A 56,270-nucleotide genomic window follows, 5' to 3' on the forward strand; every position below is an offset into this window, starting at 1 on the left:
AAGGAGAGGAGCGGAACGCGACGACGCCGACCCACCGGGCACCGAAGCTATATGCGGTCACGTCTACCTCCTCAATCTCGTGCTGAGGTGTATCAGCCACACCTCTGCGTGTCAGCGAATCGCGAAGAACGGCACCCGGAGCATGCCGGACGCCGCTGGTGGATGCTGAACGTCCCGCTGGTCCGCCGGCCGACGACGCGTGCTGGCCCTGAGATGTCGCCCGGCTCATGTCCCTCGGAGATTGGGGGCCGCCCAAGCTCGAAACGGGCCCGGCCGGTGATCGGATGGGTTCTCCGATCACCCCCGTCCATCCTTGCGGCACTGGCAGTTAACCCCCGACTGCTTCTGAGCCGGTCTGGGTTCAGGGACACGTCCGTTGCGTGCGCTAGGGCGCCCCGGAGTCAAGGTCCGGGCCTTCGTGGACGGGCGGGGGCGGAGGCGTGAGCGTATGTGCGGTACCCCGCGGGGTGGGTTCACGTGCGTTCCAGCCGCGGCGGTAGCCCGGGGTTACACGGCGTGCTAGGCCAGGTGCAGTCGTTCCAACAGCCGGCGCAACTCTGAGGCTGGGTAGACGTCGTCCGTGTCGCCGTGAGGAAAAATGTTGTCTCGCGACGGGTCGACTCGCATCCAGACTTGCGTCGGGGTGTGGGAGGCGATGAATGCACGAGGGGATGCGAGCGCCCCAGTCTCACGTCGCTCATAATTCGGGGAGTAGGGAACGTCGACGGTGCGACAGACGTCCAACGTCCCATCGGGATGGACACGAAGCACCAGCAGCAAGGTGAACGGTCCGGTACCCAACGGCTCCTCATTGGCGAGGTCGGCCCGCCAGCGTGGCTGGTAGGGCCAGATCGCGCCCCCACCCGGCTTGAAGTTAGCGGCGGTACCGCGGGGTCGCCGCTCCCGCAACTCGGCATACTGCTGAGACTCCGCCGCGACTGTCTGGGCCTCGTCCGCGGAGAGCGGATAACCGGCGCGGCCGACCGTGTCCAGCACGCGCTCGATGAGCTCGTCGTCGCCAGAGTCGACGGCGTCATCGATGCGTCCGAAGTCCCCGGTAGAACCCGGCAACTCGCTCTCGGCGGCGCCGTTGGCGATCTGCATGATGGCGGATCGCAGGAAGTCTCGGTCCTCCGCCGCAAGGTCCACCAAATCGTGGGCGCCGTAGAGACGCTCGAGCAACGCGTCCTGCTCTCGCGCCTCGAGGTCTCGGAAGGCCGGCGCGTAGGGCAGCAGCGACATCCGGTGCTGGTATCTCTCGGTGGGCATCGTGCTCCTCTCACTGGCTGGGGTCCGCGAGGTTCAGGGTCTAGCTCGGCCGAGCTGTACCCGGCGTAGGCGGCCGGCGGTCGCCGCGCTACTACTACCCCTTGCCTCGACGTGTCGCCGAGCAAGGACATCCGTCGGGACGGACAGGGCCGTGTTCGGACGCGGGTGGAGGACTCGTCATTCGGTGTCGTCAAGCGCCCCGGGAACGGCGTCTTCCTCGTACACGTCGAAGGCGGTTCGTGACGGCGCGAGCGCAAGGAGGTCCTGGAAGAAGCCGCGGGTGCCCTTGCCCCAGTTGCTGTGAAGCACCCAGCTGTCCCCATCGATAACGATCGGATCGTCGAGGTGCCACCGCTTCGGGTCGGGCTTGCCGAGCTGCGCCTGCATGGCCTGCCACAAGTCCTCCGGGCTCGCGTAGACACCCCGAACCTTGACCGTCTTGCTGGCGGGGAGCACGGCCCGGACGGCGTCCATCGGGACCCCGGCCTCGACCAGGCCGGTGACGAGACGGAGAATCGCCCACCGCTTTGGCAGCGGCTCGGTCGTCGACGTGGGTGTGCGCACGATGAACTTGGTGGTGTCTGAGGTGCCGATCCCCTTCGCCTGCCGAGCAGCGACCTCCTTCTCCCGCACTCGCACCGTGTACGAGGACGCCTCCGGCAGGGGGATCACTTGCTGCACATCGAGCAGCAGGCGCTCCCCGAGCTCGTAGGGGCTCAGCCGGACGCACCGGATGTCAAAGCCGTGAAACTCGTTCAGCCACAGCACGGTCGTGGTGATCTCCTGGCTGAAGTTCTCGGAGGCCAGCACGATCCCCACCTCCCGCGCGATCGCCGGGTTGGCGTCACTATCGGACTCCAACCACTCGACCAGGTCAGACTCGGCGGTCTCCTCTGAGTGGTCACTCAAGCCGCGCAACGATCGATACCTCGCCAGCGTGCGGACGACCTGATCGAAGGTCATCGTCGACACCATCGCCGCGTACCGAAGCGCTTGTAGCTCCATGTGGCCGCCATCGGCGGTGCGCTTCAGTTCCACCACCACCAGACGCGCGTCGCGACCCAGGCACAACAGGTCAATGCGGCGGTTCGCGCCCTCGAAATCGCCGAACTCTTCACCGATCACCATCAGGTCCGGCCCGAGAAGCTCGATGTGGTCCCGCAGCGCGGCCTGCAAGTGACTGCGTTCCTGGATGCCCTGGTCGGCGAACGTGGTGCGGCGTACCTCGGCCAGCGCATCGGAAGGCATCGGCACGTCGTCTCGAACCTTCGTCATGTCGAACAGAGGCATGTGCAGGCTCCTTGCCTGGCCGGGCGGCGATCCGCGCAAGCGTGGCACAGCACCGGACGAGCAAGCGGCGAATCGGAGCGGATGAGCGCCCGCCGGAACGGTTCGGTCGCCTCAGAGCACCTCATCGAAGCCGTCCCGAACCGATGGTCGGGAGCGGCGGAATCGCGCCGCAGGCCCCCTTCTAACAGCGAATGACGTCGTCCTCGACCGACGAACGATCGGGTACCCCCAGCGCGTCCCCACCGATGGTCCGAGGGGGCTTTCACTCGCACAGAGGGTCAGGGATTCGCAGCGACTGAAGCGTCCACCCAACGGCGTGAGCGCACGAGGAGCCGTCGGCGCTTCGCGGACGGAAGGCGCCCAAGCCACCAAAGCGTCGGGCGTGACCGCAACGCGGCGCGTCTACTCCTTCGAGGTAGCGCGCACCAGCGCTTGGGCGTTCCGACGCAGTCGCCACTTCGTGAGCTCCCAGCAGACCCCGAAGGCGACGATGGCAGCAGCGGTGGGCCGCCAGTCGTCCACGCCCCGCCCGAGGAAGCCAGCGCTGAGCACGCCGAAAAGAATCAGAACTTCCCACCAACGACCGGCTGGGTACCGCTCCCGGATGTGCACGTTCTCGGCGTGAGCGTCCATCGGCACAACCCGAAGTCTGAGCAGCCACGGGGTTCGGTACAGGCGGCGGCGGGGCTACGCCGCGCAGGGCGAGCCGGTAAAGGAAATGTGTTTCGTCACCATCTCGCTGGGGGATGAGGTGGAAGTTTGGCGCCTATCTCGGGGAGTCATCGTGCGCACACACCCTCTTCGCACTCGGCCGAGTGCTCTAGTTGCGGCAGTTGTTCTGCTCGCCGCTGGCCTCAACACGTCGACCGAGTCTGCAACGGCAGCCGTCGACGAGGACCCAGCCGCGATCACGGGGGTGCTGCGCGACGACGGCAGCCCTACCGCAGGCTTCGTCTGGTACTCCGTCGCGGAGGCCGGGCCCGCTCGAGGCGCCAAGCCGGGGACAGCCTTCGACGCGGTGGAGGGCCTCGTTGCGGTGGGCGCCGACGGCGCCTACGCGATTCGCCTCAACCCGGAGGAGTTGGCACCGCCATATTGGCTTCCGGGGAACCGCATCTTGGTCAACATGGTCGCCGAAGTCGACGGTGAGCAAATGCAGTGGGGTACCACCGTGGACCTCTCGCGGACAGCTTCGACAGCGCCCTGGGTGGCGGGGCGCACCACCCCCTCCGCGCCGGCGCAGCCATTGGCACTCGACTTCGACTTCGGAGCCAAGGAAGGTACTGCGGCGCAGCGTTCCATCGCAGGGGACGCCGTCCCGCTCGCAACTGGAGCCGCTATGAAGGCGCCTGCTAGCGCGAGCCTGGCTCACCGGGCTCCCGGCACCTGCACGAACACCTACGGCAAAAAGACTAAGCCGTTGGAGAAGTTCATGCGGGTGATGAACTGGGCCGGGGCTCCCGCTGACGTGACCCAAGGTACTGAGTCCACTCACTCGCTCGGAATCGGCACCACGAGCTCGTTCGCTGGCGGTGTGTGGAAAGCAGGCGGACAGATGGCCGTCACCTCGAACATCGACGAGACCATCCACGACGTGGTCAGTAAGTGGATCATGAACAAAGTCAACTACCAAGACCGAATCTACACGTGCAGTGATGGTCGAGGCCACACCACCAAGTACACCTACCGCGAGGGCCGCGGGGTCAACACCGCTTTCGACAAGATGCCGAAACTGGGCACTTATGAGAAGCTCACTAGACACTGCAAGCTTCGAGAGCCGGGTTATGAGTTGACTAAGAAGAAGGCGGTCAATGAGACAGTGACCGCTGGGGTGGATCTGGGGCCGATCAACGTCAATGCCCAATCAGGTTGGAACGAGGGAACTCGGTTCTTCGTTGAAACGACTCGTAAGTCATGGGTTTGCTGGAGCAATGGAGAGGGCATTGGCGCTTCGAGCATCGTGCAGTTCAGGAAGAACCGGTTCCGTACCGAGCCGTGTGGTCGGAACGGCGGTGTCGGGGCTCGTTGTCGCCCTTCTGGTGAGCGGATGCAGTGAGTCCGACGGCGGCGAGAAGCAGGACGGAGCTCCGTATCTCGTGGTCCCTGTTCCCGACGACGAGCTCGATGTCATTAAGGAAGCCGACACCTCGGTCGGGGCTGGCCAGCTGTACTCATTCGTGTCTAGATACCTGTGCCTGACCGAGCCCGGAATGGCAACGATCACCGGTGCGGAGTTCGACCCAGCCTCTAGGGGGTTGAAGATCATTGACGTGCGCGTGCGGCGGCCCGTGGACGGCGGGTACGGGTCGTTCAAGGGTCCCCTCGATAGCAAGCAGATGGGGTTCACGGCGGACGACTACAGCACCGATACGGTCTGCGCTGCCGACGGCGGAACCGACGACCCGGCCTGGGATGAAACCGGAGTGACTGTCCGGCGAACCAGCGGCACCCCAGGCAAGGCGTCCAAGATCCGCTACTTCTACGAGTTCAAGGGGGAGTCCTACAGGACCCCCTGGTACCGGAGTCACTGGACCATCGGCTGAGTGGAAGGGGCGGCCGGGTTCAGGAAACGGCGGAGCCCGGGATGCGCCGTTGCGGAACGGGGCACGCCGGAGCTGGTGATCGCCCCTTTCGGGGCGGTACCTGTGGCCGTCCCGAGTTGGCGGCGCAACTCGCGGCTGAGGGGGAAGGCGCAATGTCTGACTGCAGCGACTCCGGCCCCTTCTTAGGCGAGCCGATTGACTTCTGCAGCCGAGCCGACGCACGGCGGGACGGGTGGCTGCGCGACTACAGCGAGTGGCTAGGGAGGGCGGGTTCAGAGTCCCCGCGGCCGTCACCCTCGCCGTACATCAGAGGTGCATCGAGTGGCCCGACAGCCAAGACGCTAGCCAGGACGAGGTGGGCGGCGCATGGGAGGTGGGTGCTCCATATGGCCTCAATGAAACCAGTCCTTTGTCGGTTGCGGCTCGGCGGGCGCACGGGTCGCTGATGTGTTGGCGCCTCGGTTCATGCCGTGGCTATTGATGCCGTCGTCGGCGCACCCTGGTAGTCGGCGTGCGCAATCTACGAAACGCCTGCGGGCGGAGGATCGCAGATGCGAGCGTTGTTGTATGGAGGAGCAGCACCGCCCGGGCCCGCCGCCGCAATACAGCCCCGACGGGCGGTGGTGGTGGAACGGGAGTCATTGGGTCCCGGCACCACCAAGCACCCCACCGACTACCTCGCCCGGCAAACAACCGCTGACGGCGAAGCAACTCGTAGGCATCATCATCGGCGTCGCAGTTGTCGTGTTCGCCGGTGTCACGATTCATCAAGACGAGCAGCGGCAGGACCAAGTCGGCGACGACTTGGACCGCATCCTGTGCGAGGACTACGACTCCTGCTGAGGCGAGCCGCCCACCCCGAGCAGCACGAGGGCGCATCCGGACTCGTCGCGGTGAGATAGTCGAGACCCAGCCTCGAGAAGGAGTTCACCCAGGCGATCGCCCCATGGCACATGCGCGCACTCGGGCCGGAGTGCCCTCACTGCGGCATGTCCGTCGCCGCTCCTCGATCGCCGTGCCCGTCCATCAGGAACAGCCCTGAGCCGAAGTTCGCGTCGGCTCCCGTCGCCCCCGCGAGTACGCGCGACGCGACGCCTAGCGAGCGACTCGTCCGCCGCGGGACGGGCGTCACCGACGATCGGACACGTTCTCCGATCACCTCACCCGGGCGCTGACGCCCTCCAGGTGACGCCTACGCGACCCACGTGCCCAGCGACCGTCCGACCGGTTCGACCCCGCCCCGGGGGACCGGACCGCGTCGAAGGCGCCAGGCCCGGAGGAAGGTAGTGATCAGGCGTGCTGGCCGGGGTACGTCTCCCTGGTCGACCGACGGGAACCGGCGGGAGGCAGGGCGCGGATGTGTGCCGCAGCCCGACCTTGAGTTCCCGCACCGATTAGCACCCTTGGGAGATCGACGATGACGAAGCGGAGAGCAGCAGCTGTGGTGGGTCTGATGACCGGCGCCGTGACCTGGGTGACGGCGGGCACCGCCGCCGCGGAGACCACGACGTTCCGCGACGGTCCCGGCAAGGATCGCCAGGGCCCCGCGAACTCTCTGGCGTGGGTGCGTGTGCAGTACGCCGAGAAGCCGAGGGTGGTCTGGACGCTGAAGGTGGAGAAGCTGGTCAAGAACAACACCCGCGCCTTCGCCACCATCTACTGGCCCGACGACTCGACGATCCGCCTGGAGACCAAGCACAAGAACGGCACGTTGAAGGTGAAGGGCTACGACTCCGCCACCGAGACCACCTTCCGGGACGGGCTCACGGCGCGGTGGAACTACCAGCGGGACACGGTGACCTTCGTGCTCACCAGCCACCTCCGACCCTGGAACGAGCGCGCCGTCTTCGACGGGTTCACCGTGATGAAGGGTGCCTTCCACGGACCCCACTGCGAACCGGCGCCGGCCACCGGCACCTGCAACGACGACTGGGCCACCGGACGGGTCGAGAAGGGCTGAGCCCCCGCGTATCCGCCGCACGGCTCGAGGACGCGTGGGCGGACCTGGTCGGGGGACTCCCGCCTTGGTCTGGCGGGCATCAGTGAGATTCGCGCGGTCCGAGAGCGCCGTTCGACCGCGGGGCGATCGCCGGTCCGGACACCGATGCCCGGGTTGCGGTCGGACTGGTCGGTCCGCAGCCGGATGCCTGGAGCCGGTGCCCTGGGTGGGCCCGGCCCTTCAGCGCGAGGCGCCGCTCATCAACGCCCGGTCGGAGGCCCAGGTGGCGTGCGCCATCCGCAGTCCGAGGCGTTCGGTCATCTGGTTGTGCTCGCGGCGCAGGCGGTCGTAGGCCGACTTGATCCGCGAGGCGTGGAGCAGGTCGGTCAGCATGAGGATCTCGAACGCTGCAGACTCGGCCCAGGAGACGTCCTTGGTGTAGCCCACGATCCCGCGAGCGCCGGTGCGCGCGCAGAAGCCCATCAGGACCTCGTCGTCGACCGCCAGGGTGGAGCACGACCCGAAGTAGAGGATGCGGTTCTGGCAACGCCCGTCGAGGGTGTCCGCAAATTGCTCGAGGGTGATCTCTTCCTGCTCGCTGAGGTGGAGCGTGCGGCGCGACCCGTGGAATCCGAGGTAACCGATGGGGAAGTGGGCCATGTCGCGGGTGAGCCACCGGTCCAAGTAGTGGTCCAGCTCCGCACGTGTCGCCACGTCGCGGTGGACGTAGGGCAGTTCGCCGCAGTTGCTCAGCAGTTCGAGCACTGGTTCCACGCTCCGACGGCTTTGGACGTCGCGGTCCCAGTCACCCTCCAGGCAGAACACTCCCCGCATTTGCGACGCCACGGTCCGCAGTCTGCCGCCATCCGCGCCGGCAGGCAGCGGAACTCGCCATTCAGCCCGACCGGGGACGTCGGTCTGCTCGTCGAATCGGCGCAAGCTAACCCGGCCCGATTCTCGTCAATGACTGCAATATGGGCGACGATCTATTGTTTGGTGCCGTTGGATTTGGGATAATGGAGGTGTCGCTCAGGAGACGTGTGCCCGTGTCAATTAATGGCCCTGACTGAGCGTCGAGGGCGACCGTCGTCGCCCATTCCGATAGCCCGTTTCGACCCTTCGGTCGGAACGGGCTTTTTGTTTTCTCTAAAGGAGGCAGTCGAATGTCTGCAGACAATCGCGACGCCGCGGGTCGGCGTCCGTCACGGGATCTGACCGTGGGGGAGTACCTCGTCAGGTGGCTGCACGGCAAGCACGCGCTGCGGCCCTCGACGCACGCCGCCTATGCCATCCACGTGCGGCGCTACCTGGCTCCGCATCTGGGGCACCTGCTGCTGACCGACCTGACGCCCGAGGACATCGAGCAGATGTACCGCGCGCTCAGTACCGACCCACCACTTCCCGAAGCCGCGGGGGGACTTAGACCGGCCTCGGTGTTGTCGCCATCCTCGTTGCAGCGGATCCACGCCACCTTGATGAGCGCGCTGAGCACCGCGGTGCGGCGCGGCCTGATCAACCGCAACCCCGCCGCGACCATCGAACTGCCCCGCCCCACCAGGCCCCGCGTGCGGACCTGGAACTCCGAGGAGGTCGCCCGGTTCCTGCGAGCGATCAGCGGCGACGAACTCTGCGTCCTTTACCGGCTTCTTGCGGTCACCGGACTGCGCCGTGGAGAGGCGGTCGCCCTCCGGTGGGGGGACGTCGATCTCAACAGCGGTGCGTTGGGTGTCGAGCGGTCCGCGGTACGGACCGGCAACCAGATCCACCTCGGGCCACCGAAGTCGGTGCATGGGGTGCGGACGGTCGCTCTCGACGATGAGACCGCCCGGCAGCTGCACTGGCACGCCACCCGCCAGCACCTGACCGCCGTCCGCGGGCAGCGACCGACCGACGCCGCTCGCCCCGACCAAGACGCCACCGCCACCCCTGACGCGGCCACCCCTGACGCCGCCACCCCTGACGCCGCCACCCCTCACGCAGTCGACGGTGCCGAGCGGCTGGTCTTTCCCGGCCAGGACGGAGCCGTGCTTGATCCGGCGTACGTCTCGCGATATTTCGATCGCCTGATCCGGCGCCACGGCCTTCCTCGCATCCGACTGCACGACCTGCGGCATACCTCCGCCTCGCTGGGGCTCGAGGCGGGGGAGTCGCTGCTGGAGGTGAGCCGCCGGCTCGGGCACAGCAGCATCGTCATCACCGCCGACGTGTACAGCCACGTCAGTCCCGTGGTGGCCAAGGAGGCCAGCGAACGCCTGGCGAACCTGCTGGACCGGGCGCCTCGTACGCCGGATCGATCTCCCGCGGCCAGTGCTCCGCTCCTGCGGAGGCGCCAGGGGGATCCGCGGGCCGCCGGGCCGGTACTCCGCGAGCTCGGCGGTGGTGGAGCGGAGGGACCGCGATGACCATCGCAGTCAGGATCGCTACGCGGGTCGGCGCCGCAATACGGCGGTGCTGGAACCGACTCGTCCGCGCCGTCTCACACGTGCACCGCTGGGGATGCGAGCAGATGCGTTCGATGAACCGCGTCGCGGACCGGGTCGAGGCGTGGGAGTCACTGATCCTCACGGCCGTGGCGCTCGCGGTTCGGGATCCGCGGCTCGCGTCCGCCATCCGGGAGGTCGTGGCGCTGGTGCTCGCGCTCGTTCGTCGAGGCGCGACCCACGCGCCGCCTCCCTTGTCCCTACCCAGTCCCTGAACCCCGGACAACGCCCGGGATCGGCAGCCGGTGACCGGCCGGCCCCACCCCGGGTGAACCAGCACCCACCACCTACAGGTCCTCGGCAACCGCCGGGGACCTTCGTCATTTCCAAGGAGAAGTCATGTCACGAGAAACGCTGGAACACCTCAACCTCCACACGCTGATCGGGAACACCCGGGCGCGCGGAACCGCCTGGCACTACCGCGCCGAACACCAGGGCGCAGAGTCCAACCACTACCCCGGCCCGGTACCCGTCGACGACGTCGAACGGCGCCTCTTCGCCTGGCGAGCCGTCTCGCGGCGGCTCGCCGCAGAGATCCCGGCTTCGATCGAGGAGATGACGCACCTCAGCACGGACGGAACGCCCCTGCGGTGGAAGCTCATCGACGGCAGGCAGGCCATCACCCGAGACGACACCCACCACGTGCTCGGCATCTTCGCCGACTCCTACGCCATGCATCAGTACCGCGAATGGCTGCTCACCACCGTCGCCGACATCCTCGACGACGACCTCGGCATCTCCTCAGCCGGGCTGCTCCGCGGCGGCGCGATCGCCTGGGTCGAGGTCTCGGTACCCGAGAACATCACCACCCCCGAGGGCGTCGAGTTCCGACCCAACCTGCTGGCCACCACCTCCTTCGACGGATCGATCGCCACCACCTTCAAACGGACCGTCACCGACGTGGTCTGCGACAACACCCGGGAGACCGCCCTCTCGGAACAGGGGCAGACCTACAAGGTTCGCCACTCCCGGTACTCCCACGCCCGCCTGGCCGACGCCCGCGACGCCCTGGCCCTGGTGCACACCATCAGCGACGAGTTCGCCGCGGAGGTCGCCCACCTGTGCGCCATCGCCGTCGACGACCGTCAGTGGCAACGGTTCCTCGACTCCTACGTCCCTCGACGCGACGACACTGGGCGCGACCTGCGGGGCAGGGCTCGCACGCTGGCGGACCGCAAACGCGACACCCTCCAGCGCCTCTACCGCCACGACCAACGGGTCGCGCCCTGGTCAGGCACGGCCCAAGGCGTCGTCCAAGCCGTCAACACCTACGAACATCACGAGGCCACCGTCCGCGGCGCCACCCGACCCGAACGCAACATGCTCCGAACTGTGACCGGCGACTTCGGGAAGTTGGACCGACGGACGCTCGCGGTCCTCGACGCTGTGCTTGCCTGACGCTTCGACTCGCCTGCGGCGGGGGCGGCGACCCACTAGGGTCGTCTCCCCCGCCGCTTAGCCCTTTTTTGTGTCCGCGCACGGGAGTTTGCCCCAGGTCGAAGCCGACGGTGGTCCGGCCTAGCCCGGGCGGCCGCGCCCGGGGCATGCGGGGGGGGTGTCGGTGTACACGCCGGGGCCTGCAGCCCAGTCAATGGAGTAGGAACTAGGGACGCCGCCGCGTCCGACTGCTTCGGCCGCCTCCAACGTTCGTCACCCGCAGTCGTCGCACAGGCCGGTCGCAGGAAGAGCCAAGCGACAGGCCGAGCAGATCCTGTCCGGCGCATTGGCCGAGCGGTTCGCTCGCTCGTCACGGATGGCGAAAGTCGAAAAGAGGAAGCCACTCGTGGAACGATGACCAGCGGGTTTCCGCTACGCAGATGTCGTGCCAAACCTCCCGATAATCACGTGGCTCTCACGTCTGCCAGGGCCACTCGGTGGAGCCGCGTCGGACGATCCGCAGGGCCTCAACCGAGACAGCCGACCCTCTCGAGACAAGAGGTACCGCGGACCGATCGTGGCTCTAGCCCCCACGCCACGGCATCCACCTGCGGGCACACTTCGCATCGATTCCAAGCGAGATCCTCCGGCCGACTCATCCTGCTTGGATCGATCGCGAGCGCCAGAAGGCCGCAGCGAGTTGTTCGTTGTACCCAGAAGAGGGATATTCGCCCGGCTCAAGCCCGCGCCTCACCTCGGCCACGCCCTGCAGTGGCGGCGCGCGGATGTGCAGAATCGCGACGAGAGGCAGCAACCCGGGGGCACAGCCCCGCGTGCGGCCCGGAAGTAGCAGGATGCTAATCGCTGTCGACGCGGCGTGCTCTGGGCGGCGCAGGCTCACAGGTCACCGTGAGCGCAGGCAGTGGCCAGCTCATCGGTCAGCGCGTCGAAGTCCAATTGAGGAATGCGACCGGCGTTGAGTTCGGCGACGAAATAGTCGAACATCGCGCCGCAGTCTCCGCCGCCAAGCAGCGAATTGTCCTCAGGTCCAGTGTTCGGGTCGAAGGTGTCATCCCCAGGCGGGGCAGGATCGGGGGCGGGCGGTTTCGAGTCCACCGTGGGCGCCGACTCCATCTGCTGGATCGCATCCCGCGCGCGTCGAGCCAGGCGGGGGCAGGCCTGGGCCATGGCCGGGAGGCTGCCCTCCGTTTCCGCCTCGAGGGACAGCAACGCCGATCGGGGCGGGTCTGTAGTCAGGAGGGTCTTCGCTCGGCGGCAAAGACGCCGTACATCAGGCGACTGCTCACGGCGGGCCGACGGGCCTGCCTGCGCAGACGGTGAGGCGCTCGCCGGTGGCCCATCGTCGTGCAACGGAGTAGGGGCGTCCCGAGTCGCGTGCAGCGCGACCGCTATCACCAGCACGACCGACACGGTCGCCGCCGCGAGGGCGAGTCGCGGCCAGCCGGCGTGGGGTAACGGCGCGTCTGCAGCCATCGCAGGTAGCGGATCAAGCGGCCGAACGGCCGTGGCGCTTGGGCGGCGTCCTCCCGAGCTGCCAGCCTTCTCCACGTGTTGACGGTGCGCCGCCACGGCCAAGGCCATGGGCTTCGCGTCGTTGACGACCGAACGACGCGTTAGCTCGAACGCTCCGCACGTGCAGGTGACGGTCACGAAGTAGGTGGACTTTGTGTCGCCGCTGCCCAGCTCGGTCCGGCGCTCAAATCGAGCGGAGTGTGCCGACAAGAGGCCGTCCCGTTCTCTCGCGAGGGTGCTAGGTGGGACCGAAGCGAGCGAGGTCCGCGGGCGCCACTTTACGTGCCGTCAATGGTCGCGATCGGCTTGCTGCGACGCCGGACGCTGATCGTGGACTGCATCGGAGAGCGGATCCGATCACCGGCCGACCGCCATCTAGAAATCGACGGCAGTCGATGTCTGATGGCCTTAGTCTGCGGCTCCGATGACATCCGCCACTCCTGCACCCCCGGGTCTTCCGCCCCTGGACAAGGCCCCGATCACGGCCGCGGCCGAAGCCTGGCTCCAGGACGAGCTTCGTCTCACCGCCGGTGCCGTCGAGCGCGTCCGCGCCGCCGCTCGTCTTATCGCAGGGGAGGAGGTGACCCGGGACTCCGCTAGGGAGGCCAGGAACCGCGCCGCCCTGTCGATCCGCGAGTACGGCCTCGCAGCCACCAGCCCGGTAGTCAAGCGGGAAAGAAACGTTCGCTTGGCCGAGGCAACCGGGATCACCCGGCCAGCCCTCCGGGTCGCCCTCGAAGACTTCCGCGTTAAGTACGGCGAAGTGCCGCTCGTAGCGGATGCGGCCCAGACCCTTCCCGCGCTCGCCGCCGAGGCCTGGTTGCACTCAGAGCGTGTCCGGGTCGCGACCGACGTCCGCCACGAGGGCATCTGCCGCCTGCTCGCCGCCGGGTGGTCGAACGTTGACATCGCCAAGGTCGCGCAGGTCAATCCGTCTCGGGTGGCCCAGATCAAGACGAAGTGGGGGGAAGCGGGCGGCACCGTGCTTCCACCCGACCTGCGTCCGGACAGCCACGGATCGCCATCCCCGGTGCACACGGCCAGCGCGGGAGCCGAGCCCACCGCCGACGGTGGCCCCGCACCGGACGCGGAAGGCGTCGCGCTCGCCTCCGACGACGGTCTGACCTTCGACGGCGACCTCACCCGAGAGGGCCGCGAACTTCAGCGGCGCGAGCAAGCGCTGCTTCGCCGCGTCCTCTTCGCCGCGGCCACGTCAGCGCTCTGTGCCTTGTGTGGCGACGAGCTCCCCGTTCGCTTCTTGCGTGCGGCACACATCAAGAAGAGGTCATCCTGCACGGAAGACGAGCGCCGAAACCTCGCCCATATCGCGATGGCGGCCTGCGTGTTCGGCTGTGATGCGCTGTACGAGGACGGATTCATCACGGTCGACGAAACCGGGATCATCGAGGTCTGCACGGACGAGCCCTTGCTCTACACGCGGATGGAGGCCCTGCGGGGACGGTCCTGCTCGGCGTTCTCGCGCGTCACGTCCCCGTACTTCGCTTGGCACCGGGCGATCGTGTGGCGCGGCCCGGGGAAGCCAGTTGCGACGGCGATGTCGTCGCCGGAGCTGAGCTGACACGCCGTCCCCCGAAGGGATTGGGACACCTCAGCCCGGTCGGCTGAAGCGAGGAGGCTGCAGGGCCCCCGTCCGTTCCAAGGTAAGACCGTGGCCCAGGCACTTTGAAGGATCACCCGGCCGCGCCGACCGTGTGATCGACGAACGTGCACAGACCGGGCGCGTCGCTGCGCTTCGCTCGCCTCGGCCGCGACAGCGCATCGTTTGAGCTCAACTCCTGCGCGGGAGACCCGATGCGAACCCCCGTACTCCGGGGCACGCCTCAGCCGATCTTGGTGTAGAACGCCGGTGCCTCGTCAAAGGCGGTGCCGCCCCAATCGACGGGCTCACCCTGCCACGTCTGCGCCATCACCGACGCCAGCGCCATCACGTACTTCGGCGTTGTCCTGGCGAGGTGCTTCGTCGGCGCTGTGAAGGTAACCGTGTTCTTCTTCGGGTTTCGCTCGCAGGTGGCTGCGGTCGTGAACTGGGTCGTCTTGCCCGTCTTCGTGTGCGCGGCACCATCGCAGTACAGGCCGGTGTCCCAGTTGTACCGGTTGGAGCCCAAGAAGATCCACCTCTTGGGGTCACGCACCGCGTCGGTGGTTTTTGCCTTCGGCGAGGCGACCAGCGACACCTCCACCAACTAGTTCTCCGAGTCGCTGTCGGGGACGAGGTCCTTGACCTTGACGATGACCTTGATCGTCTTCTTGGTGGCGGTGACGGTGACCGAACGGATGTCGGACTTCTCGTTAACCGGCGCAGGCTCGAAGACGTCGACGTCGCCCGCGGCGTCCTTCTGGGTCTTGGTGGCGGCCGCAGCCGGAGTCACCACAGACATGAGGCCGAGGATGGTGCCGCTGGCGACGGCGGCAAGCCGGACGGTCAGATGAGAACTCAACGGTTTCCTTCCAGTGAGCTTCGGCATGGACGCTCGGACGAGTCGACGAGCCGCATCTGCGGCTCGCTGCGACGGGGGCGCGGTGTGCCTGGGCCGGTATGCCAGCCAGGATGGAACGTGTCGCACAGTTCGCCATCAGGGTGGCGGTTGCATTGCCTGGTACGCCGGTGGACAGACCGACGACGGCCCTACTGCGGGTCGCGCTCAGCGGAGCCGAAACCGCTTGGACGTCAACGGGATGTAGCGGCCTTTGGCGGTGAACCGGTGCGCGTCGTCGTCGTAGTCCGGCATCGCCATCATCTCGTTGCTCTTGCTCCAGGACAGCCGCCCGCTAACGCGAGCGGTCTCGCCAGGGATGCAGCGCAGCGGCACGACGAAGGTGACGGTGTTGCGAACGAAGTCGACCTCCTGGCTGAGCGCCGTGTCGGAGGTTTCCACCGGCTCGCCTTCCTCATCGAGCGGAGGGCACTTCCCGTCGCGGATCCCTCCCATCGGAAGCTTGGCCTGGTAGACGAACTGCGGAGTCCCGACGGCCGCGTCCATAATCTCGTACATGCTCTGACCGACGAACAGGCGGGCCGCGACGAGAGTCGAGTTCCAGTGCCACCCGTCCTTGCCGCGGTCACGCAGGTGCGCCGGCTTCAGGTCCTTGACCTTGACGGTCAGTACGATGTTCTCGCCCTCGACCGCGGCGCGGACGCTGCGCAGGTCGCGGTCGCCCTTCATGTTCTGGCCCCTCGGACCGCTGATGTCGTTCTTGTCGTCGACATAGGTGGCGCTCGTGGGCAGCGGCGCGGCCGCCCGGCGCTCGGCACTGTCTCCGGCCGCGGGCAGAACCCCGACGGCAGCAGTAAGAACTGCAACAAGCGCGGCGGCAAGGCGGGCTGGGCGGGGGTAAATCACGGAGCTCCTCGCGGTGCGGGTTCGAGGCAGGGTGTGCCTTTGGGCTTGGGTGGCGGCGGAAAGACTAGGACGTATCGGAGGGCGGGCGGGCCGCCTTAGCCGTTGAGGCGCGACAAATCTGTCGCTTCAGCAGCGGATGAATCGGCGGCGGCTGGCCGGTGCTCATGTCCTGGGAGACCTGGCGTCCCTCGACCTCGCGCCAGAAGTGGAACTTGCTGCGATGCTGACCATCACCGCGGCAAGTTCCGCGCCTGGTCCAGCGACAGGGCCGCCCGCCGCGCTCACCGCCTTAGCCGGTCCAGGGCGATCGGACAGCGAGCCTGGTGAGCCCTCCGCTGACCAGCTCGGACCGCGTATGCGCGGTGCCGCGCCGGTTCCGCACATGCTGTGGGGACGCGGCCTCTGGACGGACTCCGGAGGTCCGCTCGACACGCTGGCCCCGGTCGCGCGGTCATCGGATAACGAATCCGATCACGACGCGAGCGGGGGTTCGTCCGCGACTGCCCGCCTCTCGACGAGCCGTCGTGGGGGCTGAGTATGCCCGGGCGGTAGGTCCTGCTAACGCAGACGGTGCGCGCATCCCGCATGTGGGGGTTGTCCCGCTCCCACAGGCGCTGGACCGTCGACAGACAAGCACCTGCTCCGGGGAGGACACGACATGGCCGCCGACCCCAGCGCGACCGCGAAGCGGTCCTACACCTACCTGCGACTGGGCATGGCGGGCGTGCTGCTCGCGCTCGCCTTCTCGATCGGCTACGAAGTGGTCAGCGAGGGCGGTTGTTGGCAGCGCTCGATCAGCGCGTACTACTACACGGCCAGCCGCGCGGTCTTCGTGGGCGCTCTGGTCGCGCTGGCGTTGGCGATGATCACGGTGCTCGGGAGCACGCCGGCGGAGGACGTGGGGTTGAACCTGGCCGGTCTGTTCGCACCCGTCGTCGCGTTCGTCCCGACCAGGGAGTTCGACAACTGCAGTCTGCTGGTCAGTCCGGCGACCATCAGGGCCGCGGAGGCCCGCGGCGATGCCATCCGCACAGCTCGGGCGGCCGCCGCCGAGACAGCCGAGGCGGCCGTCGTCAACAACATGGTGACCTACCTGCTCGTGGTCGCCGCCGCGCTGGCCCTGCTGAAGCTCATGCCGAGCCTGGCCGCCCGCCGCGACCACGACGCGGATCCGAACTGGCGAACGACCCTTCGTCTCTCCTACGGAGCAGGGTGGGCCTTCTGCGTGGCCTACGCCGCGTGGCTCACTCTGGCCGAGGACCACTTCAAACGGTGGGCTCACCTGACCTCGGCGATCTCGCTCTTCGTCTGCATCGTCGTGGTGGTCGTGGCGACGGCCTACGACCGCACCGCGACGAGAGACGTGGACGAGCCCACCCGGGTGTTCCTGCAGAGTCTCCCGAACCGCCTGGCAAGAGCCCTGCCGAGCCGCTACGGGCTGATCGCTGCCGCCATGATCATCGGGTTCCTCGGCTGCGTCGTGGTCCGCTGGGCGACAGGGTGGGTGCATTGGTTCCTCGTCATCGAGATCCTGATGATCGCGCTCTTCGCTGTCTTCTGGATCGTCCAGACCCTCGAGTTGTGGGACCGGGTGCAAGCCGACTGAACCCACCCCCGCCGGACGCGCGGGCCGCGAGCAATCGGCGGCGCCTCCGCAGGACGCCCGAAATTGTTCGGCAACCTCCTGGCCACCGGCGCACCGCGGCCGGACAGCACGGCGATGCATCGGCGGCAGCCGGCACTTCGGGAGTGACTGCGTACACGTCGGTGGTACACGTCGGCGCAATCGCCGGTGCAAACGGATTCGACGTCGTACGCTGAGACCCGCGCCGCGGAGGCGATGGGGCAGCCGATGGTCGGGACGCGTCCACGCGCCGGTCGGGGGTCCAGGGCGGCCTAGGGACAGGGCTGCCGGCGGCCGGGACGGGGCTTGGGTCGCAACCGGGCCGGTCGACGAACCGGGCGCCTGGTTCAGCGAGAGGAACTGCCCGTGCGTGTCGTGTGGTGGATCGGATCCGTCGTCATCGCGATGGTCCTCACTCTGGTCCTGGCATCGACATTGCCCGGGCTGCTGGGCTTCAGGCTGCCGTTCGAGGAGAAGTCGATCGATCGCAGCCAGCCCGCGCTGCTGCTGTCGGTCCAGGAGCTGAGCGAGTACCACGCCGCCGTCGGCACCTTCCAGGTCGTCGTCGACGAGGAGCGGGACGTCAGCTGGGTGCCGAGCTTCATCGCCGGTGAACGGTCCCTGTTCGTGGCCAACGGCACGGTCGACGCCTACGTCGACCTGTCCGGGCTCGGCGACGGAGACCTGAACCTGTCCGAGGACGGCACCGCGGTGACCGTCCGGCTGCCGGCCGCCGAACTGGCCGAACCCAATCTCGACCAGGACCGCACCTACCTGTTCTCCCAGGAACGCGGCGTGCTCGACCGGGTCGGAGACGCCCTCTCCACCTCCGACCAGAGCGAGCTGTACCAGCGCGCCGAGGACAAGCTCGCCGCCGCAGCCGACGACTCCGACCTCCTCGCCCAGGCCGAGACGAACACCCAGGCGATGCTGACCGGGATGTTCGCATCGCTCGATCTCGACGTCACGTTCCTCGAGGCCGCAGCCGACCGCTAGGCGGATGCCACGGGTGGCAGCACCCCGGGCTGGCCGTTGTCATCGACGACGGGGCACCGGCTGCCTCGGTGCTCTCCTGCGGTGAGCGCCCCACCCCGCGTCGGCACCGTTCAGCAATCCCATCGAGGCTCCGCCGCCTGGCGACACGAACTCCGCCCGACGGGCAGCCGACTCGGCCCTAGGAAGATCCTGGCACCATCGACAACGCGGACGCGCCTGGAACGCACGCGAACCAGTAACACGGTCAGGAATGAGGTGCCTGCGATGAGTGAGCCCGGCGATGTCGTGGTGGTGCCCGACGAGTTCGGGATCCTTGTCCAAGGCCCGGCGGACGAGGTCGAGGACGTCGTGCAGGGCCTGCTCTCCGGCCTGGCCGCCGACCCGACCAGCCGCACCCGACTGGCGGCCTCCGATGTGGTCGCTGCCGGCGCGACCGGAGTCGCCTTGGCCATGACGGCGGGGGAGTACCTTCGACTCGCTCCCGAAAGCGTCGCCCGGCTCAAGGAGCTGGGCCTGACCTTCGACGGTCCCGGCGTAGCCCGCCGCGCCGGCGGACAGGTGGCGGCCCATCTCAACTTCGAACCGGTCTCGCTCGCCGCCGAGCAGGCGCTTGCGCTGCAGACCGCGGCGGTCTCGCTCGCCCTGCGCTCGGCGATCGCGCAGGTCCACGACGCGGTGGAGCGGGTCGAGGACAAGGTCGACCGCATCAACACGATGCTCTCGGCCCGCCTGCAGGGCGACGTGATCGGGACCTACCGCGAGCTGCTCCGCGTCGTCACCGCCACCAACCGCAACGGCTTCCTGCGGCCCGAGGACTGGGACGGCGTCGCGTCCACCCGGCTCAAGATCAGCCAGGACCTGGAGACGATGCGGACCTTCATCCACACCCAAGCCGGCGCCCTGCGCGGCGAGGACAGCGTGCCCCGACGCGAAGCCCGCCTCGAGGGATTGACCGAGCCCGGGCACGTCGCCGACGTCCTGAACCTCATCGTGGTCGCGGAGAAGGCCCTGCAGCTCTACGAGTACCTACGGATCCAGGCGGTTCGCCGCCGCAACCCCGCCGAGGTTCCCGACGTCCTCACCGAGGCCCGCACCGCCCTCGCGGCCCAGCGGGACCGCGACCAGGACCTCGTGCGCGTGCTCCGCGCGGCCGTCGAGCGCGTGCGCGTGATCGGACCGCTCGAGGTGCACCACGTGCTCAGCAAGAGGGGCCTCGATGCCCAAGCGCGGCTGCTCGACGCCACCATCACCCGGTTCGCGGAGGCCTCAGTGCTGCGTCCGCCGGACCCACTGGGAGAGATGCCCGAAGCGTCGTGGAGCGACGCCCGAGACGAACTCCGCAGCCGTGTCCAGGGGACCGGACGCGCGGCCCGGGAACTGGGCACCTCCGCCGCCCGGACCGGGAAAGAAAGCGCCACCCAGCAGGCCCGCCGCACCCGAGAACGGCTCCGGCGCCGAGCCCCCTCAGAGCCCGCCGACGACTCACCGGCAGACCTGCGGACCGAGCCGCCCGACACTCAGCCGACGAACGACTCATCGCGGGTAAAGCACTGAAAGCCTGCCCTAGCACTGCCGGAACGACGTCAGCGATCGCTTCCAGCACGCACCGCAGATCCGTCCCAACCCCCGCTTCGACGACAGAGTTGGCGCGCTCGGGTGTTGGCGAGCGGAGTCACCGAAAGCCCCTGGGCACGTTCCTTCAGACGTCTCTGGTGATGCCGTTCACCGCCACCCGTGGCCAGTCCCAGCTGGCCACGAAGGCCTGGCTGCTGCTGTTGCGGTGGCGGCGGTGACGTGCTCGTCGTCGTCCCGGAAGTGGTGACCGGCCTCCCGTGACGGTTCGTCGCTGTCGTCGCGGCTAGGGCTGATGAACGCGACGACGGCGTGCACGGCGTGGTCGTCCAGGCTCAGGCGGTTCCGGTCATAGCGCATGGTCGTCCGAGGTTCGGCGTGACGGGCCAGGTCCTGCACCTTCCGCAGGGACGCCCCGGACTCCAGGGCGTTGGTGATGCAGCTGTGCCGGAGCAGGTGGGGCGTCAAGGGCAGGGCGATACCGGCGCGACGGCCGAGGGTGCGCACCAACGTGCGCAGACCCTGCCGAGACAGCGGTGCGCCGTCGCGCCGACGGATCAGCAGACCCGCGGTGCGGCCCTCCGCGCCCACCTCGAGCGCACGGACCACCGGCACGGGCAGCGGCATCCGGGCGTGCAGGCCTCCTTTGCCGGCCAACTCGAGCACGCGGTGACCTCGGAGGGAGCACTGGAAGTCTTCGATCCGCACCGCACAGACCTCGCTCGCGCGCAGCGCAAGGCATGCCAGCAGATAGGCCGCCGCCGCATACCGTCCACCCAGGCGATCGCCGGCCTGCAGGAACGAGCGCATCTGCTCTCGATCGAGGCCCACCGTGTCCCGATAGGGCTTGGGGTTCCGCGGCCGCCGCGCCAGCACGGCGGGATCGCGATCGATGACACCCTCGGCGTAGGCGAACCGATAGAACCCCCGGACTGGGGTCAGCGCGGCATGCACGCTGGAGGGCAGGTGGCCGAGCTCGACGTGCAGGTGATGCACGAACTGTTCGACGTCGACCCGCCCGGCTGCCAGAGGGGCGATGTCGTGGGTCGTGCACCAGTCGAGCCAGCGGCCGAGCTGATAGACGTACGCATTGCGGGTGTCGCCGGCGTAGGGCAGGAGGTAGGCCTCGCGGACGACCTCGAGCGGTGTGGTGGGGGACATGATGGAGGACATAGGCATAGCCAAGTCCTGTGACCTCCGGGTGACCAGACCGTAGTAGCTGGGGCGACCGCCGTCCAAGGTCGGATCCGTGGACAGCACTGGCTCGGCCGTGGCCTACTGGACGCCGACCCACGACGTTCCTATCCCCGCGGGTGCAGGCCGGCGACGACGTGGAGGTCGTCCACCGGCCCGGCCACGGGAGACTCCGATGCGCACATCGCTAGCCACCACCGTCGCTGTCGAACTGGTCCTTCCGCTGGCCGTCGGGACGGCCATCCCCGCTCGCGCGGATAGCCCGGGTTGCGTGTCGAGGAAGGAGCACCGCGCCGCGCAGGAAGGCATGAGTCCCCGACGCGTCACGCAGATCTTCGACACGGCGGGCGAACTGCTCGACGGCGGAGGCGGCGGCTACGCCCAGGGCTATCAACGTTGTGGTGGGGGTGAGGTGATCGTCGAGTACGGCTGGATCGAAGACACCAACGCCGTTGGACTGATAAACAAGTCGCGGGGTTGGTCATCCGCTGGTCAACTGCGTCACGAAGGACGAATGGCGCGAGGTCTACATCAAGCCGGACGGCAGCAACTCCGGCCCGGACAGGGCGGCACCTCGAGGCAGGTCAACCGCATCTTCGGCACCAGGGGCCGGGTGATCGACCGCTTCGCCAGCGGCACCGAGGAGTGGCAGATCCGTCGCTACCGCCGGTGCGGCAGCGAGAAGACCCGAACGGTCGCATACCACCGGGTCGGACACTCTGCCTGGTGGTCCTACCGGGGCTAGCCCGAACTGACCCGGTGAAGCAGCGTGTGTCCGGACTAGCCACGCCCGTGTTTCGTACTCCCAACGGACAAGCGAACCGCAGGTCGGTCTCCACCGTCGGTGACCGGGCTTTGAGCTTCGCTACCGGGAGCATCGAACTCCCGCCGTGCTGGTCAACCACTCTGGCACTTCGGCCGTCTGCGATCACCACGCAGACCGACTGAGATGAACCCGGCGTCTTCCTCGACGCGTCTGCACCGGAAGCCTCCACCGACAGGCTGAGCCTCTCGCGGCCGGGCACAGTAATGGCGACTTGTAGGTCCGTGGATCATCCGTCCTAGTAGCTGTCCACCCTGCCAGTCTGCGATGTGAACTGTCTCTAGTCCGTCGCTGCGTTCCTGGCCATCGGTGAGCTCACCCAATGAAGGTCAACGGCTGGGGTCACAAGGTCGAAGCGACGGCGGAGCCGGCGCGGAGCAGGAATCTCGGCTCGAAGGAAACGGACGCAGAGGTCCCTACCGGAGTAGGAACCTCTGTGCGGATGATCTCTTGTCGTGAGGTATCCGGCCTCCACGCTGGCGTGCGGGGAGGAGAGGTCGAGACGGGTATTAGTCGTCTCGCAGGGCCGGACAAAGTCGAGGAAGTCTGCCCTGTGGGGCGATCGGTGCTGCGGGCCTGCCTTGAACCACCAGCTTCCTCGTCGCAGATGTGACCAGGTGCGTCGTCCGCTTCCACCAGCCATGCCTGGACGACGCCTTTCTCCCGCGAGGGGGGAGGGCGGCTGCCCTGGGTCAGGTGGAGTTCGTGTCCTCGCGGGGGTCGCAGGCCCTTACGGAGACAGCTGTCCTGCGTACCTCGGGAAGTCCTCGGTCGCTTCCCCCACGACCACCCCTTTGCTTACGGAGTCGGGGCCTCCGGTGGCCGACCTCAGGCGTCGGCTCTCCGACGAAAACCCCCTGGCGGGGAAGCTGCGACCTTCCACGCCAGGGGGTGCCTGGGGAACGGGGGTCGCAGTCCGTTCTCGTCATGAAGTTGTTGCTCTCAACCTAGGAGCACGCGCAAGTCACCCCTGGTCACCGACGAACACGCGAGGCGAACGGACGGGTGGTGAGCTGATCGCTGTCGGGGCTTGCGCGCCTTCAGGCCCGCGTCCCTGTTCGCGTGCAGGTGGGTGCTGATGCAGTGGGCATACGTCGCCCCAACCCATTCCATAGGGACTGCGGCGGCACCACCTGACTTGTGGGGAGGTCTCGCACCTCCTTCAGCACCGGCACGGGGTACAAGCCGGTACCAACAACTGCTTGGCCGGACCCTTGATCCCTACAGGGTGCTGAGTTACCGAGCCCGAGTTCTCCCCGGGACCACGCGCGGGCACTTCCCATCGCCTCCATCCAGAGGACGCGGCCTACGCGGTTGGCTCTCCACGACTGACAGCTCTGCCGGTGCGGCGCTCCGAGACACCGGCGGGACGACGGTTCCGCCGCTAGCAGCGGCGCTCTCTAACCTGGCCGTTCAACGGCCACAAGTCTGGGCCCCACGAAGTACTACGGCCGCTCAGGACATCCGACTACCACTCTCGCCCGGCCGTCACCCTACCGTTCAATCTGAACCCGGCCAACGCATCCGCACCTCGTTCCAGTCGATTAGCGGCGTCCGTGACGGTCAGTTGCGTCAGGTCGGCGCTGGCGCGCCCGAGCAACTCTTCGGGCTGGTCACCCGCCGCCTTCCGCTCCCACCTGTCAGGCTCGCCGCTCCTGCGCGCGGCTGAGACGACCACGCAGCCCGCCCATCGAATGGCGGGCTTGCTCCAGGTTCGACGTGCGCAGCGGTGGCGACCCACTCCGACGAGACGTCTGCCCTCCACCCAGACCCGCAGAGGTCAGCCGTGCATACGCGTGAACACCCGTGAACGACCAGCCGACCGTGGGATCGCCGAGGACACGCCCGAGCTTGCCGAGCTGTGGCTGTCGAAGAATCCGAACAACCGTGACCTACGGAAGGCGGTCGTCGAGGGGTACGCCAGGGACATAGAGGTCGGCCGCTGGCACGTGGACGGGGAAACGGTGAAGTTCGATTGTCGCCGGCCATCTGCTTAACGGTCAGCACCGACTCCGCGCCGCGGTGCTTGTCCAGACGACGGTTCCAACGGTCGTCATCCGCGGCCTATCTGCCGACGTGATGGCAACAGTCGATGCGGGCGCGAAGCGGTCCTACTCCGACGCTCTCAAACTGCAGGGGAGGAGAACACCTCCACCCTGGCCGCGGTCGCTCGGCGTGCGGTCATGTGGGAAAAAGGGATGCGCACGAACACGGGCGCGATCCGATCGACGCCGCTGGAGATGAACGACTTCCTCGAGCGGCACCCTGAGATCCGTGCGCCAGCCGACCTCGCATCGCGTTTAGCGTCCCGCGAGCGCCTACCGGCCAGCGTGATCGGCCTGTGCCACTACCTGTTCGCCAAACTCGACGCCGACGAGGCCAACTGGTTCCTGCTGCGAGTCGCGGATGGCGACGGCATCGCTGCGGCGGACCCTATCGCTGTCCTGCGTGCGCGCATCACGCGTCTCCGGGTGACCGGCGGCCGGATCAACGAGACCGAGGGGCTCGCGTTGACGATCCGGGCTTGGAACGCGCACCGGCCGGGGGAGCAGCGCACCAAACTACAGATGCCGAAGGGTGGTCTGGCGAATGAGAATTTCCCGATACCGCGCTAGCTAAACGCTTCGATGCCGTCGCGCTTGCGTCGGAATTTCGAACTCCGAAAGACTTGAGTCGTCGTCTTCCGCAGAACTGGGAAGTTCTTGGCCTGCTTCCGCCGAGGGAAGCGCATCGGTTGAGGTTGAACGAGGCCGCTGCAGGACCTCTCCATTCTCGAAGGCCTCCAAGTAGGCCAAGTACAACCTGCGAACGGACGCCAGGAACATCAGCACCAAGAAGGTGCTTACGGTGAGCGCCAAGGCGCAGCCGACAATAGCGAAGTCAAGACGCCAACCGGTCTCACCCTGAGGAATAGCAACTGAAGACAGAATGGCGAGAAGGACCGCGTCGAGTAACGCCGCCAAGGCGGCAACCAGGACACCGCTCAATGCTTCTCGGTAGATGTTCTTGACCCGTTGATTTCCGGACAGGAGAACCGAGTCGGCGATCCGCGCCCGCAACGAGATCAGTTGCCCTGAGGTGGCGAGCAGCACGCCCGCCAGCAGTGACGTCGCTGGAAGGAGGGCCGTTGGAGACAGCAGGCGCCACTCAAGGCCGTAGCTGACAAGTCCTACGGCAAGCGGCACCACCAGTAAGGCGTACCGAGCAGCCGCATCGGCTACGGAGCTGCCGTGCTTACGCATGGAGCGCCAGTGGTCCGACAGCACATGGCGCACGCTCAGCCGGTTCGGAATGAGACGGCTCATCACGCAAGTCTACTTGCTCTGCTTCGCATCCTGCACCCCGTCGATCATCAAATCTAGGGTACCGCCAGCCTGGCTGAAGAAGGTGGAATCCTCGACGATCTTGTCGGCTAGGTAGTAGGTGAAGTGTCTGTAATCCGTCGATGGCCGCAAGGTGCGCACCTGATTTCCGCTCGACACGGTCATGCTAACGTCGTTGAAAGGTATGTCGACTTTGGTCGAGAAGAACTGGTCCTTGACGGCGGTTGCCTCCTTCTTCCATTTGTCGGGCGCTGACACCTTTCCAACCCTGATCCAGTTCTTCAATCGGGTCTTGCTCTTGCGCTGCTCCGTCACTGCCACTCGAGACACAAGGCTATTCAGCCGGGTTACCTTGTGGCCGTCGTCGTCAAACGACCACTCGGTGAGCTCGAGATGTTCGACGGTCCCCTTGTCCACGAAGGCGCGGACTGCTGCCACGTCGGCGATGTGGTCGTGAAGGCGGAGCCTCCACGGAACGTCACTACAGGACTTGAGTGCCCTCAACAGCGCGTTGGCGGGACAGGCACGTCCGCGAGTCTCTACCGCAACGATCGCCCTCCGCGCTCCCTTCTTGGTGCGGATGACGGCGCGGAAGTCTTGAAGAGTGGACTTCCCAGTTAAGTCGAAGTCGTCCTCAACGCCAGTCGGGTCTGCCGCGACACCCTCACTGAGGATGGGCCCCGACTTGAACCACAGTCGAACTGATTCGCCGTGCTGTTCTGCTCGCTGCAAGCGGGTAGACGTCCCTACGCGCCTGCCCACATCGTCCTCGTCTAGGTCCTCAGGGAGCGAACCAATGTTGAAGATCGCATCCACGTTGTCCTGGACGTAGTGCTCGACGAGATCCAAGTAGTTGACGGCAGCAGGAGCCGCCCCCTTAGGAGGAGTACGTGCCTGCGCCTTATCAAAAGGTTGCTCATCGCTCATTCGATTGTCGTGAAGGCTGACTACGAAGAGTCGGTATCCGTCTTGTGGCATCTCTCTCCCAGGACTGGCCAAGTACCCGAACCCTAGTCGGATTGGCGTATCGCAAAGCCGTTTCCGAGCCGACGCCGGTCGTAGGATCGGGCGATGGGCGCGAACAACCGGGCCGTATGGACGTGAGCCGGTCGGTGCCGGTGTGGGTCGACGAGTCGACGGCGTTCCGCGGCCCGGTCGCGCCAGGGATCCTGCTGGAGTGGCGGCAGGTCGCCGGTCACCGGGAGCCCCGGTGGGAGGGCCTGACGACGTTCGCGGTCGGCGGCGGCGAGTTGCCCTGGTCGGTGGTGACGAAGTGGGTGCGGGAGGCGTGCCTGCTGCGGATGTCGCCGCTGCTGCCTCCGGATGCGACGTAGTGAGAATTGATGGGAACGCCTACGCGACCTGTCTAGCGGAGTTACCGTTGGCGACGAGACCAGAGGTCTCTCGGGTATTCCAGTTGCCGAGCGGTGCTCCCAGCGTTCATCGAACGCGTGGATCCTCGGCTTTCTCTCTTGGGGAAGTAACACTCATGTCGCTACGCCGTGCACTCGCCACCGCGCTTACCGTCCTACTGTCACCTGCGCTCGTCACCGTAGCTGCGGCGCCGGCCCACGCGGCCGGAGGAAGCACCAGTGCCGAGGATGGCGTGATCTACCAGTGCCACGATCACTCGTACCGGTACTCCGTGAACCTTCCCGAGTACACCGAGGACTGGTCAATGGACGTCATCCTGGAAGGCCCCGACGGGCTGGAGGCGTCGTCTGACTTCGTGTACGACGCGGCCGCGTCCGGGCGTTCCGATCTCCAGATCTGCAGTTTCTACCTGCCCGGGACCTACACGATCCGTGCCACCGTGTCGGCCTACGACTACGACTACAACAACACGACTTTCGACCTCGCGCCGTCGAAGTTCACGCTGCGCAAGCCTCGGACCCAGACCACAGTCAAGGCATCAACCACGAACCCGAGCAAGGGACAGGTGGTGCGGTTCAACGTCGTGAGCAAGGACGAGCGACCCAAGGGCTACTTCCCGAACGACTACGCCGACGTCATCCTGCAAGCCCTCAAGGGCGGCAAGTGGGTGAACGTGAAGGGCACCAAGGGCTACACCAACAGTTCCGGCCGGACTGTCCTGAAGGTGCGCTTCGCCGGCAAGGCGGTCAAGGTGCGCGCACGGACGCTGGGCGACGAGTACAACACCGGCTCGTACTCCGGGACCCTGACGCTTCGTTAGCGCACACAACCGCCCCGCACTTCGATAGAGATGCGGGGCGGTTCTGTTGAAACGATCACGGGCCGAGCTGGACCGTGGCAGCGTGCGACGACATGCAGGTAAACCCTCACTACCGCGCTGCGGCAGCCCGTCTCCTTCTCGATGCAGTCTCGGCTATCGACGTCGAGGGCAGCGGGTCGGAAGAGAGCGACGAGATGATGCTGCTTGCGCTGGCCCCGTTGAAGCTCGACCTTGAGCAGAACCCGAAGACCGCCGCGACCGTTGCCGCGGCGTTCGACCTGTTGTGGTTCCTGGCCTCCATGCAGGGAAAGTCAGCCGGCCTGGACCGTCGAACGATCGTGGCAAACATGCGCGAGTACGTCCTGCCTCAGGCGTACCCAGAGGCATACGAAAACTAGTCTCGGAGGAGTCCCCAGGCAGTCAGGATGATGCCGCCGACGACGCAGATCAGCGCGCCAATCGTCACGACGCCGAGCAGCGCGATCATGAGCGCCTGACCCACTCCGCTCTCGGGCGCACTGTCCTGCGTTGCGAGTGCAAGACCGATCAGCTAGAGCGGGATGCCGATCACCAGCAGGCCGAGACCGCGCTTCGTCTTCACGCCGCATGGCGCGACCCTAGTGGAACGCCGCGGCACCGGGAGGCTCGATGGCCTACCCGACGCCACGGCGGTCTCAGGACGGAGTCTTGGTGACGAGCCCGACCCGCTCAGGCACCTCGACGGCCATGCAGCACTTGCGGAAGGTCTTATGACTGCTCCCCGCGGATTGCCGCAGTCGCACGGCTCGTCGAGGATGGGCAGCAGACAGCGGTCGACGGAGCGCTTCTCGCTCCCGCAATGACATGGTCCGAGCTGCGCGATTGGACGCAGGGTGCCCCTGACCATCTGGAGAACTCGTCGCCCGAGTCATCGAACTCCCATCAGCTCCATCGTCTGCGACTTCCGTGCGGGTGTGCATCAGCGGGCCGATCACGCGGACCTTGAGCGGGTGCGGGCACCGCCCGCTCGGCACGAGCCTGAAGCCTAAGCAGGGCCCACTCGATGATGTCCGCGGGCACCTGCCGTGCGACCTCGCAGCACTCGACCATCGGACGGCCGCTCTCGCAGTAGCAGGGCGAGTAGGTCGCGATTGGCTGCTTGGTGCCTCGCAGTATGTGCAAGAGCTCATCGCCGGCTAAGCCGGCACGAGCCTCGCCGCAGTCGGGGTGGGGGAAGCGGAGCTCGAAGACCTCCTCGGCGGAGATCACCCGCTCACCACCCGGGATGGCCGCGGCCAGGCAGTTGAGCATCGTCGTCTTGCCGGCCTGGGTGCCGCCGGCGACCAGGATGTTGAGGCCGGCGCGCACGGAGGCCTCGAGGAAGGCCGCGGCGCGCGGGCTGAGCGACCCGAGCTCGACGAGGTGGTGCAGGCGGGCGGCCTTGAGCACGAACTTGCGGATGTTGACGGCCGAGAACCCGCGGCTGATGCCCTCGAGGACGACGTGCAGCCGGTGCCCCTCGGGCAGCATCGCGTCGACGAAGGGACTGCTCACGTCGATGCGCCGGCCGCTCGACTTCAGCATCCGCTCGACCAGCTCCTGCACCTGCGCAGTGGTGAGCACCAGGTTGGTCAGCTCGTGGCGGCCGTTGCGTGCGATGAAGACCCGGCTCGGGTCGTTGATCCAGATCTCCTCGACGGCCGCGTCCTCGAGGAAGGGCTGCAGCGGTCCGAACCCCGAGACCCGCGCGACCAGCTCTCCCACGACCGAGTCCGGGTCCGGCACGGACGCCACCTGCCCGGTCAGGCTGCGCTGGTCGTGGTCGCGGACCACCGACTCGGCGATGCGGCGTACGACGGCGGCGTCGCGCTGCGGGTCGACGCCCTCGCGGCGGACGAGCTCGCGGACGTGCTGGTCGAGCTGCTCGACCAGGTCCGTGCGCAGGTCCGCGTGGTGACCGGCGCGCGCCGGTGCGGCTGGGTGGGTCAGTGACATGCAGGTCCCCCGAGATGGATGCTGCCGACCGACCCATCATCACCAGCGACAGCGGTCTGTAAAGGCCTCGTCCGCGGATCTGTGGAGGACGGGACGGGTGTGACCGGAGAGGCGGATCCGGGGCTGGACGCGAGCTGTCACGCGACGTTCGCCGCTGTGTCGGCACGCTGCAACGTGCCGACACAGCGGCGAACCTGTCGTTGCAGCTCGCGCGAGCGGACGAGCACAACGGCGCGGGACGCCTCCGGGTGACGGGTGATCTGCGCCTGGTCCAGACCAGGTCGGTGGCGGCCGTTTTGGGGCCTCTGACCAGGGGCAACTCAGACCACACACGTGGCACGCCGCTGGGACCCGGTGCGCCGCTCGGACACCCATGCGCCGGGCCATCCCCGGCAGGACACGGAGACATCTGATGCGATCTGTCGCGCCTGTGAAGAAGTACGTCGCCGTCGCCGCGGCGGTAGCGCTGACGGGATGGGCCGGCACCGGCCCCGCCCTGGCCGCCCCGGGCAACGGGAACGGCAACGGCAACGGCGGCGCCGCGAGCCAGCAGGCTCCCGGCCAGGCCGCCGACGGGCCCGGCAAGGGCAACGGCAACGGCGCGAAGCCGGGCAACGGCCCGAAGCAGGACGGCGCGAAGCCGGGCAACGGCCCCAAGCCGGGCAACGGGCCCAAGCAGGACGGCCCCAAGCCGGGCAACGGGCCCAAGCAGGACGGCCCCAAGCCGGGCAACGGGCCCAAGCAGGACGGCCCCAAGCCGGGCAACGGCCCGAAGCAGGACGGCCCCAAGCCCGGCAACGGCCCCAAGCCCGCCGGCGCCCAGGGCGCCCCGGGCAACGGCGACCCGGCCGGCAACAACGGCACGGTGAAGATCGCCCCGCTCGGCGAGCTGGACGGCATCCCGAACAACAGCCCGCACCCGGGCTGCACCTTCCAGGTCGAGTGGTACGGCTTCGACGAGGGCGCCGACATCGTCTCGACCGTCAGCTTCGCGATGCACGCGCCGACCAGCGACGTCGGCCTGGCCGTCGACGGGCCGAGCACCGTGTTCGTCGGTGGCGACCCGGCCAGCGGCGCGGGCACCGACAGCGGCCTCGACGGCACCGCGACGTACACGCTGTCCTTCGACGGCGAGCCGCACCCCAAGCAGGGCTACCACGTCAAGCTGACGGTGGCGACGCCGAAGAGCAACGGCAACGACACCAAGACCAAGGTCTTCTGGGTCGAGCCGTGCGAGACCGCCGCGACCCCGGGCGAGGGCGAGGAGCCGGCCGTGGCCACCCCGTCGGAGGACGCGGACGTCCAGGGCACGACCGCCGAGGCCGACGGCACCGACGGCACCGACGGGGGTGACGCCGGCGTGCTCGGCATCGACGCCTCGGCCAGCCCCGAGGGTGACGCCGAGGTCGCCGCGGCCGAGGACGACGCTGCGGTCCCGACCGCCGTCGACGCGGGCGAGGACGGCAACCCGGTCGTCGACTTCGTCTCCTCGCCGGTCCCGCTGATCGTCATCGGCCTGGGCCTCGCGCTCGGTGCCGTGGCGCTGCTGCGCCGCCGCCAGGGTGCCTGACCGGCGACCGACCCCGGACCGCGGCCGCGGCCGCACCAGCCAGTGGCTGGTGCTGGTCGTGGCCGCGGCCCTCGTCGTGGGCGGAGCCGTGTGGCTCTCCCGCGAGCCCGGCGGGACCCGCGTCGTGCGCGGGGAAGCGTCCCCGTCCAGCACACCCAGCCCGTCCCTCGCCACCACCGCCGAGGCGGTCCCGGCTCCCCGTCGACCGGGCGCGCCGGTGCGGCTGCGCATCCCCGACCTCGGGGTGGACGCCCCGGTCGAGCCGGTCAAGGCCCCGGACCGCACCCTCGTCCCGCCCTCGGACCCCCAGCGCCTCGGCTGGTGGGCCGCAGGCGCCAAGCCGGGGGACGCCGAGGGCAGCGCCCTGGTCGCCGGCCACACCGTCCACACCGGCGGGGGAGCGCTCGACGACCTGGAGCAGGTGCGCAAGGGCTCCGGCATCGTGGTCCGCACCGACCGCGGCACCCTGCGGTACGTCGTGGAGCGGGTGCGGATCTACGGCAAGGGCCGGCTCGCCGACGACGCGGAGCGGCTCTTCAGCCAGGACGTCCCCGGCCGGCTGGTCGTCATCACCTGCGAGGACTGGGACGGCACCCGCTACCTCAGCAACGTCGTCGTCACGGCCGTCCCGGCCTGACCAGGAGGGGCCACCGGGATCGTCCGATCGGTCAGACCTCGCCCGACGGGGTGGGCGGGACCGGTCGAGCCGTCTACCGTGCTGGGCGTGCTCGCACGTCTCGGAACCGCACTCCTCGGACTCGCCCTCGCCACCGCCGTGCTCGTCGCGCCCGCCCCGGCCGGCGCCGCCACGGCCGCGCAGACCTACGCCGCGTCCGCCTTCGCCACGACCAACAAGGTCCGCGCGAACCACGACCTCAAGACGCTGAAGGCCGACGCCTGCCTGCGCAGGGCCGCCGTCCGCCAGGCCAAGGTGATGGCCGGGAAGAGCACCATCTTCCACCAGCTGCTCGGGCCGCTCCTCGACGGCTGCGTCCTCCTGCTCGTGGGGGAGAACGTCGCCTACGGCTACGCCACCGGGAAGGACGTGGTGCGCAAGGGCTGGATGAAGTCGCCCGGCCACCGCGCCAACATCCTGCGCAAGGGCTACACCCGGATGGGGATCGCGGCGCGCAAGTCCGACGACGGCACCTGGTACGTCGCGCAGGTCTTCGGCACCCCGCTGCCCTGACCGCTGCCCTGACCCTCCGCGCAGGGCGGGGCCGGCCGCCGGTCGGCGATGCCCACCGCCTCCCGCCACCGGCGTAGTCTTCTCCCTCGTGGCAGGCCCCGACTTCGACGTAGCGATCAAGCAGCTCCAGGCGACCATGCGCACCATCGAGCAGGTGCTCGACGTGGACGCGATGCGCAGGGAGATCGCCGACCTCGGCGAGCAGGTGGCGGCCCCCGACCTCTGGGACGACCAGGCCAACGCCCAGCGCGTCACCGGTCGCCTCTCGGCGCTGCAGGGCGAGCTGGAGCGGTTCACCAACCTCTCCGACCGGATCGAGGACCTCGGCGTCCTCGTCGAGCTCGGCCAGGAGGAGGGCGACGCCGACTCCATGGCCGAGGCCGAGTCCGAGCTGGGCCGGATCCGCAAGGCCGTCGAGGCGCTCGAGGTCCGCACCCTGCTCAACGGCGAGTACGACGCGCGCGAGGCGCTGGTCTCCATCCGTGCGGGCGCCGGTGGCGTCGACGCCGCGGACTTCGCCGAGAGCCTGATGCGGATGTACACGCGCTGGGCCGAGCAGCACAAGTACCCCGTGGAGGTCTTCGAGACCTCCTACGCCGAGGAGGCGGGCCTGAAGTCGGCCACCTTCGCCATCCACGCGCCGTACGCCTACGGCACGCTCAGCGTCGAGGCCGGCACCCACCGCCTGGTGCGGATCAGCCCCTTCGACAACCAGGGCCGCCGCCAGACCAGCTTCGCCGCCGTCGAGGTCGTGCCGGTGCTGGAGCAGACCGACGAGATCGAGATCCCCGAGGAGGAGATCCGGGTCGACGTCTACCGCTCCGGCGGTCCCGGGGGCCAGTCGGTCAACACCACCGACTCCGCGGTCCGCCTGACCCACATCCCCACCGGCACGGTGGTCAGCTGCCAGAACGAGAAGAGCCAGCTGCAGAACAAGGCCAGCGCCATGGTCGTGCTCAAGGCCAAGCTGCTCGCCCGGAAGAAGGCCGAGGAGAAGGCGCAGCTCGACGAGATGCGCGGCGACGTGCAGGCGTCGTGGGGCGACCAGATGCGCAACTACGTGCTGAACCCCTACCAGGTGGTCAAGGACCTGCGCACCGGCTACGAGGTCGGCAACCCCTCGGCGGTCTTCGACGGCGACCTCGACGGCTTCCTCGAGGCCGGCATCCGCTGGCGCCGCGGCGCCGACAAGGCCGACGAGAACTGACTGCGCCAGGGGCGCGGGTCAGCGCACCTGTGCTACGCGTGACCGGGGCCCCAGCGGGCCCCAGCCCTCGCTGTTGCGCGCCCGGACGGCGAACCGCCACCGGGTGCCGGCGCGCCACGTGAACACCACCGCCCTGCCGGTGACCTGCTCCGAGCGCACCGTCTGCAGGACCTTCGAGCCCTGCACCCGGTAGGCCACGAGCTGGTACGCCGCGACCGGCGCGCCACCGTCGGCGGTCGGCGCCGTCCAGCTCACCCGGGCGGTGGCATCGCCACCCCTGGCGCCTGACCGGGCCGTCGGCCGGCCGACCGAGCCCGGCCGCTCGACCACGACCGGCTCCGGCTCCGGCTCCGGTTCCGGCTCCGTGGTCGGGTCACCGGCCGGCTGCTCGGTCGGCTCACCGGTCGGCTCGTCCGCGGGCTCGTCGGCCGGCTGGGCCGGGACGCCGCAGCCGGTGACGGTGAGTGTGTAGGCGCCGAGGCTGCCGTAGTCGTCGTACCCCAGCGACGGGGCGCCGACGCCGTCCACGACGACGCGCCAGCCGGCCCCGGTGACCGCTCGCGTGATCGTCGCGGCGACGGGGCCGCTCGGGTCGGCGGCGGCCACCACGGCGCCGGTGGGGTCGACCAGCGTGAGCCGCGGGTCGAGGTCGGCGCCGAGCGCCGCAGGCAGGGCGGTGACCGTGACGGTGCCCGTGCAGGCGCCGAGGTCGTAGGCGTCGGTGTCGGTGCGCCGGGTGACGTACGCCGTCCCGGCCGGCAGCGTCGTGCCCTCGTCGGGGCGCAGGCCGGCCTTGGCGGCGATGAGCGCGACGTCGTCCTGCTGCTGGGTCGCGCCGGGGTAGGAGCCGTCGCTCCACTGGGTCACCGGGCGCTGGTACGGCGCGCCCATGATCGGTCCCCACGAGCCGTGGCCCTCGTGGTAGGCCGCGTCCCCGTGCCCGTCGTGCTCGAGGCCGAACGTGTGGCCGACCTCGTGGCTGACCGCCTCCGCGACCCACGCCGGGCGGTCCGCGACGCCGGCCGGGAAGATCCACGCCGGTCGGTGCCGGCCCCGGTCCACCTGGTCGAAGACGTCGACGAAGGCGACGCCGCCGCACTTCCGCCCGCACCAGTCCCAGGCCCGGGCGCTGTCGGTGACCAGCGCCGTCATGCCGTACGCCGTGTCGTCGATGCCGCTGCGCAGGATCCCGGCCTCGCCGGGGTCCTCGGTGGTGACGTCGACGTCGAACGGCGCGTAGTCCTCCGCGACCCGCGCCCACACCTCCTGGACCGCGGCCAGCTCGCCCGCGGAGAAGGACGAGGGGTCGCCGTCGGTGTCCCAGCCGGCGTGGAAGCCGGCGGGGAACCGGAACTCCCCGCCGTTCCACGCGGTCCCGCTGACGGTCGCGCCGTCGACGTCGATGTGCACGACCCGGCGCGCGCCGGGGTTGCTGTGCAGGGCGAAGGTCCGGTCGAGCGGGTACGCCGCGCGCGGGGCGAAGCCGCGGGCCGCGCGCGGGCCGTCGGGCAGGTCCGGCAGCGGGTCGACCACGACCCGCGGCCGGCTCGGCTCGGCCGTGGCCGCCGCAGGGGAGGCGGGGGCCAGGGCCGGGGCGAGGGCCGCGGAGAGGACGAGGGCGGTGAGGGCGCTCAGCGCGCCGCGGGGGGAGGGCATCGTGCGCATGACGGGCCGACGCTAGCCCGCCGGCGACCGCGGACCGGGCAGGTCGGACGGGGTCGGTCCGTCCGGTCGGACAGATGACCCGTCCGGGTCAGTCCGGGACCGTCGACCCGGTGGCCGCGGTGACCACGGCGGCGCACCAACGGCTGGTGCGGGCCAGCTGGTCGGCCCGGGTCGGGCCGTCGCCGGCTGCGCTGATCGAGCAGACCAGCCAGGCGTCCCCGAGCAGCCCGCGGTACGACGTCTCCCGCACCGGTCCGCGCGTGCAGACCAGCGCCACGCCCGGGTCGCCGAGGGCCGGCGCGTCCGCCACGGCGGAGCACCCACGGGCGGCCGCCGCGTCGTCGGCCAGGCCGCGCGCCTCGCCCGCGGTGACGGGCGGGGCGAAGACCCACGCGCGCGCCGTCGTGCCCGCGCCACCGCTGCCACCGCCGCTGCCCGCGCTGGTCCAGCTGCAGCCGTGCTCGTGGGCGACGTCGGTGACCTTCGGGGTGAGTGCGGCGGTCTCGCCGTTGTCGTAGGACTCCGCGCGGGTGGGCTCGCCGCCCAGGGCGTCAGCCACGGCGGCCGGCGCGACGCCGCTGCAGAAGGGCGCGCGCAGCGCGGCGAGCCCGCGGGTCTCGACGTCCTCGAGGCCCGGCAGCCCGCCCGTGGCCGAGGCGGTCGGGGACGCCTGCGGCCCGGAGGGCCCGGGCCCGGCGGCGTCGTCCGGTCCCACGGCGGCGAGGCCGGCACCGACCACGACGCCGGTCACCGCGAGGCTCGCGAGCAGCACTCGGGCACCGGATGGCATGGGCCACACCGTAGTGAGGCCCGGCTCGCCGGTCCCGGGGGTGGTGGGGTCCCTCGCGTAACGTCTCTGGGGTGATTCGCTTCGAGAAGGTCACCAAGACCTACCCCGGCACGGGCAGCCCGGCCCTGGACCAGGTGTCGGTCGACGTCGAGAAGGGCGAGTTCGTCTTCCTCGTCGGCCAGTCCGGCTCGGGCAAGTCCACGGCCCTGCGGCTGGTGCTGCGCGAGGCCCGGCCGACCTCCGGCCGCGTCTACGTCGCCGGCAAGGAGATCAACCGGCTGGCCGGCTGGAAGGTGCCGCGGCTGCGCCGCCAGATCGGCACGGTCTTCCAGGACTTCCGCCTGCTGCCGAACAAGTCGGTGGGGGAGAACGTCGCGTTCGCGCTGCAGGTCATCGGCCGCTCGCGCAGCGAGATCCGCTCGCTGGTGCCCGAGACGCTGGAGCTGGTGGGCCTGGAGGGCAAGGCCGACCGGATGCCCGACGAGCTCTCCGGCGGCGAGCAGCAGCGCGTCGCCATCGCACGCGCCTTCGTCAACCGGCCGATGATCCTCATCGCCGACGAGCCCACCGGCAACCTCGACCCGTCGACCTCCGTCGGGATCATGAAGCTGCTGGACCGGATCAACCGCACCGGCACCACCGTCGTCATGGCCACCCACGACCACGGCATCGTGGACCAGATGCGCAAGCGCGTCATCGAGCTCGAGGACGGCCGCGTCGTGCGCGACCAGGCGCGCGGCGCCTACGGCTTCCAGCACTGACCCGAGCGCCGGCCCGGGCACCGATCCCCGGCGCGCCGGCCACCCGACGTACCCGCACAGGAACGAGAGCCCCACCTCCTCATGCAGCTTCGCTACGTGTTCACCGAGCTCGCCCAGGGCCTGCGCCGCAACGTGTCGATGCACATCGCGGTCGTCCTGACCCTGTTCGTCTCCCTCACCCTCGTCGGCCTCGGCCTGCTGCTGAACCAGCAGGCCGACAAGGCCGCGGACCAGTGGGGCTCCCAGCTCCAGATCACGGTCTGGCTGTGCAAGGACGACGACGACAACCCGCGCTGCACCAGCGAGGTCACCGACGCCCAGAAGGAGGCCATCGCCGAGGCGGTCGAGGAGAACCCGGAGGCCGAGAGCCACTACTTCGAGACCAAGGAGGAGGCCTTCGAGAAGATCAAGGAGCTCCTCGGTCCCGAGCGGTTCGAGGGCCCCAACCCGGCGGCGACGGTCGACGACATGCCGCAGTCGGTGTGGATCACGCTGAAGGACCCCAACGAGTTCGAGGGCGTGACCAGCGCGGTGCAGGGGCTGCCCGGCGTCTCCTCTATCCGCGACGCCCGCGAGGTGCTGCAGCCGATCTACGGCTCCATCACCGCGCTGAAGTACGGCGCGTGGGGCACGGCCGCGTTCCTGGTGCTGGCGGCGCTGCTGCTCGTCGCCAACACGATCCGCCTGGCCGCACTGGCGCGACGCCGCGAGATCGGCATCATGCGGCTCGTGGGCGCCTCGACGCTCTACATCGCGCTGCCGTTCCTCCTGGAGGCGATCGTCACCGCCGTCGTCGGTGTCGCGCTCGCCGCGGGCGCGCTCGGGGCGTTCATGTACTTCGGCATCCACGAGCGCGCCGCCACGGGCCTGACGTTCATGCCGTGGATCGGGCTGCCGGAGTACACCTCCACCCTCGCGGCAATCGCGGTCCTCGGGCCGGTGCTGACCCTGCTGCCGACACTCCTGCTGACCCGCAAATACCTCAAAGTCTGAGCCCGGCGGCATACGGTCGTCCCTGGTGCCACACAGGCATCACTCGTCACACGTGCCTCACGCTGACGAGTCGCAGGACCTCGCACGACCCCCTTCCCCTGATCGCCGAAGACGAAGGCTGACCCGGTGCGCCTCTTCCCCCGTGCCGCACGCCGACGACTGGCAGCAGCGACCATCGCCTGCTCCGTGGCCGTCGGTGCGCTCGCCGTACCCCTCGCTGGTGCCGAGGACGACCTCAAGCAGGAGCAGAAGCAGGTCCAGAAGGACCTCGAGCACGCCGAGGGCGACCTCGAGCACTCCAGCGCCCAGCTGCGGAAGGCCAGCGCCCGGCTCGAGGCGGCGGTCGGTGAGCTGCGCGCGGCCAAGGCCGAGCTCGCCGATGTCCGTGCCCGCCTCGGTGCGGCGCGCCTGCTCGACGAGCGGATGCAGGAGAAGCTCGAGGCCGCCGAGCAGCGCCTCGAGCAGGCGCGTGCCGACCTCGCCGAGGGCCAGGAGGCGCTCGAGGTCCAGCGCGAGCGCGTGACCGACACGATCACCTCGATCTACGAGCAGGGCGACCCCGAGCTGCTGGCGTTCGCCTCGATCCTCGACGCGCAGACGCCGGAGGACCTCACCCGCCGGATGTCGGCGCAGGACGTCATGGTCGGCCGCGAGACGCGGGCCTACGACGAGCTGCACGCCGCCGAGGTGCTGCTCGAGGTCCGCGAGGACAACGTCGAGGAGGCCACCGAGGAGGTCGCCGACCAGCGCCGCGAGGCGGCCGAGCACCTCGAGACGATGCGGGGCCTCCACGAGGAGGCCGCCGCGGCCGCGGCCACCGTCCGGGACCGCGTCGACGACCGGCGCTCGGCCCAGCAGTCCGCGCGCAGCGCCCGGGCCAAGGACCGGGCGGTCCTGCAGCGGCTCCGGGCCAAGGAGCAGCGGATCAAGCAGCGGATCCTCGACCAGGCGCGCCGCGCGGCCGCCAAGCACCGCGGCTACCGCGGCACCACCGACGGCCTGCTCATGCGGCCCTCGTCCGGCCCGGTCACCTCGCCGTACGGCTATCGCGAGCACCCGATCTACCACTACTGGGGACTGCACGACGGCACCGACTTCGGCGTCGCCTGCGGCGCCCCGCTGTACGCCGTCGCCTCCGGCACCGTGATGACCCGCTACTACTCCTCGGTCTACGGCAACCGGATGTACCTCAACGTCGGCCAGGTCAACGGCAAGCTGATCACCGCGGTCTACAACCACGCCACGCGGTACGTCGTCAGTGCCGGCCAGCACGTCGAGCGCGGCCAGGTCGTCGGGTACGTCGGCTCGACCGGCTGGTCGACCGGGTGCCACCTGCACTTCACGATCATGGCGAACGGCTCCTCGACCGACCCGATGCCGTACTTCTGACCCCTCCTGCCCGCGTCCGGCCCGCCCCCGACAACCGCGTTGCGTCCCTCTGGGACACTGGTGGGATGCCGAAGGAGCAGGGCCAGAAGATGGTCGCGCAGAACAAGAAGGCGCGTCACGACTACGCCATCGAGGACACCTTCGAGGCGGGTCTCGCGCTGCAGGGGACCGAGGTGAAGTCGCTGCGGCAGGGCCGGGCGTCGCTGGTCGACGGGTTCGTCGACATCGACGCCGGCGAGGCGTGGCTCCACGGCGTGCACATCCCGGAGTACTCCCAGGGCACCTGGACCAACCACTCCGCCCGCCGCAAGCGCAAGCTGCTGCTGCACCGGGCCGAGATCGACAAGATCGAGCGCCGGGTCAGCGAGAAGGGCCTCACGGTCGTGCCGCTCGCGCTCTACTTCAAGGACGGCCGGGCCAAGGTCGAGATCGGGCTGGCCAAGGGCAAGAAGTCGTGGGACAAGCGCAACTCGATCGCCGAGCGCACCGCCAACCGCGAGAAGGAGCAGGCCGTCGGCCGGTTCCTGAAGGGCATGCGTGACTGACCTGCGGGCCGGCGTGCGCCCCGGGGCGGAGGAGCCGGTCGACCGGAGCAGCGACGCGCCGGACGTGGTGGCGTTCTGGGAGGCCCTCGGGCTGCCCGGGCTCGTCGACGTCCACGTGCACTTCCTGCCGCCGCCGATCCAGCGGGCGGTGTGGGCGGTCTTCGACAGCGCCGGCCCGAAGATCGGCCGCGACTGGCCGATCCGTTACCGCAGCGCCGTCGAGGACCGGGTCGACCTGCTCCGCGCGATGGGCGTGCGCCGCTTCTCCGCGCTGCCCTACGCGCACAAGCCGGGGGTCGCGGCGTACCTCAACACCTGGGCCGCGGCCTTCGCCGAGCGCGTCCCCGAGAGCCTGCGCTCGGCGACGTTCTACCCAGAGGAGGGTGCCGCGGCGTACGTCGCCGAGGCGGTCGAGGCCGGCGTCGAGGTGTTCAAGCTGCACCTGCAGGTCGGGGAGTTCCACCTCGACGACCCGCTGCTCGCGCCGGTCTGGGGCGTGCTGGAAGACGCCGGCACCCCGGTCGTCGTGCACGCCGGGTCCGGTCCGGTGCCCAACGAGTTCACCGGCCCGGAGTCGACCCGGCGGGTGCTGGCCCGCCACCCGCGGCTCGCCCTGGTGGTCGCGCACCTGGGCGCTCCGGAGTTCGAGGAGTTCCTGGAGCTGGCCGAGACCCACGAGCGGGTCCACCTCGACACGACCATGGTCTTCACCGACTTCTTCCCCGCGACGTACCCCTCCGGGCTCGTGCCGCGGCTGCGCGACCTGCAGCCGAAGGTGCTGCTGGGCAGCGACTTCCCGACGATCCCGTACCCCTACCGCCACCAGCTCGACGGGCTGGCCGCGCTCGACCTGGGCGAGGACTGGCTGCGCGACGTCTGCTGGCACAACGGCGTGCGCCTGTTCGGGGCGGGGCGCCCGTGACGGTCATCGTGCTCCTCGCCGCCGTGGTGCCCCTGCTCCTGGGACTGCTGGTCGCCGGCCTGGTCGTCCTCGTCCTGACGCGCTCGCGCGCGGCGGCCGCGCCGCCGGTCGTGGCGCCGGTCCCGGGCGGCGGGTTCGCACCGGTGCCGAGCACGTGGAACGTCCAGGTCCTCGGCTCGAGCGCGATCGGCGCGATGGGCGGGTCGCTCGGGTCGACGTACGGCACGCTGGCGCTCGCCGACGGCACGCTGACCTTCACCCCGGACGGCGCGACGGCGCCGGCGTGGGTCGTGCGGTGCGCCGAGGTGTGGGTGCAGCGGCAGGGCGTCGGCCCGTTCGCCGTCGCGGCGCTCCGCCTGCACGGCCCGATGGGGGACGTCGCGTGCAACGTCAGCCGCGAGCACATCAACCGCTTCTCGGCCAACTCCCTCAAGGACTTCCGCGAGGCGGGGTACGCCGCGCGGTTCGTCGCCGCCGCGCAGGCGCACGGCGCGCGGGTGGCCTGACGGCGCCCCCGCCGGGCACGGAGCACCAGGCGGAGGAATAGCCGGTGCGTCGGCCTGGTTGGACCCCGTAGACTGCTCGACGCGGCTCGCGCCGTGCAGCACAACTCAAGAGGGGCTGATCGGTTTCGACTTGGGACGTTAGTTCCAGGGGAAGCGGGTCGAGGAGCCAGCGTCATCTCGTAAACGCTCGCTGGAAACCTATAACTGCCAACGCTAAGCGCAGTTCCTTCGCTCTCGCCGCCTGAGCGGTGATCGAAGCGTCAGACCGGGCATCCGTCTCCGTCCCGGAACCTGGCGTCATCTAGGAGACTTGCTGCTCACTCCGGGTCACGGAGGGTGAGCGGGACTATTCCGTGACTGAGCCTGTCGGGGACGTGTCCGTGCGAGCCCCGGGGCCGAGAAAAGCGACACCACGGACTGCACCCGGAGAAGACCTGGTTCGACGCTCGAGGACGCGGGTTCGATTCCCGCCAGCTCCACCAACCACCAGCCTCACCTCTCTTGAAGCAGCAGGGCCGCCCCACGCCGGGGCGGCCCTGCTGTGTCGTGGTGTCGTGTGCTCCCGCGTGCGGAACCGGGGGTCCCGTGCGGCTCAGGGGGCGATGGCCAGCTCGGCGATCAGGTCGTCGACGAGCGTGAACCGGTACCGGAGCTCGACGACCCCGCCGGGGAAGTCGCCCTCGATCCGGTTCACCGCCACCCAGTGGGTCTCGTCGGCACGCTCGGCACCGACCAGCCGGCTGGTCCAGGTGAACGGGCCGCCGCCGTGGCGGAGGAACTCGAGCACCTCCTCGGTGCCGCGGTAGGTCCGGCCGTCGTCGGTGACGACGGCGTCGGCGGTGAAGGTCCGGACGGCGGCCTCGGCACCGCGTGCGGCGCTCGCGGCGAGGTAGGCGCGGATCGTGGCGGGCAGCTGCGTGGGCTCGATGGTGACGGGTGCGGTCATGCGGCCAGCGTGCGGCGTCCTCGCGGAGGACGGTCAAGCACTGGACACTCCCGCCGGGGGAGGGTGCACACTGCGCACCGTGCTGGCGATCGGGGAGTTCTCGCGGCTGACGCACCTGAGCGTGCGCACGCTGCGTCGCTACCACGAGGCGGACCTGCTCGTGCCCGCCACGGTGGACCCGGCGACGGGCTACCGGTACTACGACGCGCGCCAGATCCCGACCGCGCAGGTGATCCACCGCCTGCGCGAGCTCGACGTCCCGCTCGCCGACGTACGCCGCATCCTGGCCGCCACCGACCCGGGCGCGCGCGCCGCGATGGTCGCCGACCACCTGGGGCGCCTGGAGTCCGAGCTGGAGCGCACGCGCGCCGCCGTGGTGTCGCTGCGGCGGCTGCTGCGCCCGGAGCCGGCGCCGGTCCACGTCGAGCTGCGTGTGGTCCCGGGGACGACGGTCGCCGCGGTGGAGGGCGACGTCGACCTCGACGACGTCCTGCCCTGGTACGCCGGCGCGATGGCCGAGCTCGACGCGGTGGTCGACGAGCCGACCGGTGCGCCGGGCGGGCTGTACGACAACAGCCTCTTCGAGGTCGGCCACGGCCACGTCCTGGTCCACGTCCCGACCGAGAGCCCTCCGCGCCGCGGGCGCGTGCACCCGGCGACGCTCCCGCCGGTCGAGCTGGCCGTCGCCACCCACGCCGGGGAGCACGACGACATCGCGGTGACGTACGGCGAGGTCGGCGCGTGGCTGGTCGCCAACGCCCTGGCCGTGGCCGGCCCGATCCGCGAGACCTACCTGGTCGGGCCGCGCGACACCGCCGACCCGGCCGGGTGGCGCACCGAGATCGGCTGGCCGGTCTTCCACGTGGCACCGCGGTGAGGGGCGGCACCCCGCGCTGCTGTGGCGGCGCTCACCGCCCTTGAGGCGATGTCCGGGTGTCGTTCATTCTTCGTTCATACAGCGCGACAGGTTCATACACCTTCACTACCTAGCTTCTGGGTCGTCACGTTCACGAATCCTCAGGAGCAGCAGTGAAGACCACCTCCGTTCGTACGGCGGTCATCCCGGGCCTCGCGGCCCTCGTCCTCACCTTCTCGGCGTGCAGCGCCGGCAACGACGACAGCGGCAGCGACACCGGCAGCGGTGGGAGCGGCGGCGGCGAGAGCGTGAGCGGCCAGCTCGCCGGCGGCGGCGCGTCCTCCCAGGAGGCCGCCCAGAACGCGTGGATCGTCGGCTTCCAGGAGGCCAACCCCGACGCCACCGTCACCTACGACCCGGTCGGCTCGGGCGGCGGTCGCGAGAACTTCATCTCCGCCGCCTTCCCGTTCGCCGGCTCGGACGCCTACCTCACCGACGAGGAGGACGAGCTGACCGACGCCACCGAGCGCTGCGGCGGCGAGGCCCCCATCGAGGTCCCCAACTACGTCAGCCCCATCGCGATGGTCTACAACGTCGAGGGCGTCGACGAGCTCAACCTCTCGCCCGACACGATCGCCGGCATCTTCGCCGGTGAGATCACCAGCTGGGACGCCCCGGAGATCGCCGAGGACAACCCGGACGCCGAGCTGCCCTCCGCCCAGATCAACGCGGTCCACCGCTCCGACGAGTCGGGCACCACCGAGAACTTCACCAACTACCTCGACATCGTCGCCGGCGACGTCTGGTCCGCCGGTGCGGTCGAGACCTGGCCGCAGGAGTTCGGCGGCGAGGGCGCCCAGGGCACCTCCGGCGTGGTGTCCGCGGTCAAGAGCGGCACCAACTCCATCGGCTACGCCGACGCCAGCCAGGCCGGCGAGCTCAGCGTCGCCAACGTCGGCGTCGGCGACGAGTTCGTCGCCCCGACCGCCGAGGCCGCGGCGTCCATCCTGGACGTCTCCCCGCGCGTCGAGGGCCGCGGCGAGGGCTCGATCGTCTTCGACCTCGACTACGAGACCGACGAGGCCGGCGTCTACCCGATCGTGCTGACCTCCTACCTCCTGGCGTGCCCGTCGTACTCCGGCGACGAGGCCGAGGCGGGCGAGCTGACCAAGGCCTACCTGACCTACATCGTCAGCGAGGAGGGCCAGCAGTTCGGCGCCGACGAGGCCGGCTCGGCCCCGCTGAGCAGCGAGCTCCTCACCGAGGTCCAGGGCCTCGTCGACGGCATCACCGTCGAGTGACCACCCCCGCTGCATGAGTGAGGGCCCGACCCCGCCGGGTCGGGCCCTCACCCGCGCGCGGCGGGCCGCCGCCCGGTGACCCCGGGCAGGTCCCAGGCAACGACAGCACCACACGAGGAGCACCAGGTGTCCACCACCACCACCGCGGCAGGCGCGCCGCCGGCGACCAGCCGCCGCGGGGACTCGGTCTTCGCAGGCCTCGCCACGGGCGCGGGACTGCTGATCATGCTCGCGCTCGCGGGCGTGGCGATCTTCCTGATCATCGAGGGCGTCCCGGCCATCAGCGCGTCGGGGGAGCAGGCCTACGGCAAGGACAACATCGTCCTGTACGTGTGGCCGCTGCTCTTCGGCACGCTGCTCGCGGCGATCATCGCCCTGCTGGTGGCGACACCGCTGGCGGTCGGCGTCGCGCTCGTGATCTCCCACTACGCCCCGCGCCGCATCGCCCGGACCCTGGGCTACCTCATCGACCTGCTGGCTGCCGTGCCGAGCGTCGTGTACGGCCTGTGGGGCCGCGCCGTGCTGGCGCCGGCCATCCTGCCGGTCTACGCCTGGCTCGCCGACAACCTGGGCTGGCTGCCGTTCTTCGACGGCCCCGCCCAGACCGGCCGGACCATCCTCACCGCCGCCATCGTGCTGGCCGTGATGGCGCTGCCGATCATCACCGCGATCTGCCGGGAGGTGTTCCTGCAGACCCCGCGCATCCACGAGGAGGCCGCGCTCGCGCTCGGCGCGACCCGCTGGGAGATGATCCGGATGACGGTCTTCCCCTACGCCCGGTCCGGGGTCATCTCGGCGGTCATGCTCGGCCTGGGTCGAGCCCTCGGCGAGACCATGGCCGTCGCGATGGTCCTCTCGGCGAGCGGGATCATCACCTTCGACCTCATCTCGGCGGAGAACCCGTCGACCATCGCCGCGAACATCGCCCTGAACTTCGGCAACGCCTCCGGGACCAAGATCAACGTCCTGATCTTCAGCGGCCTGGTGCTGTTCGTCGTGTCCTTCGCCGTCAACTTCCTCGGCCGCTGGATCGCGGCGCGGGGCCAGGTCAAGGCCTGAGGAGGCTCGCATGTCCATGACCGACGAGCGGCCCGTCGCCGCTCCGCCCACCCACATGCCGCTGGTGGCGCCGCAGATCCCGTCGTACGCCCCGGCGCTGGCCGCCGTCGTCGCCGCCGGTGTCGCCGCCCTGCTCGGCATCCTCCTCGGCTGGTCCGTCGTCGCCGTCGTCCTGCTGGCCTGGGCTCTCCTCGTCGTCGTCCTGCCGGCCTGGTCCGCGGCCGTCGAGGGCAACCGCCGCGCCAAGGACCGGCTCGTCACGACCATCGCCTGGTCGACGTTCGCCCTGGCGATGATCCCGCTGGTCAGCCTGGTCTACGAGGTCGTCTCCAACGGGTACGGCGTCCTCTCGAGCGAGTTCCTGACCTACGACATGCGCGGCGTGCTCGGCGAGGGCGGAGGCATCTACCACGCCCTCATGGGCACGCTGGTGATCACGGCGCTGGCCACCGCGATCTCGGTGCCGATCGGCGTCCTCGCCGCGATCTACCTGATCGAGTACGGCAAGGGCAACCGCCTGGCGCGGACCGTCACCTTCCTGGTCGACGTCATGACCGGCATCCCCTCGATCGTGGCCGGCCTCTTCGCCTTCGCGCTCTTCACGCTGATCTTCGGGCCCGGTGTCCGCTTCGGCATCGGCGGCGCGGTCGCGCTGTCGGTGCTGATGATCCCGATCGTCGTCCGCGCCACCGAGGAGATGCTCAAGCTCGTCCCCGAGGAGCTGCGCGAGGCGTCGTACGCCCTGGGCGTGCCGAAGTGGCGCACGATCACCAAGGTCGTCCTGCCCACCGCCCTCGGCGGCATCGTCACCGGCGTGACGCTGGCCATCGCCCGCGTCGCCGGCGAGACCGCGCCGCTGCTGATCATCGTCGGCACCACGACGACCCTGAACCTCAACCCGTTCGACGGCCGGATGGCGACGCTCCCGGTGTTCATCTTCTCCTCGGTCACCACCGGCGGGAAGTACGACGCGGAGCAGACCGCCCGGGCCTGGGGCGCCGCCCTGGTCCTGGTCGCCATCGTGATGGCGCTCAACCTCCTCGCCCGTGCCGTCGGCAAGATCTTCGCGCCCAAGACCGGGCGCTGACACCCCAAGGAACCTCTCATGGCCAAGAGCATCGACATCTCCGACCTGAACATCTACTACGGGGACTTCCTCGCCGTCGAGGGCGTCGACATGACCATCCGCGCCCGCGCGGTGACCGCCTTCATCGGCCCGTCCGGCTGCGGCAAGTCGACCTTCCTGCGCTCGCTCAACCGGATGCACGAGGTGATCCCGGGCGCCCGCGTGGAGGGCAAGGTCGTCGTCGACGGCCAGTCGCTCTACGACGACTCGGTCGACCCGGTGGCCGTCCGCCGCCAGATCGGCATGGTCTTCCAGCGCCCCAACCCGTTCCCGACGATGTCGATCTACGAGAACGTGCTCGCCGGCAACCGGCTCAACGCCAAGCGGATGAAGAAGTCCGAGGCCGACGCGATCGTCGAGAAGTCGCTCAAGGGCGCGAACCTGTGGAACGAGGTGAAGGACCGGCTGGGCAAGCCCGGCATGGGCCTCTCCGGCGGCCAGCAGCAGCGCCTCTGCATCGCCCGGGCGATCGCGGTCGAGCCGCAGGTGCTGCTGATGGACGAGCCGTGCTCGGCGCTGGACCCGATCTCCACCGCGGCGATCGAGGACCTGATCCACGAGCTCAAGACCGACTACACGATCGTCATCGTCACCCACAACATGCAGCAGGCCGCGCGCGTGTCCGACGACACCGGCTTCTTCAACCTCAAGGCGACCGGCGAGCCGGGCCACCTGGTGGAGTTCAACGCGACCAGCAAGGTCTTCGCCAACCCCGACGACCCGTCGACCGAGGCCTACATCTCCGGCCGGTTCGGCTGATCCCGCCTGCGCCGGTCGGGGGTCCGGCGACGAACGACGAACGAACAGGAGCAGAGGCGATGCGCCGCAGCATCGAGGCCGTCCCGGGCGCTGCCGCGGCCCTCGCGCACGGTGCGCCCGTGCAGGTGATCGGCCCCGCCGAGGACGCCGACGCCGTGGCGTGCGCACTGCGCGGCGAGGGCGTGGAGGTCAGCGCCTTCGCCTCCGCGCTCGACGCGCTGGTGCACTTCGGCGACGCCCGCCCGGATGTCGTCGTCGTGGCCTCCGGCGTCGAGGGCGCCCCCGCGGCCGAGGTGGTCACGGCGCTGCTGCGGCACGGGGACCCGCTGGTGGTCGCCCTCGTCGACGCCGGCGACGCCGCGCTGGCCGGCCAGATGGTCCTGGCCGGCGCCCGCAGCGTGCTGACCCGGCCGTTCACGCCAGCCGACCTCTGGGCCGCCCTCCAGCGCCCCGCCTCGGAGCTGCGCCCCCAGGCCCAGCTCCGGCACGGCCCGATCGTGCTCGACACCGACAGCTACGCGGTCTGGATCCACGGGCAGCGGGCCGCCGACCCGCCCGGCAAGGAGTTCGAGCTGCTGCACGTGCTGCTGCGGCGGTCACCCGGCGTCGTCGGCAACGACGAGCTGCGCACCGCCCTGTGGGGGAGCGAGGCGGTCGGCCCCAGCGACAACACCATCGCGGTGCACGTGGCCCGGCTGCGGCACCGGCTCGAGGGTGTCGCGCGGATCCGTCGCCTGCGCGGCCGGGGCTACGCGCTGACGCTCGACTGAGGGCGGGCCGCCCAGGACTCGCGCTTCACTTCGATGTCTGTCAATATCGACGCATGTCGATGCCCGTGCCCTCGTCCGAGGCCGCCACCGCGGTCCGGTGCGTGCCCCTGGCGCGCGAGCCGTTGGGTGCGGAGGACGCCGCTGCCCTGACCCCGCTGCTCAAGGCGGTCGCGGACCCCGCCCGGCTGCGCCTGCTGTCCCTGGTGCTCAGCCACGAGGGCGGCGAGGCGTGCGTGTGCGACCTGCTCCCGCACTTCGACCTCGGCCAGCCGACGGTCAGCCACCACCTCAAGGTGCTGCACGAGGCCGGACTCCTCGAGCGTGAGCGCCGCGGCAGCTGGGTCTACTACCGCGCCCGTCGCGAGGCGGTCTCCGCGCTCGCCGGGCTGTTCACCCTGGTCCCGGAGGCGGTGGCGCGGTGAGCGACACGGTGACCGAGACCGCCGCCGGCGGCCGGCTGTCCACGCTCGACCGCTACCTGCCGGTCTGGATCGGGCTGGCGATGGCGGCCGGCCTGCTCCTCGGTCGCGCGGTGGGCGGCCTCGACGACGCGCTCGCCGCCGTCGAGGTGGGCTCGGTGTCCTTGCCGATCGCCCTCGGGCTGCTGGTGATGATGTATCCCGTCCTCGCCAAGGTGCGCTACGACGAGCTCGGGCACGTGACGGCGGACCGCCGGCTGCTCGCCACCTCGATCGTCCTCAACTGGGTGCTCGGGCCGGCCCTGATGTTCGCCCTCGCCTGGCTGATGCTGCCGGACCTGCCGGAGTACCGCACCGGCCTGGTCATCGTCGGGCTGGCCCGCTGCATCGCGATGGTGCTGGTGTGGAACGACCTCGCCTGCGGCGACCGCGAGGCCGCGGCGGTCCTGGTCGCGGTCAACGCCGTCTTCCAGGTGGTCGCCTTCGCGCTGCTGGGCTGGTTCTACCTCGAGGTGCTGCCCGGCTGGCTCGGGCTCGAGGGCACCGGCCTGTCGGTCTCGACCTGGGAGATCGCCCGGTCGGTCCTGGTCTTCCTCGGCGTGCCGCTGCTCGCGGGCTACCTCACCCGCCGGCTCGGCGAGCGCTCGCGCGGCCGGGACTGGTACGAGGAGCACATCCTGCCGCGCATCGGCCCTCTGGCGCTGTACGGCCTGCTCGTCACCATCGTGCTGCTGTTCGCGCTGCAGGGCGACCGGATCACCTCCCAGCCCCTCGACGTGGCCCGGATCGCGCTGCCGCTCCTGGCGTACTTCGTCCTGGTGTGGGGCGGCTCGATGCTGCTCACCCGGGCGCTCGGCTTCGACTACGAGCGTGCGACCGCGGTCTCGTTCACCGCGGCCGGCAACAACTTCGAGCTCGCCATCGCAGTCGCCATCGGCGTGTTCGGCGTCGCCTCGGGCCAGGCGCTCGCCGGTGTCGTCGGCCCGCTCATCGAGGTGCCCGTGCTCATCGGCCTCGTCTACGTCAGCCTCGCGGTCCGCCGCGCCTTCCCGGCAGGAGCCTCCCGATGACAGACCCCGCGACCGACGTTCCCCAGGTCGTCTTCGCCTGCGTCCGCAACGGCGGTCGCTCGGTCATCGCGCGCGTGCTGACCGAGCACTACGCCGACGGCCGCGTCCGTGCGCTCTCGGCGGGCACGCAGCCCGGCGAGCACGTCCACCCCGAGGTCGTCGCCGTGCTCGAGGAGCTCGGCCTCGACACCTCCCGCGAGACCCCGACCCTGCTCACCCGCGACACCGTGGCCGCCAGCGACCTGGCGGTCACCCTCGGCTGCGGCGAGGAGTGCCCCTACGTCCCGGGCGTCCGGTACGTCGACTGGCCGGTCGCCGACCCCGGGGGCCAGGACCCGGCCACGGTCCGCGCGATCGTCGCCGACCTCGACGCCCGGGTCCGGCGGCTGGTGGCCGAGCTCGTGCCGGACCACGAGCCGCCCCCGTCGGTGCTCGGCTGACGGGCGGCTGACGGGCGGCTGGACCGCCGACGTTCGTGGTCGCGTCACCCGGTCGTGACCGTCCGGCCACCACCGACCGGTCGGGTCGGACCATGACCTCTCGGACCCGGACCCCTCGCACGAGGACCTCCCGCACCCGCGCCCTCGCGCTCACCCTCCTCCCCGCCCTGCTGGCCCCGGCGCTCGCCGCCCCGGCCTTCCTCGCCCCGGCCGACGCCCGCCCGGGCGAGCGTGCCGCGAAGCCGCCCGCCGGCCGGCAGGCCGCGCCGATCGTGGTCGGCCACCGCGGCGCGTCGGGCTACCGCCCCGAGCACACGCTGGCGGCGTACCGCCTGGCCGTGCAGCTGGGCGCCGACTACATCGAGCCGGACCTGGTCCCGACCAAGGACGGCGTGCTGGTGGCCCGTCACGAGAACGAGATCTCCGGGACCACCGACGTCGCCGACCACCCCGAGTTCGCCGACCGGCGCACCACCAAGACGATCGACGGACGCCCCGTCACCGGCTGGTTCACCGAGGACTTCACCCTCGCCGAGCTCAAGACGCTCCGCGCGAAGGAGCGCCTGCCGCAGGTCCGCCCCGACAACACCCGCTACGACGGCCGCTTCGAGGTGCCGACCTTCGCCGAGGTCCTCGAGCTGGTGAAGAGGCTGCGCAAGGAGACCGGTCGCACCATCGGCGTCGCGCCGGAGACCAAGCACCCCACCTACTTCGACTCCATCGGGCTCTCCCTCGAGGAGCCGATGGTGCGGCTGCTGCGCAAGCACGACCTGGACGGTCGCCGGGCCAAGGTGCTCATCCAGTCGTTCGAGACCAGCAACCTCCGGGAGCTCGACCGGATGGTCGACGCCCCGATCGAGCAGCTGGTCGACGCCGCGGGCGGTCCGTTCGACCTGGCCGGCTCGGGCACGACGTACCAGCAGCTGGTCACGCCGGCCGGCCTGCGGCGGATCGCGCGGTACGCCGACTGGCTCGGCCCGAACAAGGACCTGGTGCTGCCGCGCGACGCCGCCGGCGCCGCCACCGCCCCGAGCAGCCTGGTCGCCGACGCGCACCGCGCCGGGCTGGAGGTCGTGGTCTTCACGGTCCGCGACGAGAACCAGTTCATGGCGACCAACTTCCGCCGCGGCACCAGCCCGACCGCCAAGGGCGACGTCCGCGCCGAGCTGCTGGCCCTCTTCGAGGCCGGGGTGGACGGCGTCTTCGCCGACCACCCGGACTCCGCCGTGGACGCGCGGGAGGACTGGCTGTCCTGATCCGTCGGCGGGGCACGGCATGATCGCGTGCATGCTCGGGCGTTGCTCCACCCTGCTCATCACGGTCGTGGCCGGTCTGGCCCTGCTCGCGGGGCTCGCCCCGCCGGCGGCGGCCGCGGAACCCGTGCCGACCACGCTGGCGCTCGCGGTGCCCGGCGGGTACGCCGACCGGCCGACCGAGGTGGTCGCGACGTTGACCTCCGCGGCCGACGGGACCCCGGTGGCCGGCGCGCCGGTCACCCTCGAGCGCCGGTCCGGCGGTTCGTGGACCGCCGTCGCGACGGTCGTCACCGACGCCGCCGGCCGGGCCGCCTCCCGGGCGGTGCTCTCGCGGCAGCCGGCCGACAACGCGTTCCGCGCGGTCTTCGCCGGCGACGCGACGTACGCCGCCTCGGGATCCGGTCCGGTGACCGCGCCGCTGGTCGAGCGCACCAGCCAGGTCCGCGTCACCGGGCCCCGGCGGGTCGTCGACGAGCGCGGGGTTCCGATCGGCGTGCTGTGGCGCACCGGCAACGGGGAAGCCGTCGCGGGCGTGGTCGAGCTCTTCCGCAAGGACCGCGGCGGGCGGTGGCGCCTCGCGCGGACGCTGCGCACCGACGAGGAGGGCCGCGCCGAGGTCGTCGTGCGGCCCCGGGTGGACACCGCCTGGCGGGCGAGGGCGACCGGGACGGCGTGGGCCGCCCGGGCGACCAGCGGCGTGCACCGCATCGACAACGTGCCGCCCGGCGACCCGGTCCGGCTGCCGGCCGGCGCTCCCCGGCCGCGCGTCGGGCTGCCCGCCCAGCCGCGGGCGACCGGCCCCGGCGCGAACGTCACGGTCGACCGCATCCCCGACGGCGTCTGGCGCTCGATGGTCGGCCGCAGCTGGCACCCCGGCTGCCCGGTGGGCCGCGCCGGCCTGCGGCTGGTGCGGGTCAACTACTGGGGCTACGACGGCTACCGCCACCGCGGGGAGGTCGTCGCCGCCGCGTCCGCGGCCGGCCGGATGGGCGCCGCCCTCGCCGCGATGCACGACCGCCGCCTCCCGATCCGCTCGATGTACCGCGTCGACCGGTTCGGCTGGTCCGCCCGGCTGCAGGGCGCCGACGACTACCGCTCCATGGCCGCGGGCAACACCTCGGCCTTCAACTGCCGCTGGGTCGTCGGACGCCCCGGCGTCCGCTCGCCGCACTCCTACGGCCGCTCGCTGGACGTCAACCCGTGGGAGAACCCCTACCGCGCCTCCCACGGCTGGACGCCGAACGGTTGGTGGGTGTCCCGCACCCACCCCCTCGTCGCCTGGCGGTCCTCGAGCCACCCGGTGGTGCGGCTGATGGCGGCGCACGGCCTGCGGTGGACCTACGGCCGCTCCGACAACCACCACTTCGACGCCGTCGGGGGTAGCGGGCGGGCCGTGCCGGCTCCGGTCGAGCGCGCCTGCGGGGCAGCGGTGTGCCACTGATGGCCGCAGCCGCGCCGGGCGGGGCGTGCGTGTTCTGCGGGATCGTCGCGGGGGAGTCCGAGGCCGACCGGGTGCTGGAGGACGACGACTTCGTGGCGTTCCTCGACCAGCGGCCGGTGTTCAAGGGGCACGTGCTGCTCGTGCCGCGCCAGCACGTCGTGACGCTGCCCGACCTGCCCGCGCCGCTGCGCGAACCCTTCCTCGCCCACGCCCAGCGGCTGGCGACCGCCGTCGTCGAGGGGCTGGGCGCGCAGGGCTCCTTCGTCGCGATGAACAACGTCGTCAGCCAGTCGGTCCCGCACCTGCACCTGCACGTCGTGCCGCGCACCAAGGGCGACGGGCTGCGGGGGTTCTTCTGGCCGCGGCACCGCTACGAGCACCTCGACGAGCGCGCGGCGTACGCCGCGAGACTGCGTGCGGTCCTCGACTGAGGCTGGTCTACCGTGTGGGCCGTCCACGCCACCGAGGAGCAGGAGTGCAGATCATGGGTCGATTCGACGGGCGGGTCGCCGTCGTCACCGGAGCGGCGCGCGGGATCGGGTTCGGCACCGCCACCCGGTTCGCCGAGGAGGGCGCGTCGGTCGCGATCATCGACCTCGACGAGTCGGCTGCCGCGGACGCGGCCGGGCGGCTGCCGGTCACCGGTGGCGCGAAGGCGGTCGGGATCGGCGCGGACGTGGCCGACGCGGCCTCGGTCGACGCCGCGGTCGAGCGGGTCGTGGCCGAGCTCGGCGGGATCCACGTGCTGGTCAACAATGCCGGGATCACGCGCGACAACCTGCTGTTCAAGATGACCGAGACCGACTGGGACCTGGTCCTGGGGGTGCACCTGAAGGGTGCGTTCCTGATGACCAAGGCGGCCCAGAAGCACTTCGTGGAGCAGAAGTACGGGAAGATCGTGAACCTCTCCAGCGTCTCGGCGCTGGGCAACCGGGGGCAGGCGAACTACTCGGCGGCGAAGATGGGCGTGCAGGGCTTCACCCGCACGCTGGGCATCGAGCTGGGCCCGTTCGGGATCAACGCCAACGCGGTCGCGCCGGGCTTCATCGCCACCGAGATGACCGACGCCACCGCTGCGCGGTTGAAGATGGACGTGGAGGAGTTCCGCAAGCTCAACGCGGAGGCCAACCCGGTGCGCCGGGTGGGCTACCCCGAGGACATCGCGGCCGCGGTCGCGTTCCTGGCCAGCGACGAGGCCTCCTACATCACCGGCCAGACGCTGTACGTCGACGGCGGCGCCAAGCTCGGCTGAGACCTCCGGGGAGGGGCCGGCTCCGTCGGCCCCTCCCTGTGGCGCGCCTGCGCGCCAGCGGCTGCGTGCCGTCGCACACTGGACGCGACGCCTCGAAGTCGATCGAACCTGTAGTCATTCACCCGTCACCACCTGCATTGGAGCCCGCCGTGCGCCGCACCCGGACCCGCGCCCTCGTCGCCACCCTCGCCACCTCCGCCCTCCTCCTGACCGCCTGCGGCGGGGGCGACGAGGGCTCCGGCGAGGGCGGCGCCGACCCGCAGAGCACGAGCGCCGGCTCGACGCTCGCCTCGACCTGGCCGCTCACCGGCCTGCCGGTCAAGGGCGACGACTCCGCGAGCCAGGACCACCCCGTGCTGGTGCTGAAGATGGACAACACCTCCTCCAGCGCACCCCAGGTCGGCCTCGGCTCCGCGGACCTGGTCGTCGAGGAGCTCGTCGAGGGCGGGATGACCCGGCTCGCGGCCTTCTTCTACTCCCGCATCCCCAGCGACGCCGGCCCGGTCCGGTCGATGCGGGCCAGCGACATCGGCATCGTCAGCCCGGTCGACGCCGCGATGGTGACCAGCGGCGCGGCGCCGATCACGATCAAGCGGATCAACGGCGCCGGCATCAAGTTCTTCGGTGAGGGCGCGAAGGGCTTCTACCGCGCGAGCGGCCGCAGCGCGCCGTACAACCTGTTCACCGACATGGCCGAGACCGCGACCCTGACCAAGGGCGGGGACCGTCCCGCGGACTACCTCTCCTGGGGCGAGGCGAAGGACCTGCCGAAGGGCAAGCCGGCGACCTCGCTGGCGGCCAGCTTCGGCGGCAGCCACACCACGACCTGGTCCTTCCGCGACGGGGGCTACGTCAACGAGGGGACCTACGCCGCCGAGGGCGACGAGTTCCCCGCCGACACCGTGCTGGTGCTCCGGGTGGAGGTCGGCGACGCCGGCTACCGCGACCCCGCGGGCAACCCGGTCCCCGAGACCAAGCTCGAGGGCAAGGGCGAGGCGCTGCTCTTCCACGACGGCCGCGTCGTGCGGGGCACCTGGTCCAAGGACGCCCTCGACGCCCCGATCGAGCTCTCCACCAAGCAGGGCGAGCTCAAGGTCCCGGCGGGCCACACCTGGGTCGAGCTGGTCCCGCGCGAGGCGGGGAACGTCAGCTTCAGCCGCTGACCGGGCGGCCGGCGGCGTCCCCGCCGGCCGCGTCCGTGGCGCCCGGCAGCGGGACGCCCGCGGTCGCGAGGGCCTGGAAGCCCTGGAGGATGAAGGCGATCGCGGTCTCCACGCGCTCGGCGGCGGCGATCGGGTCGTCGGCGCTGGAGACCGACTCCCCGGCCGAGGACATCGCGCCGAAGAAGATTCGCGCGAACGTCTGGAGCATGTCCTCCTCGAGCTCCCAGGTACCGGCGCTGAGCACCGACCGGACGATCTCGAGGACGTTGGCGAACGTCGAGCGCTCCTCCTGCTCGCGGAAGCGCTCGTAGCCGAGGACCGACGGGCCCTCCTGGATGACGATCCGGCGGTAGCGCGGCTCCTGCACCACCGCGAGGAACGCCTGCAGGCCGGCCAGCGCCTTGTCCCACGGGTCCTTCTGCCCGCGCAGCGCCTTCTGGATCGCCCGGGAGGCGTCGGCCTCCACCCGCTCGAAGACGGCCTCGAACAGCGCCTGCTTGCCGCTGAAGTGGTGGTAGAGCGCGCCTTTGGTCACCTGCGCGCCGGCCACGATCGTGTCGAGCGACGCCGCGGCGTACCCGTGGTCGGTGAAGAGCTCCTCGGCCACGTCGACCAGCGCCCGCTTGGTGGAGGCGGAGTACTGCTGGCGGCGGCTGCCGCCGGTGACGCCCGGCACGGCCGGGACCTTCGGCACCTTCGGCACCAGCTTGGAGACGCTCGGCTTCGGTGGCATCCCGGCAGTTTAGGCACCCGGCGGCGCCGCGGGTGGCCGGGATCACCCGCTGCGTCGTTGCATACCGCGAGTATGGCTCCGTACTGTGGGTACGTACTCACGGTATGTGAGGCCCTTCGAAGGAGCAGACCATGACCTGGACTTCCTTTCACCACCGCGGAGAGATCCTGCGCTCCGTCATCCGCACCGCCGACCAGCGCCGCGACGGCCTCCTCCCGATGGGCGTCACCGGCGTCCGCGAGACCATCGGCGACGAGCTGTCGCTGTACGGCGCCCTGTCGCTGCGGTGGCACACCCGGCTCGCCGGGCGCATCGAGCGCGAGCTGCTGGACCAGCCGATGGACCTCGAGGGTGCGGTCATCAGCGCCTGGCGCACGCTCGCCGACGAGATGCCCGGGGTCCGCGCAATCCTCGACCACTACCGCGAGCACCCCGTCGACGAGGCGATGGCTGCGGCCATCGCCAAGGCGACCCACAAGGAGCACGTCCTGCTCGCGGTCATGGCCGGCCGGGGGAGCGCGCACGACGGCCGCAGCGCCGCCCGTGCGGCCGCGGCCGGCGCGCGGATCGAGCAGCGGGCCCGCACCCTCAGCGCCGCTATCGCCGCCGCCCGGGGCGCGGACGGCGCCGGTCGCTTCGGCGCCCGTCC

Annotated in this window: 56 protein-coding genes and 1 other RNA gene (2 of these 57 only partly in view); 41 read left to right on the forward strand and 16 right to left on the reverse strand. The window is 70.1% G+C overall.

Annotation, left to right across the window (positions count from 1 at the left end):
• The 3 genes from AB0N29_RS01750 to AB0N29_RS01760 all read right to left on the reverse strand — a co-directional run.
• Positions 1-61: the 5' portion of a putative dsRNA-binding protein gene (locus AB0N29_RS01750; RefSeq protein WP_364863616.1), read on the reverse strand. It extends 2,819 nt beyond the left edge of the window; the window shows 61 of its 2,880 coding nt (coding positions 1-61); the start codon lies at positions 59-61; its stop codon lies beyond the left edge, outside the window.
• 458 nt (positions 62-519) lie between these two features.
• A complete protein-coding gene (locus AB0N29_RS01755) occupies positions 520-1,242 on the reverse strand; it encodes a hypothetical protein (RefSeq protein WP_364863618.1) in 723 nt (240 codons plus the stop codon).
• Between the two features lie 204 nt (positions 1,243-1,446).
• Positions 1,447-2,559: a hypothetical protein gene (locus AB0N29_RS01760; RefSeq protein WP_364863620.1), complete on the reverse strand. Its 1,113-nt coding sequence runs from the start codon at positions 2,557-2,559 to the stop codon at positions 1,447-1,449.
• A 916-nt stretch (positions 2,560-3,475) separates the two neighbouring features.
• On the opposite strand from AB0N29_RS01760, the gene AB0N29_RS01765 reads away from it, so the two are divergent.
• The 4 genes from AB0N29_RS01765 (at position 3,476) to AB0N29_RS01780 (ending at position 7,062) form a co-directional block, all read left to right on the forward strand.
• Positions 3,476-4,615 carry a hypothetical protein gene (locus tag AB0N29_RS01765; RefSeq protein ID WP_364863622.1) on the forward strand — a complete coding sequence of 380 codons (1,140 nt, stop codon included), beginning with the start codon at positions 3,476-3,478 and terminating at the stop codon, positions 4,613-4,615.
• Positions 4,572-5,102, forward strand: a complete 531-nt coding sequence (locus AB0N29_RS01770) for a hypothetical protein (RefSeq protein ID WP_364863624.1) — start codon at positions 4,572-4,574, stop codon at positions 5,100-5,102. The genes AB0N29_RS01765 and AB0N29_RS01770 overlap by 44 nt, the downstream gene beginning before the upstream one ends.
• Positions 5,103-5,669: 567 nt before the next feature.
• Positions 5,670-5,945, forward strand: a complete 276-nt coding sequence (locus AB0N29_RS01775; protein WP_364863626.1) for a hypothetical protein — start codon at positions 5,670-5,672, stop codon at positions 5,943-5,945.
• A gap of 610 nt (positions 5,946-6,555) precedes the next feature.
• A complete protein-coding gene (locus AB0N29_RS01780) occupies positions 6,556-7,062 on the forward strand; it encodes a hypothetical protein (RefSeq protein WP_364863628.1) in 507 nt (168 codons plus the stop codon).
• Positions 7,063-7,281: 219 nt separating this feature from the next.
• Here AB0N29_RS01780 and AB0N29_RS01785 read toward each other — a convergent pair whose 3' ends face one another.
• Positions 7,282-7,875: a DUF6642 family protein gene (locus AB0N29_RS01785; protein ID WP_364865420.1), complete on the reverse strand. Its 594-nt coding sequence runs from the start codon at positions 7,873-7,875 to the stop codon at positions 7,282-7,284.
• Between the two features lie 383 nt (positions 7,876-8,258).
• On the opposite strand from AB0N29_RS01785, the gene AB0N29_RS01790 reads away from it, so the two are divergent.
• Both AB0N29_RS01790 and AB0N29_RS01795 read left to right on the forward strand, forming a co-directional pair.
• Positions 8,259-9,443 (forward strand): tyrosine-type recombinase/integrase, encoded by a 1,185-nt coding sequence (locus AB0N29_RS01790; RefSeq protein ID WP_364863630.1) that lies wholly within the window; start codon positions 8,259-8,261, stop codon positions 9,441-9,443.
• 417 nt (positions 9,444-9,860) lie between these two features.
• Positions 9,861-10,919, forward strand: coding sequence for a DUF932 domain-containing protein (locus AB0N29_RS01795; RefSeq protein WP_364863632.1), 1,059 nt, complete (start codon positions 9,861-9,863; stop codon positions 10,917-10,919).
• A gap of 876 nt (positions 10,920-11,795) precedes the next feature.
• Here AB0N29_RS01795 and AB0N29_RS01800 read toward each other — a convergent pair.
• On the reverse strand, positions 11,796-12,086 hold the full coding sequence (locus AB0N29_RS01800; RefSeq protein ID WP_364863634.1) for a hypothetical protein: 291 nt from the start codon (positions 12,084-12,086) through the stop codon (positions 11,796-11,798).
• A 769-nt stretch (positions 12,087-12,855) separates the two neighbouring features.
• Here AB0N29_RS01800 and AB0N29_RS01805 point away from each other — a divergent pair.
• Entirely contained in the window at positions 12,856-14,010 is a 1,155-nt protein-coding gene (locus tag AB0N29_RS01805; RefSeq protein ID WP_364863636.1) for a hypothetical protein, read from the forward strand.
• Between the two features lie 262 nt (positions 14,011-14,272).
• Here AB0N29_RS01805 and AB0N29_RS01810 read toward each other — a convergent pair whose 3' ends face one another.
• The 3 genes from AB0N29_RS01810 to AB0N29_RS01820 all read right to left on the reverse strand — a co-directional run bounded on the left by AB0N29_RS01810 (position 14,273) and on the right by AB0N29_RS01820 (position 15,793).
• On the reverse strand, positions 14,273-14,632 hold the full coding sequence (locus tag AB0N29_RS01810; RefSeq protein WP_364863638.1) for a hypothetical protein: 360 nt from the start codon (positions 14,630-14,632) through the stop codon (positions 14,273-14,275).
• A gap of 3 nt (positions 14,633-14,635) precedes the next feature.
• The gene (locus AB0N29_RS01815) at positions 14,636-14,830 is read right to left on the reverse strand and encodes a hypothetical protein (RefSeq protein WP_364863640.1); all 195 of its coding nucleotides are present in this window, start codon (positions 14,828-14,830) and stop codon (positions 14,636-14,638) included.
• Between the two features lie 264 nt (positions 14,831-15,094).
• Positions 15,095-15,793, reverse strand: coding sequence for a hypothetical protein (locus AB0N29_RS01820; RefSeq protein ID WP_364863642.1), 699 nt, complete (start codon positions 15,791-15,793; stop codon positions 15,095-15,097).
• 658 nt (positions 15,794-16,451) lie between these two features.
• Between AB0N29_RS01820 and AB0N29_RS01825 the strand changes: the two genes are divergently transcribed.
• The 3 genes from AB0N29_RS01825 to AB0N29_RS01835 all read left to right on the forward strand — a co-directional run bounded on the left by AB0N29_RS01825 (position 16,452) and on the right by AB0N29_RS01835 (position 19,967).
• Entirely contained in the window at positions 16,452-17,399 is a 948-nt protein-coding gene (locus AB0N29_RS01825) for a hypothetical protein (protein ID WP_364863644.1), read from the forward strand.
• Between the two features lie 324 nt (positions 17,400-17,723).
• A complete protein-coding gene (locus tag AB0N29_RS01830) occupies positions 17,724-18,413 on the forward strand; it encodes a DUF4230 domain-containing protein (protein ID WP_364863646.1) in 690 nt (229 codons plus the stop codon).
• An 81-nt stretch (positions 18,414-18,494) separates the two neighbouring features.
• Positions 18,495-19,967 carry a hypothetical protein gene (locus tag AB0N29_RS01835; RefSeq protein WP_364863648.1) on the forward strand — a complete coding sequence of 491 codons (1,473 nt, stop codon included), beginning with the start codon at positions 18,495-18,497 and terminating at the stop codon, positions 19,965-19,967.
• A gap of 168 nt (positions 19,968-20,135) precedes the next feature.
• Here AB0N29_RS01835 and AB0N29_RS01840 read toward each other — a convergent pair whose 3' ends face one another.
• On the reverse strand, positions 20,136-21,158 hold the full coding sequence (locus AB0N29_RS01840) for a tyrosine-type recombinase/integrase (RefSeq protein ID WP_364863650.1): 1,023 nt from the start codon (positions 21,156-21,158) through the stop codon (positions 20,136-20,138).
• Positions 21,159-21,450: 292 nt separating this feature from the next.
• Between AB0N29_RS01840 and AB0N29_RS01845 the strand changes: the two genes are divergently transcribed.
• A complete protein-coding gene (locus AB0N29_RS01845) occupies positions 21,451-21,924 on the forward strand; it encodes a hypothetical protein (RefSeq protein ID WP_364863652.1) in 474 nt (157 codons plus the stop codon).
• A 2,276-nt stretch (positions 21,925-24,200) separates the two neighbouring features.
• Complete coding sequence (locus AB0N29_RS01850) at positions 24,201-24,617, forward strand: hypothetical protein (RefSeq protein ID WP_364863654.1); 417 nt, start codon at positions 24,201-24,203, stop codon at positions 24,615-24,617.
• On the opposite strand, the gene AB0N29_RS01855 is transcribed toward AB0N29_RS01850, so the two are convergent.
• Positions 24,618-25,307: a hypothetical protein gene (locus tag AB0N29_RS01855; RefSeq protein ID WP_364863656.1), complete on the reverse strand. Its 690-nt coding sequence runs from the start codon at positions 25,305-25,307 to the stop codon at positions 24,618-24,620. It abuts the gene before it with no gap.
• 9 nt (positions 25,308-25,316) lie between these two features.
• Positions 25,317-26,252, reverse strand: a complete 936-nt coding sequence (locus tag AB0N29_RS01860; RefSeq protein ID WP_364863658.1) for a hypothetical protein — start codon at positions 26,250-26,252, stop codon at positions 25,317-25,319.
• A gap of 173 nt (positions 26,253-26,425) precedes the next feature.
• Here AB0N29_RS01860 and AB0N29_RS01865 point away from each other — a divergent pair, with 173 nt between their 5' ends.
• From AB0N29_RS01865 to AB0N29_RS01875, 3 genes are all read left to right on the forward strand, one after another.
• Entirely contained in the window at positions 26,426-26,659 is a 234-nt protein-coding gene (locus AB0N29_RS01865; protein ID WP_364863660.1) for a hypothetical protein, read from the forward strand.
• A gap of 311 nt (positions 26,660-26,970) precedes the next feature.
• Complete coding sequence (locus AB0N29_RS01870; protein WP_364863662.1) at positions 26,971-27,519, forward strand: hypothetical protein; 549 nt, start codon at positions 26,971-26,973, stop codon at positions 27,517-27,519.
• A gap of 92 nt (positions 27,520-27,611) precedes the next feature.
• Positions 27,612-27,917, forward strand: a complete 306-nt coding sequence (locus AB0N29_RS01875; protein ID WP_364863664.1) for a hypothetical protein — start codon at positions 27,612-27,614, stop codon at positions 27,915-27,917.
• A gap of 523 nt (positions 27,918-28,440) precedes the next feature.
• On the opposite strand, the gene AB0N29_RS01880 is transcribed toward AB0N29_RS01875, so the two are convergent.
• Positions 28,441-29,493, reverse strand: a complete 1,053-nt coding sequence (locus AB0N29_RS01880; RefSeq protein ID WP_364863668.1) for an ATPase, T2SS/T4P/T4SS family — start codon at positions 29,491-29,493, stop codon at positions 28,441-28,443.
• A 412-nt stretch (positions 29,494-29,905) separates the two neighbouring features.
• On the opposite strand from AB0N29_RS01880, the gene AB0N29_RS01885 reads away from it, so the two are divergent.
• From AB0N29_RS01885 to prfB, 4 genes are all read left to right on the forward strand, one after another.
• Positions 29,906-31,063, forward strand: coding sequence for a hypothetical protein (locus AB0N29_RS01885; RefSeq protein WP_364863670.1), 1,158 nt, complete (start codon positions 29,906-29,908; stop codon positions 31,061-31,063).
• A complete protein-coding gene (locus tag AB0N29_RS01890) occupies positions 31,056-31,700 on the forward strand; it encodes a class F sortase (RefSeq protein ID WP_364863672.1) in 645 nt (214 codons plus the stop codon). Before AB0N29_RS01885 ends, AB0N29_RS01890 begins: the two co-directional genes overlap by 8 nt.
• 87 nt (positions 31,701-31,787) lie before the next feature.
• Complete coding sequence (locus tag AB0N29_RS01895) at positions 31,788-32,252, forward strand: CAP domain-containing protein (RefSeq protein WP_364863674.1); 465 nt, start codon at positions 31,788-31,790, stop codon at positions 32,250-32,252.
• An 88-nt stretch (positions 32,253-32,340) separates the two neighbouring features.
• Positions 32,341-33,459 carry a peptide chain release factor 2 gene (gene prfB / locus AB0N29_RS01900; protein WP_302270168.1) on the forward strand — a complete coding sequence of 373 codons (1,119 nt, stop codon included), beginning with the start codon at positions 32,341-32,343 and terminating at the stop codon, positions 33,457-33,459.
• 18 nt (positions 33,460-33,477) lie between these two features.
• Here the strand turns inward: prfB and AB0N29_RS01905 are convergent, their stop codons facing one another.
• Together AB0N29_RS01905 and AB0N29_RS01910 are read right to left on the reverse strand one after the other, a co-directional pair.
• Entirely contained in the window at positions 33,478-35,124 is a 1,647-nt protein-coding gene (locus tag AB0N29_RS01905) for a fibronectin type III domain-containing protein (protein ID WP_364863676.1), read from the reverse strand.
• A gap of 88 nt (positions 35,125-35,212) precedes the next feature.
• On the reverse strand, positions 35,213-35,914 hold the full coding sequence (locus tag AB0N29_RS01910) for a hypothetical protein (protein WP_364863678.1): 702 nt from the start codon (positions 35,912-35,914) through the stop codon (positions 35,213-35,215).
• A 71-nt stretch (positions 35,915-35,985) separates the two neighbouring features.
• Here AB0N29_RS01910 and ftsE point away from each other — a divergent pair, with 71 nt between their 5' ends.
• The 7 genes from ftsE to ssrA all read left to right on the forward strand — a co-directional run bounded on the left by ftsE (position 35,986) and on the right by ssrA (position 41,512).
• Positions 35,986-36,675, forward strand: coding sequence for a cell division ATP-binding protein FtsE (gene ftsE / locus AB0N29_RS01915; RefSeq protein WP_302270172.1), 690 nt, complete (start codon positions 35,986-35,988; stop codon positions 36,673-36,675).
• 96 nt (positions 36,676-36,771) lie between these two features.
• Positions 36,772-37,668 (forward strand): permease-like cell division protein FtsX, encoded by an 897-nt coding sequence (gene ftsX / locus AB0N29_RS01920; RefSeq protein ID WP_364863681.1) that lies wholly within the window; start codon positions 36,772-36,774, stop codon positions 37,666-37,668.
• Positions 37,669-37,794: 126 nt separating this feature from the next.
• Positions 37,795-39,057: a peptidoglycan DD-metalloendopeptidase family protein gene (locus AB0N29_RS01925; RefSeq protein ID WP_364863683.1), complete on the forward strand. Its 1,263-nt coding sequence runs from the start codon at positions 37,795-37,797 to the stop codon at positions 39,055-39,057.
• A gap of 65 nt (positions 39,058-39,122) precedes the next feature.
• Positions 39,123-39,602, forward strand: coding sequence for an SsrA-binding protein SmpB (gene smpB / locus AB0N29_RS01930; RefSeq protein WP_302270176.1), 480 nt, complete (start codon positions 39,123-39,125; stop codon positions 39,600-39,602).
• The gene (locus tag AB0N29_RS01935) at positions 39,595-40,524 is read left to right on the forward strand and encodes an amidohydrolase family protein (RefSeq protein WP_364863686.1); all 930 of its coding nucleotides are present in this window, start codon (positions 39,595-39,597) and stop codon (positions 40,522-40,524) included. Before smpB ends, AB0N29_RS01935 begins: the two co-directional genes overlap by 8 nt.
• Entirely contained in the window at positions 40,521-41,030 is a 510-nt protein-coding gene (locus AB0N29_RS01940) for a hypothetical protein (RefSeq protein ID WP_364863688.1), read from the forward strand. Before AB0N29_RS01935 ends, AB0N29_RS01940 begins: the two co-directional genes overlap by 4 nt.
• A gap of 111 nt (positions 41,031-41,141) precedes the next feature.
• Positions 41,142-41,512: a transfer-messenger RNA gene (ssrA, locus tag AB0N29_RS01945) on the forward strand.
• Between the two features lie 110 nt (positions 41,513-41,622).
• On the opposite strand, the gene AB0N29_RS01950 is transcribed toward ssrA, so the two are convergent.
• Entirely contained in the window at positions 41,623-41,976 is a 354-nt protein-coding gene (locus AB0N29_RS01950) for a nuclear transport factor 2 family protein (protein WP_364863690.1), read from the reverse strand.
• 79 nt (positions 41,977-42,055) lie between these two features.
• Here AB0N29_RS01950 and AB0N29_RS01955 point away from each other — a divergent pair, with 79 nt between their 5' ends.
• From AB0N29_RS01955 to AB0N29_RS02020, 14 genes are all read left to right on the forward strand, one after another.
• The gene (locus AB0N29_RS01955) at positions 42,056-42,853 is read left to right on the forward strand and encodes a MerR family transcriptional regulator (RefSeq protein ID WP_364863692.1); all 798 of its coding nucleotides are present in this window, start codon (positions 42,056-42,058) and stop codon (positions 42,851-42,853) included.
• Between the two features lie 152 nt (positions 42,854-43,005).
• Complete coding sequence (locus tag AB0N29_RS01960; RefSeq protein WP_302270181.1) at positions 43,006-44,133, forward strand: phosphate ABC transporter substrate-binding protein PstS; 1,128 nt, start codon at positions 43,006-43,008, stop codon at positions 44,131-44,133.
• Positions 44,134-44,259: 126 nt separating this feature from the next.
• Positions 44,260-45,192 (forward strand): phosphate ABC transporter permease subunit PstC, encoded by a 933-nt coding sequence (pstC, locus tag AB0N29_RS01965; RefSeq protein ID WP_302270182.1) that lies wholly within the window; start codon positions 44,260-44,262, stop codon positions 45,190-45,192.
• Between the two features lie 10 nt (positions 45,193-45,202).
• Positions 45,203-46,279, forward strand: coding sequence for a phosphate ABC transporter permease PstA (gene pstA / locus AB0N29_RS01970; protein WP_364863695.1), 1,077 nt, complete (start codon positions 45,203-45,205; stop codon positions 46,277-46,279).
• A gap of 18 nt (positions 46,280-46,297) precedes the next feature.
• Positions 46,298-47,077, forward strand: coding sequence for a phosphate ABC transporter ATP-binding protein PstB (gene pstB / locus AB0N29_RS01975; RefSeq protein ID WP_302270183.1), 780 nt, complete (start codon positions 46,298-46,300; stop codon positions 47,075-47,077).
• Positions 47,078-47,136: 59 nt separating this feature from the next.
• Positions 47,137-47,847, forward strand: a complete 711-nt coding sequence (locus AB0N29_RS01980) for a response regulator transcription factor (protein WP_302270184.1) — start codon at positions 47,137-47,139, stop codon at positions 47,845-47,847.
• A gap of 53 nt (positions 47,848-47,900) precedes the next feature.
• Positions 47,901-48,269, forward strand: a complete 369-nt coding sequence (locus tag AB0N29_RS01985) for a metalloregulator ArsR/SmtB family transcription factor (protein WP_364863698.1) — start codon at positions 47,901-47,903, stop codon at positions 48,267-48,269.
• Positions 48,266-49,336, forward strand: coding sequence for an ACR3 family arsenite efflux transporter (arsB, locus tag AB0N29_RS01990; RefSeq protein WP_364863700.1), 1,071 nt, complete (start codon positions 48,266-48,268; stop codon positions 49,334-49,336). Before AB0N29_RS01985 ends, arsB begins: the two co-directional genes overlap by 4 nt.
• The gene (locus AB0N29_RS01995; protein WP_364863702.1) at positions 49,333-49,776 is read left to right on the forward strand and encodes a heat-shock protein HtpX; all 444 of its coding nucleotides are present in this window, start codon (positions 49,333-49,335) and stop codon (positions 49,774-49,776) included. The genes arsB and AB0N29_RS01995 overlap by 4 nt, the downstream gene beginning before the upstream one ends.
• Positions 49,777-49,868: 92 nt before the next feature.
• Positions 49,869-51,032: a glycerophosphodiester phosphodiesterase gene (locus AB0N29_RS02000; protein WP_364863704.1), complete on the forward strand. Its 1,164-nt coding sequence runs from the start codon at positions 49,869-49,871 to the stop codon at positions 51,030-51,032.
• 31 nt (positions 51,033-51,063) lie between these two features.
• Positions 51,064-52,473, forward strand: a complete 1,410-nt coding sequence (locus AB0N29_RS02005) for a M15 family metallopeptidase (RefSeq protein WP_364863706.1) — start codon at positions 51,064-51,066, stop codon at positions 52,471-52,473.
• Entirely contained in the window at positions 52,473-52,904 is a 432-nt protein-coding gene (locus tag AB0N29_RS02010; RefSeq protein ID WP_364863708.1) for an HIT family protein, read from the forward strand. The genes AB0N29_RS02005 and AB0N29_RS02010 overlap by 1 nt, the downstream gene beginning before the upstream one ends.
• Positions 52,905-52,957: 53 nt before the next feature.
• Positions 52,958-53,725: a 3-oxoacyl-ACP reductase FabG gene (fabG, locus tag AB0N29_RS02015; protein WP_364863710.1), complete on the forward strand. Its 768-nt coding sequence runs from the start codon at positions 52,958-52,960 to the stop codon at positions 53,723-53,725.
• A 149-nt stretch (positions 53,726-53,874) separates the two neighbouring features.
• Complete coding sequence (locus AB0N29_RS02020; protein ID WP_364863712.1) at positions 53,875-54,888, forward strand: DUF3048 domain-containing protein; 1,014 nt, start codon at positions 53,875-53,877, stop codon at positions 54,886-54,888.
• Here AB0N29_RS02020 and AB0N29_RS02025 read toward each other — a convergent pair.
• Positions 54,878-55,621 (reverse strand): TetR/AcrR family transcriptional regulator, encoded by a 744-nt coding sequence (locus AB0N29_RS02025; protein ID WP_302270195.1) that lies wholly within the window; start codon positions 55,619-55,621, stop codon positions 54,878-54,880. The two genes, AB0N29_RS02020 and AB0N29_RS02025, sit on opposite strands and share 11 nt — an antisense overlap.
• 131 nt (positions 55,622-55,752) lie before the next feature.
• On the opposite strand from AB0N29_RS02025, the gene AB0N29_RS02030 reads away from it, so the two are divergent.
• Positions 55,753-56,270, forward strand: partial view of a hypothetical protein gene (locus AB0N29_RS02030; RefSeq protein WP_302270197.1) — the 5' portion only. 49 nt of this gene lie beyond the right edge of the window; the window shows 518 of its 567 coding nt (coding positions 1-518); it begins with the start codon at positions 55,753-55,755; its stop codon lies off the right edge, out of view.

Origin of the sequence: Nocardioides sp. NPDC092400 (assembly GCF_040684155.1) — a bacterium.
In the GTDB taxonomy this organism is placed as follows: domain Bacteria; phylum Actinomycetota; class Actinomycetes; order Propionibacteriales; family Nocardioidaceae; genus Nocardioides.

Excerpts from the sequence above, each read along its gene's own strand:
- AB0N29_RS01755 (WP_364863618.1), bottom strand. The coding sequence starts at position 1,242 with ATGTCGCTGCTGCCCTACGCGCCGGCCTTCCGAGACCTCGAGGCGCGA.
- AB0N29_RS01760 (WP_364863620.1), bottom strand. The coding sequence starts at position 2,559 with ATGCCTCTGTTCGACATGACGAAGGTTCGAGACGACGTGCCGATGCCT.
- AB0N29_RS01775 (WP_364863626.1), top strand. The coding sequence starts at position 5,670 with ATGGAGGAGCAGCACCGCCCGGGCCCGCCGCCGCAATACAGCCCCGAC.
- AB0N29_RS01780 (WP_364863628.1), top strand. The coding sequence starts at position 6,556 with ATGACCGGCGCCGTGACCTGGGTGACGGCGGGCACCGCCGCCGCGGAG.
- AB0N29_RS01785 (WP_364865420.1), bottom strand. The coding sequence starts at position 7,875 with ATGCGGGGAGTGTTCTGCCTGGAGGGTGACTGGGACCGCGACGTCCAA.
- AB0N29_RS01795 (WP_364863632.1), top strand. The coding sequence starts at position 9,861 with ATGTCACGAGAAACGCTGGAACACCTCAACCTCCACACGCTGATCGGG.
- AB0N29_RS01800 (WP_364863634.1), bottom strand. The coding sequence starts at position 12,086 with ATGGCCCAGGCCTGCCCCCGCCTGGCTCGACGCGCGCGGGATGCGATC.
- AB0N29_RS01805 (WP_364863636.1), top strand. The coding sequence starts at position 12,856 with ATGACATCCGCCACTCCTGCACCCCCGGGTCTTCCGCCCCTGGACAAG.
- AB0N29_RS01815 (WP_364863640.1), bottom strand. The coding sequence starts at position 14,830 with ATGTCTGTGGTGACTCCGGCTGCGGCCGCCACCAAGACCCAGAAGGAC.
- AB0N29_RS01825 (WP_364863644.1), top strand. The coding sequence starts at position 16,452 with ATGGCCGCCGACCCCAGCGCGACCGCGAAGCGGTCCTACACCTACCTG.
- AB0N29_RS01840 (WP_364863650.1), bottom strand. The coding sequence starts at position 21,158 with ATGTCCTCCATCATGTCCCCCACCACACCGCTCGAGGTCGTCCGCGAG.
- AB0N29_RS01850 (WP_364863654.1), top strand. The coding sequence starts at position 24,201 with ATGCGCACGAACACGGGCGCGATCCGATCGACGCCGCTGGAGATGAAC.
- AB0N29_RS01855 (WP_364863656.1), bottom strand. The coding sequence starts at position 25,307 with ATGAGCCGTCTCATTCCGAACCGGCTGAGCGTGCGCCATGTGCTGTCG.
- AB0N29_RS01860 (WP_364863658.1), bottom strand. The coding sequence starts at position 26,252 with ATGAGCGATGAGCAACCTTTTGATAAGGCGCAGGCACGTACTCCTCCT.
- AB0N29_RS01875 (WP_364863664.1), top strand. The coding sequence starts at position 27,612 with ATGCAGGTAAACCCTCACTACCGCGCTGCGGCAGCCCGTCTCCTTCTC.
- AB0N29_RS01880 (WP_364863668.1), bottom strand. The coding sequence starts at position 29,493 with ATGTCACTGACCCACCCAGCCGCACCGGCGCGCGCCGGTCACCACGCG.
- AB0N29_RS01885 (WP_364863670.1), top strand. The coding sequence starts at position 29,906 with ATGCGATCTGTCGCGCCTGTGAAGAAGTACGTCGCCGTCGCCGCGGCG.
- AB0N29_RS01905 (WP_364863676.1), bottom strand. The coding sequence starts at position 35,124 with ATGCGCACGATGCCCTCCCCCCGCGGCGCGCTGAGCGCCCTCACCGCC.
- AB0N29_RS01910 (WP_364863678.1), bottom strand. The coding sequence starts at position 35,914 with ATGCCATCCGGTGCCCGAGTGCTGCTCGCGAGCCTCGCGGTGACCGGC.
- smpB (WP_302270176.1), top strand. The coding sequence starts at position 39,123 with ATGCCGAAGGAGCAGGGCCAGAAGATGGTCGCGCAGAACAAGAAGGCG.
- AB0N29_RS01950 (WP_364863690.1), bottom strand. The coding sequence starts at position 41,976 with ATGACCGCACCCGTCACCATCGAGCCCACGCAGCTGCCCGCCACGATC.
- pstA (WP_364863695.1), top strand. The coding sequence starts at position 45,203 with ATGTCCATGACCGACGAGCGGCCCGTCGCCGCTCCGCCCACCCACATG.
- pstB (WP_302270183.1), top strand. The coding sequence starts at position 46,298 with ATGGCCAAGAGCATCGACATCTCCGACCTGAACATCTACTACGGGGAC.
- AB0N29_RS01980 (WP_302270184.1), top strand. The coding sequence starts at position 47,137 with ATGCGCCGCAGCATCGAGGCCGTCCCGGGCGCTGCCGCGGCCCTCGCG.
- AB0N29_RS01985 (WP_364863698.1), top strand. The coding sequence starts at position 47,901 with ATGTCGATGCCCGTGCCCTCGTCCGAGGCCGCCACCGCGGTCCGGTGC.
- AB0N29_RS01995 (WP_364863702.1), top strand. The coding sequence starts at position 49,333 with ATGACAGACCCCGCGACCGACGTTCCCCAGGTCGTCTTCGCCTGCGTC.
- AB0N29_RS02000 (WP_364863704.1), top strand. The coding sequence starts at position 49,869 with ATGACCTCTCGGACCCGGACCCCTCGCACGAGGACCTCCCGCACCCGC.
- AB0N29_RS02005 (WP_364863706.1), top strand. The coding sequence starts at position 51,064 with ATGCTCGGGCGTTGCTCCACCCTGCTCATCACGGTCGTGGCCGGTCTG.
- AB0N29_RS02010 (WP_364863708.1), top strand. The coding sequence starts at position 52,473 with ATGGCCGCAGCCGCGCCGGGCGGGGCGTGCGTGTTCTGCGGGATCGTC.
- fabG (WP_364863710.1), top strand. The coding sequence starts at position 52,958 with ATGGGTCGATTCGACGGGCGGGTCGCCGTCGTCACCGGAGCGGCGCGC.
- AB0N29_RS02025 (WP_302270195.1), bottom strand. The coding sequence starts at position 55,621 with ATGCCACCGAAGCCGAGCGTCTCCAAGCTGGTGCCGAAGGTGCCGAAG.